At 59.4% G+C, this 56029-nt stretch carries 44 protein-coding genes and 2 pseudogenes (1 of these 46 running past the window's edge); 17 read left to right on the top strand and 29 right to left on the bottom strand.

Features of this window, described 5'->3' with window-relative positions; all coding sequences use genetic code 11:
• Nucleotides 1–106 precede the first annotated feature (106 nt).
• From PMI01S_RS04570 to PMI01S_RS04555, 4 genes are all read left to right on the top strand, one after another.
• Nucleotides 107–1672, top strand: coding sequence for an MBOAT family O-acyltransferase (locus PMI01S_RS04570; RefSeq protein ID WP_017336625.1), 1566 nt, complete (start codon nt 107–109; stop codon nt 1670–1672).
• 11 nt (nt 1673–1683) lie between these two features.
• A complete protein-coding gene (locus tag PMI01S_RS04565; RefSeq protein WP_084318185.1) occupies nt 1684–2859 on the top strand; it encodes an alginate O-acetyltransferase in 1176 nt (391 codons plus the stop codon).
• A gap of 14 nt (nt 2860–2873) precedes the next feature.
• Entirely contained in the window at nt 2874–3527 is a 654-nt protein-coding gene (locus PMI01S_RS04560; protein ID WP_084318184.1) for an alginate O-acetyltransferase AlgF, read from the top strand.
• A 213-nt stretch (nt 3528–3740) separates the two neighbouring features.
• Nucleotides 3741–5192: a mannose-1-phosphate guanylyltransferase/mannose-6-phosphate isomerase gene (locus tag PMI01S_RS04555; RefSeq protein WP_084318183.1), complete on the top strand. Its 1452-nt coding sequence runs from the start codon at nt 3741–3743 to the stop codon at nt 5190–5192.
• A gap of 87 nt (nt 5193–5279) precedes the next feature.
• On the opposite strand, the gene PMI01S_RS04550 is transcribed toward PMI01S_RS04555, so the two are convergent.
• Nucleotides 5280–8096 (bottom strand): RHS repeat-associated core domain-containing protein, encoded by a 2817-nt coding sequence (locus PMI01S_RS04550; protein WP_084318182.1) that lies wholly within the window; start codon nt 8094–8096, stop codon nt 5280–5282.
• Between the two features lie 102 nt (nt 8097–8198).
• Here PMI01S_RS04550 and PMI01S_RS32335 point away from each other — a divergent pair.
• A pseudogene (locus PMI01S_RS32335) lies at nt 8199–8261 on the top strand (hypothetical protein); the annotation flags it as partial.
• A gap of 9 nt (nt 8262–8270) precedes the next feature.
• Here the strand turns inward: PMI01S_RS32335 and PMI01S_RS04545 are convergent.
• On the bottom strand, nt 8271–11036 hold the full coding sequence (locus PMI01S_RS04545; protein WP_235864398.1) for an RHS repeat domain-containing protein: 2766 nt from the start codon (nt 11034–11036) through the stop codon (nt 8271–8273).
• An 83-nt stretch (nt 11037–11119) separates the two neighbouring features.
• Nucleotides 11120–13963 carry an RHS repeat-associated core domain-containing protein gene (locus PMI01S_RS04540; protein ID WP_084318180.1) on the bottom strand — a complete coding sequence of 948 codons (2844 nt, stop codon included), beginning with the start codon at nt 13961–13963 and terminating at the stop codon, nt 11120–11122.
• 160 nt (nt 13964–14123) lie between these two features.
• On the opposite strand from PMI01S_RS04540, the gene PMI01S_RS04535 reads away from it, so the two are divergent.
• The 3 genes from PMI01S_RS04535 (at nt 14124) to PMI01S_RS04525 (ending at nt 15962) form a co-directional block, all read left to right on the top strand.
• On the top strand, nt 14124–14588 hold the full coding sequence (locus PMI01S_RS04535) for a multidrug transporter (RefSeq protein WP_084318179.1): 465 nt from the start codon (nt 14124–14126) through the stop codon (nt 14586–14588).
• 33 nt (nt 14589–14621) lie between these two features.
• Nucleotides 14622–15446, top strand: coding sequence for an SDR family oxidoreductase (locus PMI01S_RS04530; RefSeq protein WP_084318178.1), 825 nt, complete (start codon nt 14622–14624; stop codon nt 15444–15446).
• A gap of 120 nt (nt 15447–15566) precedes the next feature.
• On the top strand, nt 15567–15962 hold the full coding sequence (locus tag PMI01S_RS04525; RefSeq protein ID WP_084318177.1) for a DUF4440 domain-containing protein: 396 nt from the start codon (nt 15567–15569) through the stop codon (nt 15960–15962).
• Between the two features lie 131 nt (nt 15963–16093).
• Here PMI01S_RS04525 and PMI01S_RS04520 read toward each other — a convergent pair whose 3' ends face one another.
• From PMI01S_RS04520 to PMI01S_RS04505, 4 genes are all read right to left on the bottom strand, one after another.
• Nucleotides 16094–16957 (bottom strand): efflux RND transporter periplasmic adaptor subunit, encoded by an 864-nt coding sequence (locus PMI01S_RS04520; protein WP_084318176.1) that lies wholly within the window; start codon nt 16955–16957, stop codon nt 16094–16096.
• 25 nt (nt 16958–16982) lie between these two features.
• Nucleotides 16983–17183 (bottom strand): DUF1656 domain-containing protein, encoded by a 201-nt coding sequence (locus tag PMI01S_RS04515; protein WP_008153498.1) that lies wholly within the window; start codon nt 17181–17183, stop codon nt 16983–16985.
• Nucleotides 17173–19365 carry an FUSC family protein gene (locus PMI01S_RS04510; RefSeq protein ID WP_084318175.1) on the bottom strand — a complete coding sequence of 731 codons (2193 nt, stop codon included), beginning with the start codon at nt 19363–19365 and terminating at the stop codon, nt 17173–17175. Before PMI01S_RS04510 ends, PMI01S_RS04515 begins: the two co-directional genes overlap by 11 nt.
• A 147-nt stretch (nt 19366–19512) precedes the next feature.
• The gene (locus PMI01S_RS04505; protein WP_084318174.1) at nt 19513–21021 is read right to left on the bottom strand and encodes an efflux transporter outer membrane subunit; all 1509 of its coding nucleotides are present in this window, start codon (nt 21019–21021) and stop codon (nt 19513–19515) included.
• Between the two features lie 262 nt (nt 21022–21283).
• Between PMI01S_RS04505 and PMI01S_RS04500 the strand changes: the two genes are divergently transcribed.
• The 3 genes from PMI01S_RS04500 (at nt 21284) to PMI01S_RS04485 (ending at nt 24324) form a co-directional block, all read left to right on the top strand.
• Entirely contained in the window at nt 21284–22252 is a 969-nt protein-coding gene (locus tag PMI01S_RS04500; protein WP_084318173.1) for a LysR family transcriptional regulator, read from the top strand.
• Nucleotides 22253–22666: 414 nt separating this feature from the next.
• Nucleotides 22667–23641 carry a 2-hydroxyacid dehydrogenase gene (locus tag PMI01S_RS04490; RefSeq protein WP_084318172.1) on the top strand — a complete coding sequence of 325 codons (975 nt, stop codon included), beginning with the start codon at nt 22667–22669 and terminating at the stop codon, nt 23639–23641.
• Nucleotides 23642–23814: 173 nt separating this feature from the next.
• On the top strand, nt 23815–24324 hold the full coding sequence (locus tag PMI01S_RS04485) for a DUF2165 domain-containing protein (RefSeq protein WP_084318171.1): 510 nt from the start codon (nt 23815–23817) through the stop codon (nt 24322–24324).
• Between the two features lie 28 nt (nt 24325–24352).
• Here PMI01S_RS04485 and PMI01S_RS04480 read toward each other — a convergent pair whose 3' ends face one another.
• Entirely contained in the window at nt 24353–25255 is a 903-nt protein-coding gene (locus PMI01S_RS04480; protein ID WP_084318170.1) for a DMT family transporter, read from the bottom strand.
• Nucleotides 25256–25393: 138 nt separating this feature from the next.
• Here PMI01S_RS04480 and PMI01S_RS04475 point away from each other — a divergent pair, with 138 nt between their 5' ends.
• A complete protein-coding gene (locus PMI01S_RS04475) occupies nt 25394–26269 on the top strand; it encodes a helix-turn-helix domain-containing protein (protein WP_084318169.1) in 876 nt (291 codons plus the stop codon).
• A 131-nt stretch (nt 26270–26400) separates the two neighbouring features.
• Here PMI01S_RS04475 and PMI01S_RS04470 read toward each other — a convergent pair whose 3' ends face one another.
• The 8 genes from PMI01S_RS04470 to PMI01S_RS04435 all read right to left on the bottom strand — a co-directional run bounded on the left by PMI01S_RS04470 (nt 26401) and on the right by PMI01S_RS04435 (nt 34652).
• Complete coding sequence (locus PMI01S_RS04470) at nt 26401–28845, bottom strand: TonB-dependent siderophore receptor (protein ID WP_084318168.1); 2445 nt, start codon at nt 28843–28845, stop codon at nt 26401–26403.
• 126 nt (nt 28846–28971) lie between these two features.
• Nucleotides 28972–29958: a FecR family protein gene (locus PMI01S_RS04465; RefSeq protein ID WP_084318167.1), complete on the bottom strand. Its 987-nt coding sequence runs from the start codon at nt 29956–29958 to the stop codon at nt 28972–28974.
• Complete coding sequence (locus PMI01S_RS04460; RefSeq protein ID WP_090473880.1) at nt 29955–30518, bottom strand: RNA polymerase sigma factor; 564 nt, start codon at nt 30516–30518, stop codon at nt 29955–29957. Before PMI01S_RS04460 ends, PMI01S_RS04465 begins: the two co-directional genes overlap by 4 nt.
• Before the next feature lie 4 nt (nt 30519–30522).
• Nucleotides 30523–30849: a DUF3325 domain-containing protein gene (locus PMI01S_RS04455; RefSeq protein WP_084318166.1), complete on the bottom strand. Its 327-nt coding sequence runs from the start codon at nt 30847–30849 to the stop codon at nt 30523–30525.
• Complete coding sequence (locus PMI01S_RS04450) at nt 30850–32430, bottom strand: PepSY-associated TM helix domain-containing protein (protein WP_084318165.1); 1581 nt, start codon at nt 32428–32430, stop codon at nt 30850–30852.
• Entirely contained in the window at nt 32427–32720 is a 294-nt protein-coding gene (locus PMI01S_RS04445) for a DUF3649 domain-containing protein (RefSeq protein WP_084318164.1), read from the bottom strand. Before PMI01S_RS04445 ends, PMI01S_RS04450 begins: the two co-directional genes overlap by 4 nt.
• Before the next feature lie 363 nt (nt 32721–33083).
• Nucleotides 33084–33491: an HPF/RaiA family ribosome-associated protein gene (locus tag PMI01S_RS04440; protein WP_084318163.1), complete on the bottom strand. Its 408-nt coding sequence runs from the start codon at nt 33489–33491 to the stop codon at nt 33084–33086.
• 213 nt (nt 33492–33704) lie between these two features.
• A complete protein-coding gene (locus PMI01S_RS04435) occupies nt 33705–34652 on the bottom strand; it encodes a LysR substrate-binding domain-containing protein (RefSeq protein ID WP_084318162.1) in 948 nt (315 codons plus the stop codon).
• A 135-nt stretch (nt 34653–34787) separates the two neighbouring features.
• On the opposite strand from PMI01S_RS04435, the gene PMI01S_RS04430 reads away from it, so the two are divergent.
• Both PMI01S_RS04430 and PMI01S_RS04425 read left to right on the top strand, forming a co-directional pair.
• The gene (locus PMI01S_RS04430; RefSeq protein ID WP_084318161.1) at nt 34788–36164 is read left to right on the top strand and encodes an L-serine ammonia-lyase; all 1377 of its coding nucleotides are present in this window, start codon (nt 34788–34790) and stop codon (nt 36162–36164) included.
• A gap of 321 nt (nt 36165–36485) precedes the next feature.
• Nucleotides 36486–36800 carry a DUF3509 domain-containing protein gene (locus PMI01S_RS04425; protein ID WP_084318160.1) on the top strand — a complete coding sequence of 105 codons (315 nt, stop codon included), beginning with the start codon at nt 36486–36488 and terminating at the stop codon, nt 36798–36800.
• On the opposite strand, the gene PMI01S_RS04420 is transcribed toward PMI01S_RS04425, so the two are convergent.
• The gene (locus PMI01S_RS04420) at nt 36797–37297 is read right to left on the bottom strand and encodes a phosphate-starvation-inducible protein PsiE (protein WP_084318159.1); all 501 of its coding nucleotides are present in this window, start codon (nt 37295–37297) and stop codon (nt 36797–36799) included. The genes PMI01S_RS04425 and PMI01S_RS04420 overlap by 4 nt on opposite strands.
• 358 nt (nt 37298–37655) lie before the next feature.
• On the opposite strand from PMI01S_RS04420, the pseudogene PMI01S_RS04415 reads away from it, so the two are divergent.
• Nucleotides 37656–37910, top strand: a pseudogene (locus PMI01S_RS04415) (YebG family protein); the annotation flags it as partial.
• 159 nt (nt 37911–38069) lie between these two features.
• Here PMI01S_RS04415 and PMI01S_RS04410 read toward each other — a convergent pair.
• From PMI01S_RS04410 to PMI01S_RS04400, 3 genes are all read right to left on the bottom strand, one after another.
• Nucleotides 38070–38501 (bottom strand): hypothetical protein, encoded by a 432-nt coding sequence (locus tag PMI01S_RS04410; protein ID WP_084318188.1) that lies wholly within the window; start codon nt 38499–38501, stop codon nt 38070–38072.
• Nucleotides 38498–39271 (bottom strand): hypothetical protein, encoded by a 774-nt coding sequence (locus PMI01S_RS04405; protein ID WP_084318157.1) that lies wholly within the window; start codon nt 39269–39271, stop codon nt 38498–38500. The genes PMI01S_RS04410 and PMI01S_RS04405 overlap by 4 nt, the downstream gene beginning before the upstream one ends.
• A 159-nt stretch (nt 39272–39430) precedes the next feature.
• The gene (locus PMI01S_RS04400; protein WP_084318156.1) at nt 39431–40450 is read right to left on the bottom strand and encodes a Glu/Leu/Phe/Val dehydrogenase family protein; all 1020 of its coding nucleotides are present in this window, start codon (nt 40448–40450) and stop codon (nt 39431–39433) included.
• Nucleotides 40451–40622: 172 nt separating this feature from the next.
• Here PMI01S_RS04400 and PMI01S_RS04395 point away from each other — a divergent pair, with 172 nt between their 5' ends.
• Nucleotides 40623–41426 carry a SirB1 family protein gene (locus PMI01S_RS04395; RefSeq protein ID WP_084318155.1) on the top strand — a complete coding sequence of 268 codons (804 nt, stop codon included), beginning with the start codon at nt 40623–40625 and terminating at the stop codon, nt 41424–41426.
• Nucleotides 41427–41519: 93 nt separating this feature from the next.
• Here PMI01S_RS04395 and maiA read toward each other — a convergent pair whose 3' ends face one another.
• From maiA to hmgA, 3 genes are read right to left on the bottom strand one after another with little or no spacing between them, the layout of a single operon-like run.
• The gene (gene maiA, locus PMI01S_RS04390; RefSeq protein ID WP_084318154.1) at nt 41520–42155 is read right to left on the bottom strand and encodes a maleylacetoacetate isomerase; all 636 of its coding nucleotides are present in this window, start codon (nt 42153–42155) and stop codon (nt 41520–41522) included.
• 12 nt (nt 42156–42167) lie between these two features.
• Nucleotides 42168–43472, bottom strand: a complete 1305-nt coding sequence (gene fahA, locus PMI01S_RS04385) for a fumarylacetoacetase (protein WP_084318153.1) — start codon at nt 43470–43472, stop codon at nt 42168–42170.
• 3 nt (nt 43473–43475) lie between these two features.
• Nucleotides 43476–44780, bottom strand: coding sequence for a homogentisate 1,2-dioxygenase (hmgA, locus tag PMI01S_RS04380; RefSeq protein ID WP_084318152.1), 1305 nt, complete (start codon nt 44778–44780; stop codon nt 43476–43478).
• A 165-nt stretch (nt 44781–44945) separates the two neighbouring features.
• On the opposite strand from hmgA, the gene PMI01S_RS04375 reads away from it, so the two are divergent.
• A complete protein-coding gene (locus PMI01S_RS04375) occupies nt 44946–45740 on the top strand; it encodes an IclR family transcriptional regulator (protein ID WP_084318151.1) in 795 nt (264 codons plus the stop codon).
• Nucleotides 45741–45746: 6 nt separating this feature from the next.
• On the opposite strand, the gene PMI01S_RS04370 is transcribed toward PMI01S_RS04375, so the two are convergent.
• The 6 genes from PMI01S_RS04370 to PMI01S_RS04345 form a co-directional block, all read right to left on the bottom strand.
• On the bottom strand, nt 45747–48194 hold the full coding sequence (locus PMI01S_RS04370; RefSeq protein ID WP_084318150.1) for a dermonecrotic toxin domain-containing protein: 2448 nt from the start codon (nt 48192–48194) through the stop codon (nt 45747–45749).
• Nucleotides 48195–48286: 92 nt separating this feature from the next.
• Nucleotides 48287–48607, bottom strand: a complete 321-nt coding sequence (locus PMI01S_RS04365) for a hypothetical protein (RefSeq protein WP_084318149.1) — start codon at nt 48605–48607, stop codon at nt 48287–48289.
• Nucleotides 48608–48755: 148 nt separating this feature from the next.
• On the bottom strand, nt 48756–51311 hold the full coding sequence (locus PMI01S_RS04360) for a LuxR C-terminal-related transcriptional regulator (RefSeq protein ID WP_084318148.1): 2556 nt from the start codon (nt 51309–51311) through the stop codon (nt 48756–48758).
• A gap of 140 nt (nt 51312–51451) precedes the next feature.
• Complete coding sequence (locus PMI01S_RS04355; RefSeq protein WP_084318147.1) at nt 51452–52819, bottom strand: DUF1329 domain-containing protein; 1368 nt, start codon at nt 52817–52819, stop codon at nt 51452–51454.
• Between the two features lie 23 nt (nt 52820–52842).
• The gene (locus PMI01S_RS04350; protein ID WP_084318146.1) at nt 52843–54636 is read right to left on the bottom strand and encodes a DUF1302 domain-containing protein; all 1794 of its coding nucleotides are present in this window, start codon (nt 54634–54636) and stop codon (nt 52843–52845) included.
• A 497-nt stretch (nt 54637–55133) separates the two neighbouring features.
• Nucleotides 55134–56029: the 3' portion of an SDR family oxidoreductase gene (locus tag PMI01S_RS04345; protein WP_084318145.1), read on the bottom strand. 16 nt of this gene lie beyond the right edge of the window; the window shows 896 of its 912 coding nt (coding positions 17–912); its start codon lies off the right edge, out of view — the gene reads right to left on this strand; it ends in the stop codon at nt 55134–55136.

Below are 56029 nucleotides of genomic sequence, written 5' to 3'. Positions count from 1 at the left end.
CAAGGGATCGCGGTGGTTTGAATGTAATGCATCTCCCCCGGTTTTTAGTGGGGGGGGTTGGGGGGGCTACGGCCCTTGACTGTTGGTTAAACATGGAGAGACCGGGATGGTATTTTCATCCAACGTGTTCCTGTTCTTGTTCCTGCCGATCTTTCTCGGCATGTACTACTTGAGCGGAATACGCTATCGCAACCTGCTGCTGCTGATCGCCAGCTATGTGTTCTATGCCTGGTGGCGCGTGGACTTCCTCGCACTGTTCGCCGCCGTCACGCTGTGGAACTACTGGATCGGCCTCAAAGTCGGCGCCGCTGGCGTTCGGACCAAACCTGCCCAGCGCTGGCTGCTGCTCGGCGTGGCCGTCGACCTGTGCATTCTCGGCTACTTCAAGTACGCCAACTTCGGCGTCGACAGCATCAACGCGATGATGACCTCGGTCGGTCTGTCGCCGTTCATCCTGACCCACGTGCTGTTGCCGATCGGGATCTCGTTCTACATCTTCGAGTCCATCAGCTACATCATCGACGTCTACCGCGGTGATACGCCGGCGACCCGCAACCTGATCGACTTTGCGGCGTTCGTGGCGATCTTCCCGCACCTGATTGCCGGTCCGGTGTTGCGTTTCCGCGACCTCGCCGACCAGTTCAACAACCGCACCCACACCCTCGACAAATTCTCCGAAGGTGCCACGCGGTTCATGCAGGGTTTCATCAAGAAAGTCTTCATCGCCGACACCCTCGCGGTGGTGGCCGACCATTGCTTCGCCCTGCAGAACCCGACCACGGGCGACGCCTGGCTCGGCGCCCTCGCCTACACCGCGCAGTTGTACTTCGACTTCTCCGGTTACAGCGACATGGCCATCGGCCTGGGCCTGATGATGGGTTTCCGCTTCATGGAAAACTTCAAACAGCCGTACATCAGTCAGTCGATCACCGAGTTCTGGCGTCGCTGGCACATCAGCCTGTCCACCTGGCTGCGTGACTACCTGTACATCACGCTGGGCGGTAACCGCAAAGGCACGCTGATGACCTATCGCAACCTGTTCCTGACCATGCTGCTCGGTGGTCTGTGGCACGGCGCGAACATCACCTACATCGTGTGGGGCGCCTGGCACGGCATGTGGCTGGCGATTGAAAAAGCGCTGGGCCTGAACACTTCGCCGCGCAGCATCAACCCGATCCGCTGGGCACTGACGTTCCTACTCGTGGTCATGGGCTGGGTGATCTTCCGTTCGGAAAACCTGCACGTTGCCGGCCGTATGTACGGCGCGATGTTCAGCTTCGGCGAATGGTCGCTGTCGGAACTCAACCAGGCCAGCCTCACCGGCCTGCAAGTGGCAACGCTGGTGGTGGCTTACATGACCCTGGCGTTCTTCGGGATCCGTGACTTCTACAGCAACTTGCCGCCAGAGAAGACCAAACCGGTTGTGAACGTCGAGGCCGATGGCCCGGCCGCCGCTACCCCTGGAATGATCAAAGCCGTACCGGGCGACAACCCGGCCAGCATCCACGAACCGGGTTACACCGTCGGCGTTGAAGCCACCGTGCAACCGGCGTACTGGACGGCGGACTGGTCGCGCTACGTGATGCGCACGCTGGTACTGGTGCTGTTCATCGCCTCGATTTTCAAACTCTCGGCGCAAAGCTTCTCGCCGTTCCTTTACTTCCAGTTCTGAGGGATCTGACCATGACCCGCTCATTACGTATCTTCTACATCGCCCTGTTCATGGTGACCCTGCTGGTGCTGGGCCTGTGGTCGACGCGCAGCTTCTTCGGCTTCAGCACCAACGCCGATGCGACGGTGCTCAATGGCCGCTGGGCCAAAGCCGTCGAGACGCACTACGACGACGAGTTCCCGATCAAGCGCCTGGGCACCAACCTCTGGGCCGCGCTGGATTTCAAACTGTTCAACGAAGGTCGTCCGGGTGTCGTGCTCGGTCGCGATCAATGGTTGTACAGCGATGAAGAATTCAACCCGATCGTCAACGAAGAACTGAACCTGCAAGGCAACTACGCGCTGGTCGAAGGCGTGCGCCAGGAACTGAAAGCCAAGGGTGTGAAACTGGTGATGGCGATCGTGCCGGCCAAGACTCGCCTGTACCCGGAACACTTGGGTGACGCGAAGCCTTCGAGCATTCACGCCAACCTCTATGAGGACTTCCACGCCCGAGTGGCGGCCAACAAGATCCTCGCGCCCGACCTGTACGGCCCGCTGCTGAAGGCCAAGCTCGACGGTCAGCAAGTGTTCCTGCGCACCGACACTCACTGGACCCCGGAAGGCGCGCAAATCGCCGCCGAGACCCTGGCCAAGACCATTGCCGAAAAAGCCCCGCTCAGCGGCGAGCCTCAGCGCTTCGTCACCGAGCCGGCAGAGAAAGTGACCCACAAGGGTGACCTGCGCTTGTTCCTGCCGCTCGATCCGCTGTTCGAAAACCTGATGCCGGCGACCGAGCCGTTGCAGAAACGCAACACCGTGGTTGCCGACGATCAGGCTGGCGGTGATGACGCGTTGTTCGCCAACACCGAAGTGCCAGTGGCCCTGATCGGCACCAGCTACAGCGCCAACCCGAACTGGAACTTCGTCGGTGCGCTGAAACAGGCGCTGAACAGCGACGTGGTCAATTACGCCGAAGACGGCCACGGCCCGATTCTGCCGATGCTCAGCTACCTGAAAAGCGATGCTTTCAAGAACAGCCCGCCACAGGTGCTGATCTGGGAGTTTCCTGAACGTTATCTGCCTGTGAACAACGAAATCGGCGACGCCGACCCACAGTGGGTCGCAGAGCTCAAAGAAGCCGGCGCCCGCCAACAAAACGTAGCCGCAAACACTAAATCCGAGACGCCCGACCGGGCGCAAAACTGAAAGAGAGGTACACCATGACTTTCACTACTACTCCTCGCCGTCTCGCCAAGACTTTCGCTTTGGCCGCAACCTTCAGCGTGCTGTCCATGAATGCCTTCGCTGGCGATGCCGCGCTCTACGGCCCGACCGCTCCGAAAGGTTCGAGCTTCGTACGTGTCTACAACGCCGGCAACGCTGAAGTCAGCGCCACCGTCGGCAGCACCAACCTGAACGACGTCGCGCCGCTGTCCAGCACCGACTTCAGCTTCATGCCGGGCGGCGACTACAGCGCCAAGGTCGGCAGCCAGACCCTGCCGGTGAAACTGGCCGGCGATCACTATTACACCCTGGTCAACAACGCCAGCGGCGCGCCGCAACTGATCGAAGAGCCGCCGTTCAAGAACAAGCAGAAATCCCTGGTTCGCGTACAGAACCTGAGCGACAAGGCCCTGACCCTGAAAACCGCTGACGGCAAGACTGAAGTGGTGCCATCCGTGGCCGCCAAGGGTCGCGGCGAGCGTGAAATCAACCCGGTCAAAGTCAGCCTGGCCCTATACGATGGCGCCACGAAAGTGGGCGACGTGAAGCCGGTTGCCCTGGAACGCGGTGAAGCGGCGGTGCTGTACGTCACCGGCAACGGCAGCAGCCTGTCGCCAGTCTGGGTAAAACGCCCGGTTTCGACGCGCTAAACAATTTTCCGGATTGCTGAAGGCTCTCCCGCGGGACCGCTGAAAAAACGCGGTCCCTGTAGGAGCCGGCTCGCTGGCGATGGCGGTCTCAGGCCCCATCGCCAGCAAGCCGGCTTCTACAGAGGACGAAGGCAATTCGGTACGGAATAAGAACAAGAGTGAAACGACAGAACGCAGTAGCTCTGACCCATACGATTTTCGAGGAGTAACAACATGATTCCGGTGATCTTGTCAGGTGGTAGTGGCTCACGTCTTTGGCCGCTTTCCCGTAAGCAGTTCCCTAAACAATTCCTGGCCCTGACCGGCGAGCACACGCTGTTCCAGCAAACCCTGGAACGCCTGGTGTTCGAAGGCATGGACACCCCGATCGTGGTCTGCAACAAGGACCATCGTTTCATCGTCAACGAGCAATTGGCCAACCGCAAGCTGGAAACCCAGCGCATCCTGATGGAACCGTTCGGCCGCAACACCGCGCCGGCCGTGGCCCTCACCGCGATGATGCTGGTCAATGAAGGTCGTGACGAGTTGATGCTGGTGCTGCCGGCCGACCACGTACTGGAAGACCAGAAAGCGCTGCAACGCGCTCTGGCCCTGGCCACCGTTGCCGCCGAAAACGGCGAAATGGTGCTGTTCGGCGTTCCGGCCACCAAACCGGAAACCGGCTACGGCTACATCAAGTCGACCAATGACTCGCTGCTGCCGGAAGGCGTCAGCCGTGTCTCGCACTTCGTCGAAAAACCGGACGTGAAACGCGCCACCGAGTTCGTCCAGTCCGGCGGTTACTTCTGGAACAGCGGCATGTTCCTGTTCCGCGCCAGCCGCTTCCTCGAAGAGCTGAAAAAACACGATCCGGACATCTACGACACCTGCCTGCTGACCCTTGAGCGCAGCGTACAGGACGCCGACACCGTCACCATCGACGAAGCCACCTTCGCCTGCTGCCCGGACAACTCCATCGATTACTCGGTCATGGAAAAAACCCAGCGCGCCTGCGTCGTACCACTCACTGCAGGCTGGAGCGATGTCGGTTGCTGGGCGTCGCTGTGGGAAGTGAACGAAAAAGACGTCAACGGTAACGTCACCAAAGGCGACGTGGTCATTCAGGACAGCAAAAACTGCATGATCCACGGCAACGGCAAATTGGTGTCGGTGATCGGCCTGGAAAACATCGTGGTCGTCGAAACCAAGGACGCCATGATGATCGCGCACAAGGACTCGGTCCAAGGCGTGAAACAGATGGTCAACACCCTCAACGAACAGGGCCGCAGCGAAACCCAGAACCACTGCGAAGTCTATCGTCCGTGGGGCTCCTACGACTCGGTGGACATGGGCGGGCGCTTCCAGGTCAAGCACATCTCGGTCAAACCGGGCGCGTGCCTGTCCCTGCAAATGCACCACCACCGCGCCGAACACTGGATCGTGGTCAGCGGCACCGCTGAAGTGACCTGCGACGAGAATGTGTTCCTGCTGTGCGAGAACCAGTCGACCTACATTCCGATCGCATCGGTTCACCGTTTGCGCAACCCGGGCAAGATTCCACTCGAGATCATCGAAGTGCAATCGGGCAGCTATCTGGGTGAGGACGATATCGAGCGGTTTGAAGATATCTATGGTCGGTCTACGCCGATCGAGCGTGGGGTTTCGGTGAAGACCATCGCGCAGTAAGTCATCGGTAAAAAGAAGCCCCCATCCAGGTCACTGCGTTCCCTATCCGCAGTGGGTTGGGTGGGGGCTTTTTTATATGCCGATTATTTAAAAAGATGCCCTTCTCAATTCTGAGGGCCGACTAAAAATGGAATTACCACTTCCATCTACAGGCTCAAATTGCCCCGATCCAAAGGTGTCGGGATCTGGATTGTCCAAGGAGTAAAAAACCACCCCAGGGCCAGTGATCCTTACCGTTTCGTCAACACGGCTAGAGCGAGAAAAAACCTCCGGCGACGCACCTTTTGCGTCTTCGTAATCGGCGCGTCGTTCATTGAGCAGTGTCAGTAAAAAAGAGCGCTCTGAAGTTGAAGCGGCTTTGATTGCTGGGGCCATTGCCAACATTTCGCTTCTCATACCCTGTAAATAAGCCGCCTTGGTTTCCTTCTGAAGAGCTACCTCGGCTGGTCCTGGATAGGCGCGTTTTTTCATCCATGTAACCGACGCTGGTTTCGAGTACTCATCGGCAATCTTGGACCGCGCTCGTGCAAGAACGTGAGAGTCCTTGCCGGCCGCCAAAATTGCATTGCTAAAATTGCCATTTTCATCTGTATGCAGCAAAAGCCCTGCTGGGGCATTCAAGGACGTCGGCAAACTCTTTTTCAACCTGACATCTACATCGAGATAAACGCCTTTCACCAATAGCCGAGCTATATCACTAGCCGCTGCATAATTTTTGAGCGGCCCAGAGCGCTCCCGTTCAAACGCCTCATGCAATTTTTGACTTTGTCCTTGAAAAAGATCAGAGACATTAGCAATGCGAACCCGCTGATCAACATGCTCAAGTGCAACCGCATGCTTGGACCCTGCCTGGGTATCGACCCATAGCGTGGCACTGTAACCAGCGGCCATAGCCAAGTTATGGTTAATGTTCATTGCCGCATCTAAAGGTAACGGCGCACCTAACCATATCCAGTTGATTTGCCTCGGAACTTCACTGTCCGTACCAGAGCGGTCAACAAAACTGACCGGATTATTCAGAGTCATCGCGTAAACATTCAATCCATCAATTGCACCCAAGGGATCCGGATTCAACCATCGCTGTACCCACGATATGTAATACCTTAACCCATAGTAATAAAGCCCCGTCGCATCCTGCTCCTTGCCCGAGTACCGCACCGTTTTGTAACTGATCTGCACCGCCATACCGTTTGACCAGGCCGTACCGCCAAACGGGTAATACCGTTCCGGAGTGATGAGGCTGGCGTCCTGATCCAGCTCCAGCGTGCTCGAGCCCAGATGATCCGTCAGGCTGTAACGCTGCTGGTTGTTGGTGATCTCATTCGGCTTTTCCGCCTCCCAGTGCAACACCCGCACGCTGCCGCGTCCGGTCGTCACGTCGATGACGTGCAGCACTTCGCCGGTGCCGCTGTGGGTACGGATTTCCACACCGGGCAAGTAACGGGTTTCAATGACCACCGTTTGCGCATTGGTTTGCAGCGAGCGGACTTTGCGCACGCGCATGCCGTCAGCGCCATAGTCGTAGCATTCGCAATCGTCATGACCAACGTCGCGCTTGACCGGCCGGACTTCGCGCAGTTGATTGCGCAGATCCCAACTCAGCGTTTGTCCCGGTTGCAGGCTCAGCAGGTTGCCGTTGGCATCGAAGCCGTTGCGGAAATCGTCTTCGCCCGGCTCGATACCATCGCGCACCGGCAGGCAGCGGTTGCTGTGGGCTTCGGCGACCAGGCGATGGCCGTGATTTTGCGGGCCGAAATGAGTGAGTTCGAGCAGGTTGTTGCCGGCGTCGTAACGGTAGGTTTGTCGATAGTTGCCGGGCATGGCGGGATCCGCCGTCATCGCCGACGACGGACCGTGGTTGACCGATCCGGCCTCCCAGCCCGTCGCTTCGATCAGCCGATAGAGCGTGTCGTACCAATAATGGCTGACTGGTTCGATGCGCTGATTGGCGAAGTAGCGGATCGGCAGCGCGGCGTCTTCGATGCTCAGCACATTGCCGACCGGGTCGTAGGCATAACGCAGATCCTGCAACGGCTCGTTCTGACCGAGCCGGGAGACCAGTCGTTGCAAGCGCCCGTCCTCTGCGGTGTATTTGAGGATGGTGATCACGCCATTGCCGGCGACTTCCCTTTCAACCTGGCCGTGGGCGTTGCAGGTGATGGCGCTGACCATCGGCAGCCATTCCAGCGTGTTGTTCAAGCGCAAGTCCACGGCGCTCAACTGACCACCCACGGTCTGGCGGAAGCATTGTTCGTTGCCTTGGGCATCGGTCCGGGAAAGCAGATCGCCCTGCGGATTGAACCGGGAGTGTGTGACGAAACCGGGTGGCGGCTCCTTGGCAAAACGCCGCTCCTGCTCGAGTATCGCACCGGTCAATCCGTAGTCATTGAACAGCACAGCCCCGGCCGGGTCCTCGTGACAGATCAATCGGCCGCATTGGTTGTGATCAACGAAGGCCTGATCGTTGGCCGCGTAAGTCAAACGTTCCGCGCAAAGCGCTTCGCCCTGAACAGCTCGCTCGAACAGCGCGGTCAATCGCAGTTGATCGTCGTAGAGCATCCAGCGTTGCGAACCCCGACCATCCCAGCTGTGAATCGGCTGACCCGCCTCGCCGAACAGACTCACATGCAGCCCGGCATCAACGCTGATCGTGCTCAACACAGCGCCGCTCAGGCTGTGGATAGTGCTCAGATTGGCGGGGGCTGAAGCGTTCAGAAACAGGCGTGGATCCCATTGGGCAATCGCCCTCCCGGCTGGGTCGTAGGCTATGCGGTTAACCCGGGGCTGCGCAGTATCACCGGCGTCAGCACGGTCATAATCCACCGAACGAGACACCAGACCGCGCGACTCAATTGCGATCAGGTTCGGGGTATCGCTATGCAGTGCCGTTGCATGGATATCCATGAGAATTCATCTTGAAGGATGACGATCAGCTAACGCTTGAAATCCACAATTGGCTACTGACAGAAGTGACAGTCTCGACCGTTGGCGTGAAAACCTGCCGGGTACATTCCGATCGCTTCGGTTCACCGTTTGCGCAACCCGGGCAAGATTCCACTTGAGATCATTGGTTGGAATTCATATATGCCCGCCACCGCCCCGCGCGGAGCGAAAACTGTTGTAGTCTCGAAGCAGAGCTACGCGTTCAAATACATAGCGCGTGGGAAGGGCATTAAAATGCCCTCGACGGTGACCTTCTCTCTTGTAATCAATCCCTTGAAAATCATCTTGAACTGAAAACAGCTGCGTATAGACAGACCGACCAGCTATTGATTCATAGCGCTGAGGGGTTCCCACAATCGGGAATTCAACCTGACTGCGTTCTATTAATTTTGCATCATCCATTTGATATTTAGGATCGGCGTCTGCGGTAGCACTCGCAATGATGCTACCAACTTCAAAAATACCGACGTCCAGAGTATGAGCCCTGGGAAAGATTGGCCAGGCATCAGCAACCACAATCTTATCAAAGGGGAGAACACGTGGATCTCCTAGCACAACAAAACCATGATCTACGTTATTTGCAGCTTTAACTCGAAAAACCGGCAGCTCTGTTTTGGCACTGGCCAACAGATAAAAACTTACCCATGCATATTCACCGCAACGACCAATCCCCGCGGTTATAGCAGCCTTCACCTGTGATTCTACGTCCAACTGGCGATTCTTGTTAACTACCGCTGTCATTTCGTCAGGTTCCAAGGGAGATCCCCACAGACCATCTATCTGATTAGCAGGCTGAGGCAAAAACTTACGTGTAATCGCATTTGAAGAATCCACACGCTTTAGGTCTTTATAAGTTTTACCTCTCACCTCTTGAACACCAAAAACCGGCTCACTCACAATATCAAAAGAATACAATGTATCCGCAACTGCCACTCTCTCTCCATCAAGACCGGCAGCGTTTTTTTGTTCTGTAGTCAGAGCATTCAAATCAATGCCAAAAGCTCCTTTAAGATCCTTATATCTCAGTGGATTATCACTGACAAAAGCAAATAGGTTAATACCATCAGCATATCCTTTCGGATCCGGATTCAACCACCGCTGCAACCAAGACACGTAATACCTGAACCCATAGTAATAAAACCCCGTCGCATCCTGCTCCTTGCCCGAGTACCGCACCGTTTTGTAGCTGACCTGCACCGCCATACCGTTTGACCAGGCCGTACCGCCAAACGGGTAATACCGTTCCTGAGTGATGAGGCTGGCGTCCTGATCCAGCTCCAGCGTGCTCGAGCCCAAATGATCCGTCAGGCTGTAACGCTGCTGGTTGTTGGTGATCTCATTCGGCTTTCCCACCTCCCAGTGCAACACCCGCACGCTGCCGCGTCCGGTCGCCACGTCGATGACGTGCAGCACTTCGCCGGTGCCACTGTGGGTACGGATTTCCACACCGGGCAAGTAACGGGTTTCAATGACCACCGTTTGCGCATTGGTTTGCAGCGAGCGGACTTTGCGCACGCGCATGCCGTCAGCGCCGTAGTCGTAGCATTCGCAATCGTCAGGACCAGCGTCGCGCTTGACCGGCCGGACTTCGCGCAGTTGATTGCGCAGATCCCAGCTCAGCGTTTGTCCGGGTTGCAGGCTCAGCAGGTTGCCGTTGGCATCGAAACCGTTGCGGAAATCATCTTCGCCCGGCTCGAGGCCATCGCGCACCGGCAGGCAGCGGTTGCTGTGGGCTTCGGCGACCAGACGATGGCCGTGGTTTTGCGGGCCAACGTGGGTCAGTTCAAGCAGGTTGTTGCCGGCGTCGTAACGGTAGGTTTGGCGGTAGTTGCCGGGGGTGGCGGGATCCGCCGTCAGCGCCGACGACGGACCGTGGTTGACCGATCCGGCCTCCCAGCCCGTCGCTTCGATCAGCCGATAGAGCGTGTCGTACCAATAATGGCTGACTGGTTCGATGCGCTGATTGGCGAAGTAGCGGATCGGCAGCGCGGCGTCTTCGATGCTCAGCACATTGCCGACCGGGTCGTAGGTGTAACGCAGATCCTGCAACGGCTCGTTCTGACCGAGCCGGGAGACCAGTCGTTGCAAGCGCCCGTCCTCTGCGGTGTATTCGAGGGTGGTGATCACGCCATTGCCGGCGACTTCCCTTTCAACCTGGCCGTGGGCGTTGCAGGCGATGGCGCTGACCATCGGCAGCCATTCCAGCGTGTTGTTCAAGCGCAAATCCACGGCGCGCAACTGGCCGCCCACGGTCTGGCTGAAACGTTGTTCGTTGCCTTGGGCATCGGTTCGGGACAGCAGATCGTTCAACGGATTGAATCGTGAGTGCGTGATGAAACCGGGAGACGGCTCCTTGGCAAAACGCCGCTCCTGCTCGAGTACCGCGCCGGTCAATCCGTAGTCGTTGAACAGCACAGCTCCGGCCGGGTCCTCGTGACAGATCAATCGGCCGCATTGGTTGTGATCAACGAACGCCTGATCGTTGGCCGCGTAAGTCAAACGTTCCGCGCAAACCGCTTCGCCGTCCGCTGCTTGCTCGAACAGCGCCGTCAATCGCAGCTGATTGTCGTAGTGCATCCAGTGCTGCGAACCCCGTCCATCCCAGCTGTGAACCGGTTGACCCGCTTCACCGAACAGACTCACATGCAGCCCGGCATCGACACTGAGGGTGCACAACTCCGTGCCCGAGAGGCCATGAATCGTCACCAGATTGGCCGGCGCCGAGGCATTCAGGAACAACCGCGGATCCCACTGCGCAATCGCCCGTCCTGCCGGGTCATGGACCGTGTGATTGACCCGAGACTCTGCATCCGCCTCCTCCTCTCCACGGTAATAATCCACCGAGCGCACGGCCAATCTGCGAGGTTCAAAAACCACAAGCTTTGGCGTATGACGGTGCATTATCTGTTTCTCCAGTTTAAATAGCGCACAGCCTATTCACTTTAAGAAAACCAAAGACGATGACGTCCACTATTTGCAACACACTAAATACCCGGCCAATATACTTGTGTCTGGTACTGTAAGCGCTTCGGATCATCCGGGTCATAAGCAGGAGCTTTTGATATATCACCCTCCCCAAGCTTTTTATAAAAATCTTCTGCCCTATATATATCTGCACGCCCAAAGTCTGGAACCAGTGGAGAACTAGGATCACCAGGAACCGCACGTCTAATTGGAATAAAATTGGAAATAAACGTACTCGACAGATCCACCCCAAACGTCTTAAGCAAATTTAGAGTATGAATCTTTTGCTCCATATTAGGCTTATAGTGACCACTTTTACTCTCAATATACGCAATCTTACCCTTATAAATGGTCATCATTCCGGCATCAAGAACTCTGCCTCCGCCCAATCCGCTGGAGTGATGAACTTCCCTAAACTTATAAGGAAATATAAATAGTTGTTTTTCATTTGGAGCATTGGGATTCCAACTAAGCACATAAGCCATTTGCGTACTTTTCCAGTTAGCTGCCGAGGTAGTGCTTGGGATCTCCCGGGTGATTGGCTTTCCTCTAACAACTGCTCCAGCAGAAGAAGTTAAAAGTTTATTTTCTGCTGTATGAAGCAACCCCCTTTTCACGGACACAAGATAAAGTTGGCGTTCTTCTTCAGAAAAATATTTTATGCCTCTAAATTTAAGAGAGCCATCAAATGTGCGTGATGGGTCGGACAAGATTTCCTGCGCTGCCCAAGTTTCGCGTTTGCTTCCAAGCATTGGATGGATCAAAGCGGCAGGTCGAGTTTCAGGAAAAAGCCTAGAGATGAGTTGGGTAGTCACCTCCTGCCATTTTCTACTACTAAGACCATAGCGACTCGCATTCTCGGCAGGATTGTCTGCTTCTCCGCCTGATAAACCACAACGATCCAAATATTTAATCGGATTGCCCATTACCATGGAGTAAAGATTAAACCCATCAATGTCCCCCGCCGGGTCCGGATTCAACCACCGCTGCAACCACGCCACGTAATACCTGAACCCATAATAATAAAGCCCTGTCGCATCCCGCTCTTTCCCCGAATACCTCACCGTTTTACGACTCGCCTCAACCTCCCCCCTCCCGGCAAACCAAGCCGTAGTCCCAAACGGGTGATATCGCTCCTGGCTGATCACTTCTCCGTCACTGTCGAGCTCCAGGGTGCAAGACCCCAAATGATCATTCAGACAGAACCGGTACTGATCATTGGCGCTGTCATTCGGCGGCACCATTTCCCAATGCAACACCCGCACACTGCTGCGCCCGGCCTGAACGGTGATTACATGGAGCACCTCGCCCGTGCCGTTGTGGGTACGCAGTTCCAGGTTTGGCAAATAACGCACTTCAGCAATGACCGTTCGGGCATTGGTTTGCATCGAACGGACTTTGCGCACGCGCATGCCGTCGGCACCGTAGAGGTAACGTTCACTGTCGGAGGCCGCAGAATCACGCCCTACCGGCCGCACTTCGCTCAACTGATTGAGCAAGTTCCAGAACAACGTTTGTCCTGGCTGCAGTTTCAGCAGGTTGCCGTTGCTGTCGAAGCCCGCGCGAAAATCCTCCTCACCCGGCTCCACGCCCTCGATCACCGGCAGACAGCGGTTGCTGAACGGCGCGGCGACCAAGCGGTGTCCATGGTTTTGCGGCCCTTTGTGGCTGAGTTCCAACAGGTTGCCGCCACGATCGTAGCGATAGGTCTGACAGTAATTGCCCCGTGGCGCGGGATCGTCGAAGACAGAAAACTGTGGGCCTTTATTTGTGCCGCCGACCTCCCAGCCCGTCGCGCGGATCAACTGATCAAGGGAGTCGTAGTCGTATCGGTTGACCGGTTCGATGCGCTGATTGGCGAAGTAACGAACGGGTACGGCAGCGTCTTCGATGCGCAGCACATTGCCCGCCGGGTCGTATTCATAAGAGGAATCTTGCAGCACGTGACTGCCGCGTTTGGCGTGCAGACGGATCAGACAACCATCTGCCGGGGCGTACTCGACCATGGTGATCACGCCGTTGCCCGCCACTTCCCGCTCGGTCTGGCCATGGGCGTTGTACTGGATGGCGCTGACCAGTGTTTTCTGCGTTGTGTCATTCCGCAGCTGCAGTCGAACCTCGCGCAACTGACCGGCGACGGTGTGGTTAAAGAACTGACGGTTGCCTTGGGCGTCGGTCTGTTCAACAGACTCGCCCAGCGCATTCAAACGTGAATGGGTGGTTGCGCCGGGGCCCGGCTCCAGCCATTCATTGCATTCAGCTGCAGATTCAGGCCAGTCGGGGGACTCCAGTGCGCGCAGAAAATGCCGAGTCTGCTCAAGCAGCCCGCCCATCAATCCAAACGCCTCGAACAGTTGTGTACCTGCCGGATCGTCATGCCGGATCAGTTGACCGCATTGGTTGTGATCAACGAACGCCTGATCGTTGGCCGCGTAATTCAAACGTTCCGCGCAAACCGCTTCGCCGTCCGCTGCTTGCTCGAACAGCGCCGTCAATCGCAGCTGATTATCGTAGTGCATCCAGTGCTGCGAACCCCGACCATCCCAGCTGTGAACCGGTTGACCCGCTTCACCGAACAGACTCACATGCAGCCCGGCATCGACACTGAGGGTGCACAAGGCAGTGCCCGAGAGGCCATGAATCGTCACCAGATTGGCCGGCGCCGAGGCATTCAGGAACAACCGCGGATCCCACTGCGCAATCGCCCGCCCCGCAGGGTCATGAACCGTGCGATTGACCCGCGCATCGACGCCTTCCTCCTCCACGGCACGGTAATAATCCACCGAGCGCACAGCCAACCCCCGCGGCTCAACGACCGCTACTTTTGGGGTGTTGCGGTGTATGAAAGCCAAGTGAGGCTGCATCAGTTGTCTTCATGTCGATTTGCACCAGCTAATGCTGAAACCTCATGCATGGCTACTGTCACAAATTACAGGCTCGACAAACGGTCGCCCTCACCACGCCCATCGCCAAGCACACCCGCCCTTAGGTAGGATGAGCCTCTCTCCTGCGAGGTTGTGCGACATGTTTATCGGCGTCCTGTTGGTCATCACCTGGCTGATCCTGTTGCTGCGTTACCCGGCCAAGGCCTTGCCCGTCTCGGTAGCGGCCGCCATTGGATTGGGCGTGGTAGCCACTTGGGTGATCTGGATGGACAACCGCGAAGTCAAGCAATTGGCACGTCTTGAGTTGCGCATCACTTACGCGCCGGAGCAGTGTCCAGCGGATCGCCCGTTGCTATTGAAGATGAACAATGGCAACGATGTGCCGCTGACCGAGCTGCGTTGGCGCATCGCCGCCTACGCACCGGGTGATACGGTCAACCTCGCCGACAACCAATACACCGCGCCGCGTTATCGCGGCCCCGGCGAATTGCAGGCCGGGGCAAATTGGGAAGACTGTTTGCCCATGCCGCCACTGCGTCCCGGCTATCGCCCGCAAACCCTGGAGTTTCGCGCCGAGCGTTTGCAGGGTAGTTTCTCCGACTGAGCCCTTTTCTCTCTTCTGCACAAGGACCGTGCCATGCCCGTTGCGTTGATTACCGGTTGTTCCAGCGGCATTGGCCGCGCCCTGGCCGACACGTTCAAAACGGCCGGCTACGAAGTCTGGGCCAGCGCCCGCAAGGCTGAAGACGTGGCGGTCCTGGCGGCAGCCGGTTTTACCGCCGTGCAACTGGACGTCAACGATGGCGCGGCACTCGAACAGTTGAGCGAACAGATCAATCAACGGCATGGTGGCCTCGATGTACTGATCAACAACGCCGGTTATGGGGCGATGGGCCCGCTACTGGACGGTGGCGTACCGGCCATGCAACGGCAGTTCGAAACCAATGTGTTTGCCATCGTCGGCGTGACGCGCGCGCTGTTTCCGGTGTTGCGCCGGGCCAAAGGGATCGTGGTGAATATCGGCAGTGTGTCCGGCGTGTTGGTCACGCCGTTCGCCGGTGCCTACTGCGCGTCGAAAGCCGCCGTGCACGCCTTGAGCGATGCGTTGCGCATGGAACTGGCGCCGTTTGGCGTGCGGGTGATGGAGGTGCAGCCGGGCGCCATCGCCTCCAGTTTTGCCAAGAATGCCGGGGCTGAGGCTGAGCAATTGATCAGCGAGCAGTCGCCGTGGTTTCCACTGCGAGAAGGCATTCGGGCGCGAGCCAAGGCGTCTCAGGACAATCCGACGCCGGCCAGTGAATTTGCCGCCGGTTTGCTCAAGGCCGTGCAGCAGAGCAAGCCACCACGGCTGGTTCGCTTGGGCAATGGCAGCCGGGCGTTGCCGTTGATGGCGGGGCTGTTGCCCAAAGGGTTGCTGGAGTCGGGGTTAATGAAGCGGTTCGGGTTGCGTGGGCAGCTCTGAGACCGAGTCGCCCGCTTCGCGAGCAAGCCCGCTCCCACATTTGAAATGCATTCCAAATGTGGGAGCGGGCTTGCTCGCGAAGCGGCCCATCCAGGCGCTACAAAATGTCAGGAATAAAACATGACCGACTACACCGAATACTTCGACGAAGTCATCCAGGCGCACGTCGCCATCGAACAATGGCTGGCCGAAGAAAGGGACGCGTCCGAACTCGAACGTCTGCTGACGCGCTTTTCGCCGCAGTTTTCAATGGTCTCGCCGTTGGGCCGGGTGCTGGATTTTGCGGCGTTGAACGAGCTGTTCACGTTGGCGGGTGGCAAGAAACTCGGGTTCCGGATCGAGCTGAGCGAATTGTGTGGCCTCGCACTACATGATGGTGGCGCCACTGTGAGTTACCGCGAGCAGCAGACGGATGCGACCGGCCTGCACTCCGATCGTCGCTCGACTGTGGTGTTCGAGAAGGTGGAAGGCAAAATTCTTTGGCGGCATTTGCATGAGACTTTCTGCAAGGCGTGAGCTGTCAGGCCGAGTCGGCCCCATCGCCAGCAAGCCGGCTCCTACAGGCCATGCGTCGAACCCAAGAATCGTGCACGACGCATATTTGTAGGCGCCGGCTTGCTGGCGATACAGACGCCTCGGTCCAACGGTTACACCCCACTATCCTGCTTCACCACCACCGTGCACGTGATCCCCGCCGCCAACAGCACGCCCTCCGGCACTTCATCAATGTGAATCCGCACCGGCACGCGCTGTGCCAGGCGCACCCAGTTGAAGGTCGGGTTCACATCGGCGATCAGCTCACGACTTTCCGGATTGTCACGGTCATAGATGCCCCGCGAGATGCTTTCCACGTGCCCCTTGAGCACTTCGCCGCTCATCAGTTGCATGTCGGCCTTGTCTCCGACGCGCACGCGGGGCAGCTTGGTTTCTTCGAAGAAGCCGTAGACCCAGAACGAGTTCATATCGACCACGGCCATTTTCGCTTCGCCGATGCGTGCGTAGTCGCCACGATGGACGTTGAGGTTGGTCACATAACCGTCCACCGCCGCCCGCACTTCGGTGCGTTTGAGGTTGAGTTCGGCCGCTTCCAGTTGCGCTTGCGCATGCTGGTAATCGGCGAGGGCCGAGTCGGCAATATTGCTGGCGTCGTCACGGTTTTCCTTGGAGATCACCAAGGCATCCATGTCGGCGCGGCGATGGGCGTTGACCTTGCGCATCTCCCACGTCGCCTTGCGTGAAGCCACCATTGCCTGCGCCTGTTTGACCGCGATGCGGTAGTGCTCGGGGTCGATGCGCATCAGCAAATCGCCCTTCTTCACCTGTTGGTTGTCGCGCACCGGCACGTCCACCACTTCACCGGTGACGTCGGCGGCGACGTTGATGATGTCGGCACGCACACGGCCATCGCGGGTCCAAGGCGTGTTCATGTAATGCACCCACAGGGTCCGGCCGATCCATAGCGCGAGGGCCAGCACCAGCAGGGTGGCGAGCAGGCTGAAAAGCTTTTTCATCAGAGCCTTCTTCAGTGATAGAGAGTCAGTGGTAGACCGTCAGCGCCAGGGCGCCGAACAGACAGGTAAACAGGCTCAGGCGCAGCAGCGCCGGGTGCCAGAAGAAGCGGTACAGATCGAACCCGGACAGGAACCGATCCAGCGCCCAGGCCAGTGCTGCGGCGATGAAAAACATCAGCGTCATGGTCGGCATGTACACGCCGTGGAAGGCGATTTCACGAGGCATGTTCAAGTCCTTGAGGCGAGGTGTTCACGTAAGCGGCGAGCGGTGATTGCGGGTCGAGCAACGAGGTGCGGATGAAGTGCAGGTAGCTCTTGACCCGACGCAACGCCGAGGTATCGAAGTGCGGTGCGAAGGGTTCGTCGGTGGCTTGCACACGGCTGATCGCGTGATCGACCGCAATCAGTCCGCGTTCCAGATTGCTCTGGCTCGGTTGCAGAAACAGCCGCACCAGCGAGCGGCCCATCACCCGGATTGCCTGGCGCCACGGCTGCGATTCGGCATACGCCGGGTGCACCGGCAGAATCGCCTGTTCCTTGCGCAGCTCGATGATCGCGTGACCGACTTCCAGCACCACGAACATCCAGCGCAGCAAGTCCCGTTGCACCTGCGGCTGGCCGGCCGCGAGACCATAGGCCTGATGCAGCAGGTCACGCGTACGGCTTTCGAAACTGGAGGCCAGTCCTTTGAGTTTGCCGCTGATCGCGTAGACCACTTGCCCGCGCAAATCCTGCTCCAGCCGACGCCACAGCCAGCGACTGTTGGGTGGCAGGATGATCGCCCCCGCCGCCGCACACACCAGCATGCCGAGCACCATGGCGATGTAGTCGTTGATGAAGGTGTAAGGGTTGTACACGGTGAGGTTGTCCGGCACCGAACCGGTGCTGAAGAAAATCAGCAAGCCGAGGCCGACACCGGCGTATTGCGGGCGCGAAGTCAGGAAGGAACCGAGCACGATCACTGGCGCAAGCATCACGCACAGCAGTGGAAAACCGTCGATCCACGGGAAGATGAAAAACATCTCGACGAAGCCGATCAGGGCGCCGAGGAACGTGCCGCAGGCCATCTGAAATGCCATGCGTTTTGGATTGGGCGTCGCGGCGGACAACCCGACAGTCGCCGCTGCAATCAGGGTCATGGTCGCCCCGCTCGGCCACGCCGTTGCGACCCAATAGCTGCCGAGCACGACCAATATGAATGCCGCGCGAATCCCCGAAGCGGCGGATGCCATCCAGTTGGTTTGCGGGGTGAACGGCTCGTCCCATTGCTCTCGTTCATGGCGGTGATCGGCCAGGGACGCGTGGGTCTGTGCATAACTGTGCAGGTCATCGACGAAGCGGTAGAGCAGCTCGTACGCGGTGTGAAAATCCAGCAGCTCGGCGTCGCTCGGGCTGGTCTCCTGAAAGACCGCCCGCAGACTGCGAACTCGCGCCGGCAAGTTGTGCTTGTAGGTCGTCAACGCGGTCGTCAGACGTGCTGCGTCGGGGCTGGTCAGGGCACGGCCGCTGAAGCCGTCGAGCACTTCGGCGAGGTCCTGCAACCCCGGTTTGATTGCCGCGACCACGTGATCGGCATCGCTGCTGCGCAAGCGCTCAAGCAATTGGTGCAAGGCGTTGAAGCGTGTGGTGATGCCCATGAATTCGCTGTTCAGGCGACTGAGCCGACCGTTGCGCCGACGCATGTGCGGGTCTTCGAACACGGTGACGCTGCGCAGCCCTTCCAGGCCGACCGCCTCGGCGATGAAGCGCACATTGCTCGCTTCGAACGTGTCCTGTTTGCTGCGACCGCGCAAACCATCGGTGACGAACAACGCGAACACGCCGAAGCGCTGATACAAGGCGTTGCGCATGGCCGCACTGGCGGTTTGCGGCAGAATCGCGGCGCTGACCACCGTGGCGCAGAGAATCCCCAGGGAGATTTCCAGCACCCGCCACACCGCCGCCATGAAGGCGCCTTCCGGATGCGCCAACGCGGGTAGCCCGACCATCGCCGCCGTATAACCGGCCAGTACAAAACCATACGCACGGAAGTTGCGATAACGCGCGGCACCCGCCGAACAGATGCCGACCCAGATCGCCAGCGAACCGAGAAACAGTTCGGTGTTTTGCGCGAACAAGGCAATCAGCGCGACCATCACGGCCGACCCGGTCAAGGTGCCGAGAAAACGGTAGAAGCTCTTGGCGAACACCTGTCCGCTTTGCGGCTGCATGACGATGAACACCGTGATCATCGCCGTGCGCGGCTGCGGCAATTCCAGGCGCATCGCCAGCCACAGGGTAAGGAATGCGGCGAACAATACTTTGAAAATGTAGACCCAGGTCACGCCGTCGCTGCGTGCCCATTCAAAGAAACCCCGGCGCCATTCGAGGGAATACAGCCAGCGCAGAGGTGCGGGCAAGGGAGTCATGGAATCCTGCTCATCGGTGAAAAATGGTGCGGCCAGAACTCGGCCTCTGTGGGAGCGGGCTTGCTCGCGAAGACGGTGTATCAAGCGACATCGAGATTGATTGACCCACCGCTTTCGCGAGCAAGCCCGCTCTCACAGGGTCATTGTTCAATTCAATATCTTCAGCATGGCCGGGGTTTTCGGTGCAGCGGTCTGGTTGTCTTTCGGCACATCGTTGCCCGTACCGAGTCCACCGCCGAGCGCGGTCACCAATTCGGCGTGCGCACTCAGCCGCGCGGCCTGAACCTGCTGCTGAACCTGCTGCTGCTTAAACAACAGCGTCTGGGCATTGAGCACGTTGAGGTAATCGGTGAGCCCGCGTTGATAGGCAATCATCGCGATGTCGTAAGTCTTCTGTGCGGTGGCCACGGACTCGGCAGCGAAGGTTTGCTGCTTGTCCATGGACTCGCGGCGGATCAACTGGTCGGAGATGTTCTTCAGCGCATTGACCAGCGTCTGGTTGTACTTCGCCACCGCGATGTCATAACCGGCCGATGCTTCACCCAGCTCGGCACGCAAACGGCCGCCGTCGAAAATCGGTAGCGAGATCGCCGGACCGACGCTGTAATTCAGTTTCTTTCCGGTCAAGAATTCCAGCGCTCCACCGCCGGTGGCCATGTAGCCGAGGCTGCCGACCAGATCGACGTTGGGGTAGAAACCGGCGTGAGCGACATCAATGCCCCGCGCCTGCGCCGCGACTTGCCAGCGACTGGCGACCACGTCCGGACGTTGGCCGAGCAATTGCGCGGGCAGCGACGACGGCAATTTCAACGCCGTGCCCAACGCCAGCGTCGGTCGCTGCAACTGCGCGCCATCGCCCGGCCCCTTGCCTGCCAGGGCAGCGAGCTGGTTGCGGCTGAGGGCTATTTCTTCATCGAGGGCATCGAGCTGGCGGTGAGTTTCCGGCAGCGGCGTTTCGGCCTGGCTGACTTCGAAGTGCGTGCCGATGCCACCGTTCAGACGCTTCTGTGCGAGGTCGAGAATTTGCTGTTGCTGTTTCAGGGTCGCAGCGACGATGTCCCGTTGCGCGTAATGCAGCGACAGTTCGATGTAGGCGCGCACGATGTTGTTCTGCAACTCGAGCTGGGCCAGGCGCGCTTCGGCGACGCTCATGTGCGCCATGTCGACGGCGCGCTCGGTGGCATTGCTTTCGCGCCCCCAAAGGTCGAGGGCATAGCTGAAGCCCAGCGCAGCGTTGTTGTCCCAGGTCGTCGTGTTGGCCAGTTCGCCCGGCCCGTAGAACTGATCGGTGGGCCAGTTGTGGCGCTTCAGGGTGGATTGGCCATTGATCTGCAGCGACTCGGCCGACTCGGCGATGCCCGCCATGGATCTGGCCTGACGCACCCGCGCGGCGGCCATGGCCATGGTCGGGCTGCCTTGCAGCGCAAGGTCGATCCAGCGGTTCAATTGGGGGTCGCTGTAAGCTTGCCACCATTGTGCCGTGGGCCAGTGAGCGTCCTGCGCGGCGCTCTGGATGGCTTCGTCAGTGGCCAGGGAATTGGCCTCCAGTGCCTTGCCCTGCGGGGCAATACCTCCGGTTCCGATGCAGCCGCTGATTGCCAGGGTTAAAGCCAAAACACTGAGCGTCTGAAGCGCTCTGCTGATGCGACGCGGCACTGCTGCGATTTCCTGAAAGAGAGGAGGTTGTAGGAACCGGCTTGCTGGCGATGGTATCGCCGCGGTCTGGCTGACAGACCGTGGTGATGCCATCGCCAGCAAGCCGGCTCCTACAGTCGGCGCAATTTTAGAGGTGGGGTTGATTGGCGATAAGCCGGTATTCCTGTGAATCTTTGTTACCGTTAACGCGATAATCCCTTGGTCGGGGTCTCAGACATTGAAACGTTGTGTCACAATTTGCCATCGCACCCGAGAGCACCCCATGGACACTTTGCAAAACATGCGCGCCTTCAGTTACGTGGCCGAGGCCGGCAGCTTCACCGCCGCCGCCGTGCAACTCGACACCACCACGGCCAACGTCTCGCGCGCGGTCTCCAACCTGGAAGCCCACCTGCAAACCCGCCTGCTCAACCGCACCACCCGCCGCATCGCCCTGACCGAGGCCGGCAAGCGCTACCTGTTGCGCTGCGAGCAGATCCTGGCCTATGTCGAAGAAGCCGAGGCCGAGGCCAGTGACGCCCACGCGCGCCCCGCCGGGCAGCTCAAGGTGCACACCATGACCGGCATCGGTCAGCACTTCGTGATCGACGCTATCGCCCGCTATCGCAAGACTCACCCGGATGTGACCTTCGACCTGACCATGGCCAACCGTGTGCCGGACCTGCTCGACGAGGGCTACGACGTGTCGATCGTCCTCGCCAGCGAACTGCCGGATTCGGGTTTTGTGTCCCAGCGTCTGGGGATCACCTACAGCATCGTCTGCGCTTCACCGGCCTATGTGAAAGCCAACGGTTGCGCACAGAAACCCAGCGATTTGCTGAACCATGCGTGCCTGCGCCTGGTGAGCCCGGTGATTCCACTGGAGAAGTGGACCTTCGACGGGCCCGAGGGCCAGGAAATGGTCACCATTCAAAGCTCGCCGTTCCTGGTGAACTCGGCGGACGCGATGAAGACCGCGATCACCAGCGGCATGGGTGTCGGCGTGTTGCCGGTGTATGCGGCGATTGAAGGGTTGCGTAATGGCTCGCTGGTGCGGGTGATGCCGAACTACCGGTCGCAGGAACTGAACCTGTATGCGATCTACCCCTCGCGGCAGTACCTGGATGCGAAGATCAAGACCTGGGTCGAGTATTTGCGCGGCTCGTTGCCGGATATTCTGGCGGCGCATCAGGCGGAACTGGCGGCGTATGAGTTGAGCGGGAGTCTGGCAGGGGCGCGATTGGCGAATTGATCCTCCTTGTGGGAGCGGGCTTGCTCGCGAAAGCGGCGTGTCATTCAGCTCAGATGTTGGCTGACACGACGCCTTCGCGAGCAAGCCCGCTCCCACAAAGGGTGTGGTGTCCCAGGATGTTTCCGACACGTTCTGTCGATTATCGTGTGGGACGCGAGATGGGTAGGCTTTGGGCGTCGCAGAAAAATCAGCGACCAGGCCTGGTAAAACAGCTTCATAACACCCAATCCGTAGGAGCCGGCTTGCTGGCGATCCAGGCGACGCGGTGCGCCAGACGGACCGAGTTGCCTGGATCGCCAGCAAGCCGGCTCCTACAGAGAAACGCGTGCATCCGAACCATCCGGGCACTCGCATAAAAGCGGGGAAGAATGTTAGCGTGCTTGGCATTCTCCACGCCCGACGAGCCCTCCTCCCATGAAAAAGACCGTCCTCGCCTTCAGCCGCATCACGCCTGAAATGATCGAACGCCTCAAGCAGGACTTCGACGTCATCGTGCCCAACCCGAAAAACGGCGACATCAACGCTCAATTCAACGAAGCCCTGCCCCACGCCCATGGCCTGATCGGCGTGGGTCGCAAGCTCGGCCGGGCGCAACTGGAGAACGCGAGCAAACTGGAAGTGGTGTCCAGCGTGTCGGTTGGCTACGACAACTACGACGTCGCCTATTTCAACGAACGCGGGATCATGCTGACCAACACGCCGGATGTCCTCACCGAAAGCACTGCCGACCTGGCCTTCGCCCTGCTGATGAGCAGCGCCCGTCGCGTTGCCGAACTCGATGCCTGGACCAAGGCCGGTCAATGGCAGGCGACCGTCGGCGCGCCGCTGTTCGGCACCGACGTCTATGGCAAAACCCTGGGCATTGTCGGCATGGGCAACATCGGCGCAGCCATCGCCCGTCGCGGTCGGCTCGGCTTCAACATGCCGGTTATCTACAGCGGCAACAGCCGTAAAACCGCGCTGGAACAAGAACTCGGCGCGCAGTTCCGCAGCCTGGATGAGCTGTTGGCCGAGGCCGATTTCGTCTGTCTTGTGGTGCCGCTCAGTGAAAAGACCAAACACCTGATCAGCCGCCGCGAACTGGCGTTGATGAAACCCAGTGCGATTCTGATCAACATCGCCCGTGGTCCGGTGGTGGACGAACCGGCACTGATCGAAGCGCTGCAGAACAATCAGATCCGTGGCGCCGGGCTGGATGTCTACGAGAAAGAACCGCTGGCCGAATCGCCGCTGTATCAACTGAAAAACGCAGTGACCTTGCCGCACATCGGCTCGGCGACCCATGAAACCCGTGAAGCGATGGCCAATCGTGCCTTGGCCAACCTGCGCAGCGCCTTATTGGGTGAACGACCGCAAGACCTGGTGAACCCGCAAGTCTGGAAAGGCTGATAAACATGTGGGCAGGCGATTAAAGCGCCTGCCCGCCTACAACTAAACATCGGCAACTAAAAAGCCAACACTACACAATTTGCAATTGTGCCCACGCCTCAACTAACACATCAAGCTATAGACTCTCCTTACTTAACCGTCCTGACGGAAACCTGTTTTGGAGAACTGTTCCCTTGAATCATTTAACGACCGATAAAACAATCAGAATCAGCAAAGCCACACTGATGCTGTTCATTAGCTTCTTTGGTTTTTTTATGTTGGTTAGCAATTTCACCGACTACCCAACCAACTACGAATACATCGCCCACATCCTCAGCATGGACACCACCCTCGATCGCGAAAAATACAGTTATCGCGCCATTACCTCACCCATGGCCCACCACAGGATCTACTGGTTAATCATTACCCTCGAAGTGCTCTTCACGGTCTTTTGCATGATGGGCACTTACCATCTTTACAAGAACATAAACACCAGCGCCAAAAAATTCCACGAGGCCAAGAAGTACGCACTGACTGGTTTGTTGATCGCCGTATTTATCTATTACGTCTGCTTTCAGATCATTGGTGTCGAGTGGTTCAACATGGATGAATCACAACGATGGAACTACAAAGACTGGGCTCGACATATTGTCGATTTCATCCTGCCGCTAATGATGTATGTGGCCCTCCGAATCGAGCGTTAAGTGCAATCGCACTCGATCCGAAAAGTCTTCACGCCAACTTGCCATTCCCCTGCACCATCGGCGCCTTGGGTTTACGAAACACCAGCACGTTGCCCAGCATCACCATCACCAGCCCCACCAGCGCCGGTGCGGTCCATTGGTAGCCTTCGACAAACGCCGACACATTGAGCGCCACCACCGGGAACAACACCGTGCAATAGGCTGCACGCTCAGGGCCCATGCGCCCGACCAGCGTCAGGTAGGCAGTGAAACCGATCACCGAGCCCGGAATCACCAGGTACAGCAACGAGCCGATGTAACGTGCATTCCATTCCATGTCGAAGGGAATGCCTTTGACCAGGCACCACACCGACAGCATCGCCGCGCCGTATGCCATCCCCCAGGCGTTGGTGGTCAGCGGCTTGAGACCAGCCTTCTGCTGCAGGCTCGACAACATGTTGCCCGCCGAGAAACACAGCGTTCCAAGCAACGCCAGGCCCAGGCCGAGCAAGGTTTCGGGGCTGGCGGTGTGGCCGGCCAGTTCTGGCCAGAACAGCAAACCCAACCCCAGCAAACCGAGCGCGCCACCCAGCAGGACGTTGCGAGCGATTTTCTGGCCGAAGAACACCCGCGCGTTCAGGGCGTTCCACAGCGTGGCGGTGGAAAACACCACGGCCACCAAGCCACTGGGTATCCACTGGCTGGCAGTCAGGAAGCACATGAAATTGATGCAGAACAGGCAGAGCCCCTGCGCCAGGCAGATCAGGTGTCCGCGACGGTTCATCACTTGCAGCTTGCGGCTGAGCAACAACAGCACAAACAGCACCAGCGCGGCGAGGCCGAAGCGATAAACGATCGACACCGGGATGGCCACCACGCCCAATTGCCATTTCAGGGCAATCCAGGTGGTGCCCCAGATCAGCACGGTCAGCAGGTACAGCGAAAGGTTCATGGCGAAGGCTCCTCAATAGGTGCCCAGTGTCCTGCGCCAAACCTTTTCGCACTTGCATAAACTTGCGCTTTTGTCGGTGCAGAGGCTGGCAGCTCAAGGTCTACGGAGTAGGATGCAAGGCGTTGGAGAGAAGCGATCATGCCCGCACTGGAATCACTGCAAGTCTTTCAAGCCCTCAACCGCTCGCCCAATGCTCGCCTCGAGCACAGCGCCGAGCTCGGTGACGGTATGGCTGCAGCCTTGTGGAGCAACCATCACGACGCCCAGGACTACGAAGCGCCGAGCCACCACACTCTGTCCTGCTACATCGCCGGTGGCACCGGCACCTTTCGCCGCGACCGGCCCGACACCAAGGGCGGCCCGGACAAGCTGTGCATCCTGCCCGCCGACCATCAGTCAGGCTGGGTGATCAACGGCGACATTCGCCTGGCCCATCTGTATTTCAGTCCCGAACAGTTCGCCCTCGGTTGCGTCACGCTGCTGGACCGCGAACCTCGCGAGCTGCAGTTGCGCGAAGGGACTTTTCTGGACGACCCGCAGCAAGCCCGACGCTTTCGCCAGATGCTCACGCTCAATTGGAACGAACCCGGCGAACGCCTGCTCACCAGCAGCCTGGCCCATGAAATGCTCAGCCACGTGCTGCTAGGCCAGGTCGGGGTGCGCGACGGCTTGCGACTCAAGGGCGGATTGGCAGCGCACCAGCGACGGCAGTTGGTCGAGTTCATCGACAATCAGTTGGCCGAAGCCATCAGCCTGGGACAATTGGCTGGGTTGTGCGCGCTGTCGGAGTATCACTTTGCGCGGATGTTCCGGGAGAGCTTTGGTTTACCGCCGCATCAGTATGTGTTGGCGCGGCGGCTGAGCCGGGCGCGGGAGTTGTTGCGGACAACATCGCAGCCGTTGGGGGAGATTGCGCTGGCGTGCGGGTTTGCCAGTGCGAGTCACTTTACCAACCGGTTTCGGCAGGTTCTGGGTGGGACACCGGGGGAGTATCGGCAGGCATTTTTGCGGTAGGCCTAATGTTTTCGGCGCCTGTCAGGCAGCTTTCGCGAGCACGCCCGCTCCCACAGGGGAATGCATTCCAACTGTGGGAGCGGGCTTGCTCCGGGCGGCGCTCCGACGATGAACGATGACGCGGTGTGTGATTAAAACTCCAAGGTGCTGGACAGCGACACCTGCCGCGAATCCCCCATCGACACAAAGAACCGGCTCGCCGCCGACGTGTAGTAAGTACGGTCGAACAGGTTCTTCACGTTGAGCTGGAACTTGACCTTCTGCCCTTCGACCTTGGTGTCGTAGGTGGCGAATGCATCGGCCACGGTGTAGCTCGGCAGATCAAAATCATTCACCGCGTTGCCCGCCCGCTCACCGACATACCGCGCGCCCGCGCCGACCCGCAACTGATCCCCGCCCACGATGGTGCCGAAGTCGTAGACCGCCGACAGCGAGCCAGTGTTCTTGGCGACGTTTTGCAGTTTTTTGCCTTTGTAGGTCGGGTCCTCGGTCACTTCGGCATCGGTGTAGGCATAGCTGCCGATCATGCTCCAGCGATCGCTGAGCTGACCGGTCAGATCCACTTCCAGCCCACGGGAACGCACTTCGCCGGCAGCGCTGTAGATCGTCACCGGCCCTTCGGAGTTGGCCACCAGCACGTTGCGTTTCTTGATGTCGAACAACGCGACATTACCCGTCACACGGCCCGGAATATCGAGCTTGGCGCCGACTTCCCAGGACTTGGCTTCTTCCGGCGCCACGCTGCCGTCGAGCACGGTGCTGCTGCCGCTCAACGGTGCGATGGTCGAGTTGGGTTTGAACGATTCGGTGTAGCTGCCGTAGAACGACAACTCGTCGGTGTAGCGGTACACCAGGCCGGCGCGCGGCACCCACTTCTGGCCGTTGCTGTCGGTGTTGGCCTTGAACGGCACACCTTTACCGGCGTACTGGTCGTACTCCTGGAAACGTCCGCCGGCTACCAGAATCCACTGGTCGGTGAGGTGGATCGAGTCCTGCAGGAACAGCGAATCGCTGCGCAGCAAATCGGTCTGCGCGCTGTCGGCCGGGCTGACGGTGGTGCCGGCGACTTCACGGCCATAGACCGGGTTGAGGTAGCTGAACGTGGTCAGGCTTTTCTGGCGGATCAGGTCTTCGCGGTAGATCTTGCGGTACTCATCATCGACGCCGAACACCAGGTCATGCTGCATGCCCAGCACATTGACCTTGCCTTCGAGGCTGGCGGTGGTGAAGCGGTCGGTGCTGATCGCGTTTTGCGTGCCGTCCATGCTGCGGGTCAGCGTGCCTTTGGCGGTGTTGATGGCCGTGACGCGCACCTGGCTGGCGTCGTAGGTTTCACGGTTCCAGCTGTAGCCGAAGTGCGCTTTCCAGTTGTCGTTGAGCTCGTGGTCGGCCTCGAAGTGATAGAGGTCCGAGCGCCCTTCCATGTTGTTGAACGGCTCGTCGAGGCGACGTTCGCGGGAGATGTCCAACGGATGGTTGTCACGCGGGTCGATCAGCGTGCCGCGGTCGAACGGGGTCAGGAATTCACGGTGTTCATAGGCGAACAACAGCTTGGTGCTCTCGCCGAACCAGGCCAGGGATGGCGCCACCAGGGTCTCGCGGTGGGTGCCGAAGTTGCGCCAGTAATCTTCGTCTTCGTGATCCAGCACCATGCGGTACGCCAGCCCGGAATCACCGAGCGCGCCAGTGCTGTCGAGGCCGCCACCGCTGCCGTTTTTACCATCGCCGTAGGTCGAGCCGCGCAGGGTCAACGCGTTGTACTGCTCGAGTTCGGGTTTCTTGCTGACCATATTGACCACGCCGCCCGGGTCCTGAATGCCGTAGAGCAAGGAGGCCGGGCCCTTGAGCACTTCGACCCGATCGACCGTGGCGTTGAGGCCACGGCCCTGCACCACCGGCATGCCGTCGCGCATGATCGAGCCGTTGCGGTTGTCGCCGAAGCCGCGGGTCATCACCGAATCCTGGGTGCTGCCCAGCGTGTTGCCCTGGGTGATGCCGCTGACGTTGGCCAGCGCGTCATCAAGGTTGCGCGGCGCCTGGTCACGAATGACCTGGGCCGGGATCACGTTGACGGTCTGGGGAATTTCCTGGAGCAAGGCCGACGAGCGCATCACCGAACTGGTCGGCGGCGGCTGGTAGCTCATGGTTTGATCCATCACCGAGGTGATGGTGGTCGCGCCCAGGTTCAGGGCGCCTTCAGTGGGCCGCGGTTCCAGCGCCAGGGTGTGAGCATCGGTGCGACGGAAGGTCAAACCCGAACCGCTGAGCAAACGCTGGATCGCCTGTTCGGCGCTCATCTGCCCGCTGACGGCTGGCGCGGTAACGCCGTACGGTGCTTCGTCGGTGTAGACCACGCTGATGCCGGTAATCCGGCTGAAGTCGCTCAAGGCCTGGGGTAGCGGTTTGGCGACCATCGCAAAGTTGAACTGCGAGCGCTGCTGCGTCGTGTCGGCCTCAGCGGCCAATGCCACGCTCAATGGCAACAACGCCAAAGCCGAAATGCCCGATGCCGAAATAACCAGCGCCGAGGCACCCAACCACTGTTTGACCGAACCCGATTTTGCCCTGGACTTCATTGCTCATGACCTGTGTAGAACCGCTACGGATGCGAATGACTCGCAGTTTCAGTCACTACACGGATGGGGCTTGGGTTTACCTCACCATAATTTTGAAAATATTTGAAAAGATCAAAAGACTTTGCTTCACCGCAAAATAATCAGCTGCCCCACTTTATGCTGCTCAAACCCCAGCACCCCCTGCAACGAACTCAACACCGCCTGAGGATCCTTGCCCGGAAAGCTGCCACTGATCCGCCGCGCCGCCAGTTCATCATTGAGCAGCACAATCCGCCCCGGGTAGTAACGTCGCAGGTCCTGCACCACCTCGGCCAGTGGCGCCTTGTAGTAATTGAGCCAGCCCTGGCGCCACGCCAACTGCGCTTCGCTGTCCACGGCCTGCAGTTTTTCCGCCGCACCTTCGCCGTAAGCCATTTGCTGGCCCGCGGTCAGAATCTGTTGCTCGGCGTGCTTGTCCGCCGTCACGCCGACCCGCCCGGACAACACCGTGACTTGCGCGCCATGGGGTTGCAAACGCACTTCAAACTGCGTGCCCAGCACCCGCGCCTGACCCTTTTGCGCATCGACCACAAACGGCTCGCCCGTGTGCGTCACACTGAAAAAACCAGCGCCGCGACGCAACTGAACGTGGCGCTCGCCGCGACTGAAATCCACGGCGATGGCGCTGTCGGCATCCAGGGTGACCTGCGATTGATCTGCCAGCGTGACGGTGCGAATTTCCCCCGGTGCCGATACATAATCAGCACCCAGGTCGTCGACCCAGCGCATCGGCTGCCAGCCTGAGCCGAGGCTGATCATCAACAACAGGCACGCCGCCATCGCCAGCGCACCGGACCAGCGCCGAACACTGCTGCGACGCGATTGATTCATGGCGTTGAGGTAGCCCTGCAAGGCAAACGCGTCTTCATTGGCCAACGTACGCGCCGGCACTTCGCTCAATTCCCACACCACTTGCGCCTGGGCGTAGGCCTCGGCATGGGCCGGGTCGGCTTGCAGCCAATGGCTGAACGTGGCCTGGTCGCCGCTGCTCGGCTGGTCATGCAACAGACTCAGCCAGGCGAAAGCGGCCTGCACCTGAACGGGCGTCGGGGTGACGCGGTCAAGCTGATTCACGGTGCTTTCCCTGGCGTGCGCGGTTCGGGATCCCGCAGGCTGGCCTTGCAGGCTTCGAGGGCGCGCATCATATGTTTTTCCACGGCACTTTGGGACAACCCCATGGCCTTCGCGATCTCGGCGTACTTGCGGCCGTGAATGCGATTGAGCAGAAAAATCTGGCGCGTGCGCTCGGGCAACGCGCGCAACGCGGCTTCGACGTGGCGCAAATCATTGCCGGCCTCCAGCGCAGCCTGGGGTTCACTGCCGTGGCTGTCGGGTTGATCCGGTTGCCAGCCTTCATTGACCCGCACGCGCGTACCTTCGCTGCGCAAGTGGTCGATGGCGATGTTGCCGGCGCAGCGCAACAGGTACGTGCTGAGCTCTTCGACCTGCACCAGCGGCCGGCGCCAGAAGCGCAAAAACAAATCCTGCACCAGATCCGCCGCCGTTGCCCGACACCCCACGCGGCGGTTCACCAGCGCTTCCATTTGCGAACGCTGGGACAAGAACACCTGCAGGAAATGCGCACGCGCTTCGCGAGGTTCTTCGTCGTGGGAGTCAGGAGGACGGGTGATCATCAGTTCAATACTGCGCAAACGCGGCAACGGGGCTGATGAGCAGACTCACACCCGCCAGTGACAACGCCAGACGCGGTCGATAGGGCATCAACAGCACCAGCAGCAATGCACTGAGCATCAGCACCGCAAACCACTCCACCAACCCAAGCCCCCAACCGGTCGAAGACACCGCCGCCCACAGCGACAAGGCCAGCAATCCCCAGCCACCGAGCTTCATGCCCCGGCGGCGACGGGCCGACGGCTTGCAGCCCAACAGCTCGGCGTGATGCCGGTCCATCGACAAACACAGCGCGGTGAAGCCGCCGTAACAGAGCAACAGGGCCAGCAACATTCAGTTCACCTCTCGCTCAGGGGTGATCGGTTGCGCACGTTGTCGAATAACGGCTTCAGCCGTTCCCGAACGCTGCATTTTCCACGCGGCCCAGGCGAAAAACAGACCGCTGCCCAGACACGTCAGGTCGAAACCGGCCATCGCCCAATCGCCCTGCACCAGCGTGATTCCCAAGTGATACGGTGTGGTCAGGGCGTTCAGCACCGGCACCGCGCCAAACAGCAGCGCCGCCAGCGCCAACTGTTCGACCCACGCCGCACGGCCACGGCGGGCCATGGCATGCAACACACTCAAGCCCCAGACGATAAAGAAGCTGTTCACTTCCCAATCCGCGCGCCCGGCCACGTCCACCGGCAACAAACGATTGGCCCAGAAGAACGCGGCCACGGCGACCATCAGTCCGGACATGCCGGCGATGTTCAGCACTTCCACCAGCCGCAACTCGAACGGCATCACGCCGCTTTTCGCGTGTTTGAGCTGACGCTTGCCGAGCCAGACCACCAGCCCGGTGCCGATCATCGCCGTGCCGGCCAACCCGCAGATGAAGTACAGCCAACGCAGCACCGGGCCGGCGAAATGGCCCATGTGCAAACCGTAGAAACTGCCGGCAATCGCCCTCGGCAGCGATTGCTCCGGCGTCGTAGCGAGCAAGTGTCCAGTGACGCCGTTAAAGGTCACGGCGCTGCCGAAGTCGTGGACCACACGGTCGGCGCCATCACGCACCAGCACGACCGAGGCATGCGCATCGCCCGGATGGTTCACGGTAAGGCGCCCGACACGCCCACCCGACCACTGCTCCCGAGCCCGTTCCAGCAACGGTGCCAGCGGCGCCAACTGTGCCGGTTTGCCCGCAAGCTCAGGCGTAGAGGACGCCGGAAACACCTCATCGAAAAACGCCCGGACATCGCAGTTGTAGGAGGCCAGGATGCTCGCTGGCATCACCATCGACATGAAAATCACCAGGCTGCTGTAGGTGATCATCAGGTGGAACGGCAGCACCAGAACGCCCACGGCATTGTGCCCGTCGAGCCAGGAACGCTGACCCTTGCGCGGGCGGAAGGTGAAGAAGTCCTTGAAGATTTTCTTGTGGGTGATGATCCCGCTGATCAGCGCGACGAACATCACCATAGCGGCGATGGTCGACAGCCAGCGCCCCCACGGATACGGCATCTGCAGTTGAAAGTGGAAGCGGTAGAAGAACTCGCCGCCTGTGGTTTCGCGGCCCTGCACTTCGGCGCCGGTTTGCGGGTCGAGGAGTTTTTCCGTGAACTGGCCGCGTTCGCCACGCTTGGCCGGGCTCTGCTGCCAGCGTACTGACAAGCCAGGTTCGCGGGCATCGGGCAAGTCGATGAGCCAGCGCGAGGCACCGGCGGCGTGTTGCTGGAGGTAGTTCTGCGCCAGGGTCAGACTGGCTTCGGAACTCACCGAACGGGCAGGAATTTCCGGCTGCATCCAGTGGCTGATTTCGTCCTTGAAGTAGGCCAGCGTGCCGGTCAGGAAAATCGCGAACAGCAACCAGCCGAAGATCAACCCGGCCCAAGTGTGCAGCCAGGCCATCGCCTGACGAAAGCCCTCTTTCATGAGTGGCCCATCCAATACGCCAGCCCCGAAACTACCGCCAGCACCAGACTCGTCAAGATCAACCCGAGCCAGGCCCGCCATGCGCTACGGCAGGCAAAGCACCAGATCACCGCGCACAGGTAGGCCAGAAACGAGGTCATCATCCCGGTCACCACCGCGTCGGCGCGGGGCATGGACGCCCATAGACTCAGGCTGACACTGGCGAGCGCCGCGACGATATAGCCGCCCAGCACCGCCGCCAGCACTCGCGAGGTGACGGCCAATCGATAGGAAACGGGAAGTACTTTCATGTTTCGGCCTTGGAACAGGTGAGGCCGCGAGAAAGTCAGGAGGCCAACAAAGCCGCAATATTAATGATAAATATTCTCATACGCAAAAAGATCCGGCTTTTCCTGGGTTTTGATCCAATGATGCCTGGGCCACACATCCTTGTGGCGAGGGGCTTTATCCCCGTTCGACTGCAAAGCAGTCGTAAAAAATGGACCAGATGCATGGTGGTTGCAGATTTTGCGGCCGCTTCGCAGCCCAACGGGGATAAATCCCCTCGCCACAGGTATTCATCGACCTGAAGAATTTACCAACCCCAGAAACAACAACGGGCCTGCATAAGCAGGCCCGTTTTCAGTAGTGGAAAGTAAAAGGTGATTCAGGCGTCAACCATTCAGTGCAGCCTGTTCGTTCTCGAGAAACTCGTCTTCCAGCAGCGCATCGGCTGCACGCCTCTCGAACGGCACCACAGCGGCACGTGGTTTGCCCCGCAGTTTGCCGAACAGATGGTCCAGCGCATGTTCGAGTTTTTCAGCCGCACCGTCGATCGCCAGTTCCAGGTTTTCGGCTTTATGGGTGACAGAAATCGGTTGGTGGCCTTTTGGCCGCGCTTCCAGCTGGCAGCGCAAATCATGGGGACCTGGCTTGTCGCCGTTTTCGTCCCGCAGATGGACCTCGACGCGTGTCAGGTCCTCTTCATAACGTTCGAGCGTGCTCTCAATGGTAGTACGTACCCACTCCTCCAGTCGGATGCTGCTTTGAATATGGTTATCGCTGTTGACTTGGATTTGCATAGTTCATCCCTTATTTCAGCTAGCTCGCGAGAGGCCCTTCGGCTGGCCCTTGGGCTTCATCACCGTGACCTCTTGGTTACACAATCGGTCTGTGCGTCGAACAATTCAACCCCTGAAAAAAGATAAATTTTCATTCGCAAAAAAAGCCGGACAAGGAGCAAAAGCGCTGTTAAGGTCGGGAGTTGGGTCGCTTCACTTCTTTGTCACAATTGCTCACATCTGCCGCTCCGCCAGCGGGTGCAGGCCTCGAAAAACCGCCGCTTCCTCCACCAGCCAGTCATGCACCGCACGCACGCCCGGATGGCTCAGCGCCCCCGGCGCATAAAGCAGCATGTAACGTTTGTGATTCGGCACCGCGAGACCGAACGGCACAATCAACGTCCCGCGCTCCAGTTCATCGTTCAGCAAGGTGCGACGCGCGATCGCCACGCCCATTCCGGCAATGGCCGCTTCGATGGTCAGGTGGTTGCGATTGAACGTGTGCCCGCGCCGCACGTCCGCGCCCTCGAAGCCGATGGCGTTGAGATAGAACTCCCATTCCGCATACTCATAACTGCCGCGCCAGGCCGTGATGTCGTGCAACAACGGAAAGTGCGACAGGTCTGCCGGGCCGTGCAACGGCGGCCGCCCGCGCAACAGGCTCGGCGCGCAGACCGGAAAGATCTGCTCGTCGAGCAACGCTGTGGATAACAAGCCGGGGTAACTGCCGTCATTCAGATCGATGGCCAAGTCGAAGTCGCCCTCGTGCAACGGCACGCTGCTGTCCTCCGCCACCAGGCGCAATTGAATGTCCGGGAAACGCTGCTGCAAGCGCGGCAGACGCGGGGTCAGCCATTTGCTCAGGAACGATGGAATCGAGCGCACCCGCAAAGTCCCGCTGATCATTCCAGCGTCCAGTCGTCGCAATTCGGCGTCGATGCTGCCGTAGGCCTCGTTGACGGTAATGGCCAGTCGCTGGCCCTCCGCGCTCAATTCCACCCCCCGCGCACGCCGATGAAACAGTCGAAAACCCAACCGTTCTTCCAGTTGACGGATTTGCTGACTGACCGCACCCGGCGTGATGTGCAGTTCTTCAGCGCATCGGGTGAACGACAGGTGCCGCGCGGCACAGGAAAACACGTGCAGCCAGACATACGTCTGGGCGTGCAATTGGCGGCTCATTGTTTAGTCCTGCTAAAGGCTGTCTTAGGAAGTTTCGTTGGTCACGTAGGACCGAGGCAGGCAGTATCGCCGACATTGCGCTTGGCCTACAAAAATGGCAGCGATTTCACTTCCATTGTTTGTATAGGCTTTAGCATGGCTATCAGTGTTTTTGATCTTTTCAAAGTCGGCATCGGTCCGTCCAGTTCCCACACCGTCGGCCCGATGCGCGCCGCCGCGACCTTCGCCCAGGCACTGATCGAGCAGAATTTGCTCGATGCCGTCCGTCGAGTGGAAATCCGCCTGTACGGTTCCCTCTCGGCCACCGGTGTCGGCCACGCCACTGATCGCGCCTGTGTCATGGGTCTGATGGGCGAATGGCCGGACAGCATCGATCCGACCTCCATCGACAGCCGCATCCACACATTGCTTGAGAGCCGCGAACTGAATCTGGCCGGCCAAACCACCATTGCCTTCGACTGGCAACGCGATCTCCTGCTACTCGACGAAAGCCTGCCCTACCACCCCAACGCCATGTCTCTGACAGCTTTCGGCGAAACCGGCGAATTGTCAGAGCAAACGTACTACTCGATCGGGGGCGGTTTCATCATCGAAGCGGCCGAAGCCGAGTCCGGTATCGCGCCGGCCGGTGACGTGGTGCTGCCATACGACTTTTCCAGTGCAGCCGAACTGCTCAAGCTCTGCAATCAGCATGGGCTCAGGGTTTCCGAATTGATGATGGCCAACGAACAGGCCTGGCGCAGCGAAGCCGACATCCGCCAGGGCTTGCTGCATATCTGGTCGGTGATGCGCGAGTGCGTCGAGCAGGGCTTGCGGCACGAAGGGATCCTGCCCGGCGGGCTGAATGTTCCGCGCCGTGCGGCGAAATTGCATCGCAGCCTGTTGGAAATCGGCAAGCCGAATGTCATCACTTCGACGCTGTCGGCGATGGAATGGGTGAACCTGTTCGCCCTCGCCGTGAACGAAGAAAACGCCGCCGGAGGACGAATGGTCACCGCGCCTACCAACGGCGCGGCCGGGATCATTCCCGCTGTCCTGCACTACTACATGAAATTCAACCCGGACGCGTCGGACGATGATGTCGTGGCGTTCTTTCTGGGCGCGGCGGCGGTCGGCATTCTGTGCAAGAAAAACGCCTCGATCTCCGGCGCCGAAGTCGGCTGTCAGGGTGAAGTCGGATCGGCGTGCGCCATGGCCGCCGCTGGCCTGGCGGATGTGCTCGGGGCCACGCCGGAGCAACTGGAAAACGCCGCCGAAATCGGCCTGGAACACAATCTGGGCCTGACCTGCGACCCGGTCGGCGGCCTGGTGCAAGTGCCGTGCATCGAGCGCAATGCCATCGCTGCCGTGAAGGCGATCAACGCCACGCAAATGGCCCTGCGCGGCGACGGCAAACACTTCATTTCCCTGGACCGGGTGATCCGCACCATGCGCGATACCGGCGCTGACATGCATGACAAATACAAAGAGACATCACGGGGAGGCCTGGCGGTGAGCTGGGTGGAGTGCTGATCGCTCTGATTGCACCCTCAGCGAACACACGCCCCGAAACGGGCAAGATCTCCTGTAGAGGCGAGCTCGCTCGCGATGGACTTCAGAGCACCGCGCTTAGCCAGTAAACACGTGTAATCATTGACGACCGTCGCGAGCAAGCTCGTTCCTAAAGAGGCGATCATTGTTCGACAATTTTTCCGGCATGGCCCTTGCTACATCGCTGACGAGGCAAAAGGATTTTTGAAAACCTCAGCGAGCGACTGCCGATGGTCCAGCGTTGCGAACCAACCCGATCATGGCCGGTCAATAACTGCACGTTCAATCAGGCGGTGACGCATCATGGACAACCCCTTTCAGCTCATTACCGATGCCTTTGCACCGGATTACCAGATCAACCTGAGCATTCAGGGTCTGGACGGCAGCATCATGCTGACCCTGTCCAACAGTGGCCGTATCGTGGCCAAGCGGATGATCAGCGCCGAGCAACGCAATGACCCCAAGCGCCTCAAACGTTTGGTGCAAAGCATCCAGTTCGGCATTGCGATCGAACAGGGACAGTGCGCCATGACCATCCTCGAAGCCATGACCGACGGCGACAACCACAAGCTGCCGCCGCCAACCAAAGGCCAGCCGCGGCCAGCCATGCGCCTTTAAATCTCGCCTTTCTCCACTTCGGGATGCTCGCCGGAGCCCGCACCGATCTTGCGTTGCGGGTGTTCGATCTTCACCGAAGGGAATTGCGACGAGGCGTAACGCACCACCAGAATCGCAAACGCCAGCAGCAGAATCCCGCCGCACAGGTAAATGATGCCGAGATCAGGCGGGTTGTGGTGCGAGACGTTGGAGATCAGCAAACGCGTCAGCGCGGTGATCGCCACGTAGATCAGGAAGCGCACCGGCATGTGGTTGGTCTTGAAATAAATGCCGACCATCGCACCCAGTTCGAGGTAGATGAACAACAGCAAGATGTCATCGATCTTGATGTGTCCCTCTTCGATCATCCCCAAAAACTCCATCACCGCTGCCCACGCGGTCACCGCACCAATGGCGAACAGCGCCAGGTAGTGGAAAGTCTCGACGAACAGATTGCCCAGTGACTCGGCCAGTTGATGCACGTTCTGCCGCAGTTGCTCGGCCCAGTTGATTTTCACGATGATTCTTCCTTAGCTCGGTTCGAGCGGACGATACGGGTTGGACGTGACGGTTGTTCTGCATGCAGAAAAAAGGCCAGAGGCTGCGAGTTGAGAAGATGGCTGAGTGATACGAGACACGTCAGCGGTGTGTGGACTGACACCTTCGCGAGCAAGCCCGCTCCCACAAAGGTCAATGGCGACCCCGTGGTCGCGGGCTTGCTCGCGAATGGAGCGCCACGGTTCACATGACAAACCCTGAATTCGGTCTACATTAAAAAGCCACTACCCAAAGCGCAGGGATTCGCTTATCCTTTTCGCTGTATATAAATACAGTGGTCGAAACAGACAACTATCGTGAAGGCATGTGAGGTGGTGAATGGCCGTCGAAGTGGTATACCGCAGCAGCCGAGATCTGGAGCGCTTGTTCATGGATAAAGCCGAAGCTGACCGTCATGACAAAATGCTCGAACTGGCCGAATTACTGGCTGAAGTGTTGCAAAAAGCCGTTCCGTCCCTGACCGAGCAGCAAGTGGAAGAAGCCGGGATCTACATGGCGAAGAACCGCGATGTGTTCGCCAAGGCGTTCAAGAGCCAGCCGGATGCGTTGTCCGAACTGCTGAATGCGCCGGCGCAAGTGGTAGAAAAAGCTGAACCCGTTGAAGTAACTGAATCTGCTGAGCCAACCAAGCCAGCCAAAGCTGCCAAGACGCCGAAGTAAGCAACGCCCGAATTGAATAGGCCCTGAGTCGAATGGCTCAGGGCCTTTTTCATGCCTGCGAAAAACCGGGGATCAGGCCGTTCGCGGCGATCTCTTGTCCGCAGCCGTCGAGCCACCACGGAATATCGCTCCAGATGGCGACTGCGAAGAAAGCCCCTGGATGACGTAGAGATAGGTCTCTTGTGCGCCGTAGTCGAGCACGCTGATCAAACCGCCAAGATAGCTGCCGTTGAAAAGAAAACCATCGAAGTCGTAGGTCACCGTGAAGGTGATCTGTGCTTCGGCACTTTTGCCCGAGGCCTCGATGGTTGTCCCTGCCAACGTTGATGGCGATACGGCGCTTCCCTCGTACGGGATCGGATACTTGTAAAAATCCGGTAGCTCCAATGCGCCCGTTACAGAACCGCTATCGAGCGTCAACGTGCCGCTCTGCCAAACCTGCAAGCCGTTCGGGCTGACGCTCGCGTCCAACAGGCTGACGGAGAACGTGTAAGTAGTGCTCATGATTTCACCCATGGTCGTTCAACGACGTTCAGCAGGTAGACTTCATCACTGTCGGGCGTCAGTGAAAACAGGTAGCCATTGTTGAGGAAGTCCTCGTGATCGCTGACGTCGATGGGCCAACCGGGATACTGATTACCGGCGGCGTCCAGCACCCACATGAACTTGACGTTGTAATCCGTCGGGGTGTCGGATTTGTAGACACCGCCGGCCACCTGAGTCCCATCGTCGAACCGCGCCCACGCCATGACGACCGGCGAGCCAACGCTGATTTCGTCGGGCACCGGGGAGTTGCCCTGCATGATCAGCGTCCATGCCTCTTTGCCGCCCGCAGGAAGCAACATTCGCGCAACGTGTTGAGGCGTCGGCGATCCGGCTGCCTGAGCCGAAACGGTGCCCTGACCAACGCCGGCGCTCGGCACCACGTCGAGGGTATAGCCAAACGTATTTTCACCGGGTTGCTGCACTGGGCCAGTGATGGTGCACGTAAGGCCATTTTGCTGGGCGACCTCGATATAGGGGTCCCAGGAACCGGGCGTCGATCCCGAGTTGATCACACAGTTGATGGCCGGATTTTCAGACTGGTAGAGGGTGAAGAAGACGTTGCCGTCGCTGTCCCATAAACCGGTGCTCACCGGACCCGCGGTGCCAGGGGTGAAAATAGTGATCTGCCCGCCATAATTGGCGCCGTTATCGTCGCTGACAAACGACACGCCAATATCAAGACTGGAATTGATCGTGAAATTGCAGGTGAGAGAAGAACTGGAAGACATGATTCGCTCCTTGAAATCACGAAAAAGCATTGCGCCAGTCATGATTGCCCCAGACGCTGGCAGGCCCTCATCAACCGGGCGGGTGGCGTTGCGCCATCCCGCTTGCAGCGTAGTCAGGACTCTGGAATTTGCCAGCGGTGTGAAGGACGTCGTGAGCCTTTATCGGTACAACACTTTCTCCGCCAATTCGTCTGCCACCCGCGCTGGCGAACGTTTCTCCGCCTGGGCATGGGCAAAGACTTCGGTCAGCCTCGAGCTGATTTTCGACAGGTGGGCGGTAATGGTCGTCAGTTCTTCGCCGCGGTGTTTGAGCGAGACGTAGATCAGCCCGCCGGCATTGATCACATAATCCGGCGCGTAAAGAATGCCTCGCCGTTCCAGTTGATCAGCGACCTCCAGATGAGTCAGTTGGTTGTTCGCCGAACCGGCCACTGCCGAGCATCGCAATTGCGTCACGCTATTGCTGTTGAGCACACCGCCGAGGCCACACGGCGCGAGAATGTCACAAGGCGTGCTGAGCAACGCGTCGTTGGCGATCGGGTGAGCGCCGAGTTGCTCCATGGCCAGTTGCACCTTGCCGTGATCGATGTCACTGACCAGCAGTTCGGCACCGGCGGCATGCAGCTGTTCGGCCAAGGCATAACCGACGTTGCCCAGGCCTTGAATGGCCACGCGCAAACCTTCGAGGTTATCGCTGCCCAGGCGAGCCATGGCGGTGGCACGAATGCCGGTGAACACCCCCATCGCCGCGTGAGGCGCCGGGTCGCCCGCCGAGGTGGTGCTGGTGACGTGTTGGGTCTGTTGGGCGATGCAATCCATGTCCGCCACCGAGGTGCCGCTGTCGATGGCAGTGATGTAGCGGCCGTCGAGTTGATTGATGCAGCGGCCGAACGCTTCGAACAGTGCCGCGCGGTTTTCCACATGGACCGGTCGAATAATCACCGCCACGCCGCCCCCCTGCGCCAGACCGGCGAGCGCCGCTTTGTAACTCATGCCTCGGGCGAGGCGAATGGCATCCTCGACCGCGGACTCGTCGTCGGGATAGGCAAGGTAACGACACCCACCCAGGGCAGGCCCCAGACGGCTGTTATGGATGGCAATGACCGCCTTCAACCCGGTGGCCGGGTCGACGCTCAGATGCAGCGATTCAAGGCGAGTGCTTTGCATGAGAGCGAACATCGTAGGGCTCCCGAATCACTTCTTGTAGTCGCCAGTATAGGCTTGCGCCCAAAAATTGCAGAAGCGCACCGGAATAAGCAGTACGGCTATTCAGCGGTTTCGACATAACCCGGCACGGCACTGGACGAACGCCGCAGACGAGGCTAAAACGAGGCATGCCCCGGAGATTTTGATGACGCCCCGCCAACGTTTCTTCGACTGTCTGCAACGATCACCGCCCGCGCTGTTCGAGGCGGCGCTGTGGATGTCCGTCGAGCATGACAAGGAAGTGAATCCCGAGGCGGTCCTGGCCAACTTCAAGGATCTGCAACAACGCGTCAGTTATGGCCTGCCGATGCTGCCGGTGAGCGAGCTGGCTCAACCGCTGTTGCGACGCCTCAATGACCTGGGCTTCGCCCAGGACGACTTTACCCCCTTGCGCCCGCAAGCTGCCTTGCTCGACAAAGTGCTGGAGCGCCGGCGCGGACAACCGCTGGCACTGGGGCTGATTGCGCTGGAACTGGCCAGAGGCCTGGAAATCCCCATGGTCGGGGTCAACTTCCCCGGGCATTTCCTGTTGCGGGTTCCGGGGGCCGATCATTTGCTCGACCCGTGCGGTGGACGCCGGTTGTACCCCAACGATTGCCGTGAACTGTTGCAACGTCAGTACGGCCCGAACATGAAGCTCAGTGCCGAACATCTGCTGACTGCCGAGCCGGTGCAGATGCTGCAGCGATTGTCACGCAACCTGCGCCAGTTGCACCTTTCTCACGATGATTACATTGGTGCGTTGATCGATGCCGAACGCGTGCTGGAGCTGGGCAACGCAAGCGCCTCCGATTACCTGGCCCGGGCCAGCCTGTACCAACGGCTGGACTGCCCGAACGCCGAGCGTTTTGATCTGGAGCACGCGCTACTGCTGAGTGACGATCCGATCCAGCGGATTCGGCTGACTGAACGATTGGGCCACCTGCCGCCCAACTCGATCGTCCACTGACTCCGTAGGAGCCGGCTTGCTGGCGATCCAGGCACCTCGGTCCATCAGGAAAACCGCGGTGAATTGATCGCCAGCAAGCCGGCTCCTACGGATTCAGGGGGTGTCTGGCTGGTTTGCCGGGTGCGCCTTGATGAATGCCGGGTGTTGGGCAGCGAGCACCGCCACTCGCCGAATCCGTGGATATGCCTCCAGCGAAATGTTGAAGCGCTCAGCCGCATACAACTGCGGGATCAGGTAAACATCCGCCACGCCAGGCGTCGGACCAAAGCAGTAACCTTCATCGCCAATCAACTGCTCGACCGTCGCCAGGCCCAGGCCGATCCAGTGTCCAATCCACTCGACCACCTGCGTTTCATCGTGCCCCAACTGTCGCAGCCGGTTGAGCACGCTGACGTTGTGCAGCGGATGCACATCGCAACCGATCACCGCCGCCACGCCGCGTTCATGCGCGCGAGCGGCGAGGTCTTTGGACAGCAGCGGCACCTGTGGATAACGTTCCTCCAGGTACTCGATGATCGCCGGTGACTGAATCAGCAACTCGCCTTCATCAGTGCGCAAGGCCGGCACCCGGCCTTGCGGGTTGATGCTCAGATACGCCGGCTGGCGATGCTCGCCCCCCGGCGGTGCGATCAGGTTGACCGGCAGCGCCTGGTAATCCAGCCCTTTCAACGCCAGCGCGATGCGCACCCGGTAAGACGAGGTCGAGCGATAGTAGGTATAGAGCTCCATGACCCGATCCTCTTAACGCGCCGGCAGCACTTTGCCGCGGCATTCGCCGAAACCGATGGAGGCAAAACCGTCTCGGCTGCAACGGGCACGCAGAATGATTTCGTCGCCGTCTTCAAGGAATTTACGCACTTCGCCGGAGGCCAGTTCGATCGGCTTTTTACCACCTTCGGTGATTTCGAGCAGACTGCCGAACTGACCGCTTTCCGGCCCCGACAACGTACCCGAACCAAACAGATCGCCTGCCTGCAACTGGCAGCCGTTGACGCTGTGATGCGCAACCAGTTGCGCCACGGTCCAGTACATGTGTTGCGTGTTGCTCAGGGTCAGGCGATGGGCCGGCAGGTTCTGCTCGCGCATGCCTTCGGTGAGCAGCAGCACTTCCAGTTCGATGTCGAAGGCGCCAGCGGCCTGGTCGCGTTTGTCGAACAGGTATGGCAGCGGCTGCGGATCGCCTTCAGGACGCGCCGGTTGCGCGCGACGGAACGGCTCCAGCGCTTCGGCCGTCACCACCCACGGCGAGATGCTGGTGATGAAACTCTTCGACAGAAACGGCCCCAGCGGCTGGTATTCCCAGGCCTGGATATCCCGCGCCGACCAGTCGTTGAGCAGGCAGAACCCGGCGATGTGATCGGCGGCATCGCCGATGGCGATCGCGTCGCCCAGCTCGTTGCCCTGGCCGATCCAGATACCCAGTTCCAGTTCGTAATCCAGACGCGCGCACGGGCCGAAGGTCGGCTCGGTCTGGCCGGCAGGCAAGGTCTGGCCTTTCGGACGGCGAACGTCGGTGCCGGAGGGGCGAATGGTCGATGCGCGACCGTGATAACCAATCGGCACGTACTTGTAGTTCGGCAGCAACGGGTTGTCGGGACGGAACAGTTTGCCAACGTTTTGCGCGTGCTCGATGCCGACGTAGAAGTCAGTGTAATCGTTGATTTTCGCCGGCAAGTGCATCTCGCAGTTTGCCGCCAGCGGCAGCAGTTTTGCGCCTTGGGCTTCGATCTTGCCGTGCAGGGTGCTGCCTTCCTTGAACAGTTCGATCAAGCGTTCACGCAGGGCGACGCGAGCCTCGCGGCCGAGTTCGAAAAACGCATTGAGCTGACCGCCTCGGGTGGCTTCGACAGCCGTTTTTGCCGCGCCTTCGAACAGGCCGGCCTCCAGCGCCGCTTCCAGATCAAAGATGTGGTCACCAATCGCCACACCGCTACGCGGCGCACCGCCCTTCACGCTGAACACCCCCAGCGGCAGGTTTTGCAGCGGGAAATCCGCATGGCCGTTGGCGGAGGCAACCCAGCTACGAGTGATGGAAGTCTGAGTCATGGGTTATCTCCGGGTCGGGTCGAAAGTGGCGGGCAGCGTGGCCCAGCAGGCGTCGTAGTTGGTTTGCAGTTGCGGGCAGTCGAGGGCGAATCGGCTCGGGCGCAGCACCTGGCTGGTCTCGAACATGAAGGCCATGGTGTTGTCGATTTTCGTGGGGGCCAACTCGGCGTTGATCGCTTTGGTGCAGGTTTCGCCATCCGGGCCGTGGGCGCTCATGCAGCTGTGCAGCGACGCGCCACCGGGCACGAAGCCTTCGGCCTTGGCGTCGTACTCACCCTTGATCAGGCCCATGAATTCGTTCATCAGGTTGCGGTGGAACCACGGCGGACGGAAGGTTTTCTCGGCCACCATCCAGCGTGGCGGGAAGATCACGAAGTCGAGATTGGCCAGACCGTGAACACTGGTCGGCGACGTCAGGACGGTGAAAATCGACGGATCCGGATGGTCGAAACTGACGGTGCCGAGGGTGTTGAAACGGCGCAGATCATATTTGTACGGCACGTTGTTGCCATGCCAGGCGACCACGTTGAGCGGCGAATGATCGAGCTCGCAGCCCCACAGCTGGCCGAGGAATTTCTGCACCAGTGTGGTTGGCTGCTTGAGGTTTTCGTAATGGGCGACCGGGGTCAGGAAGTCTCGCGGATTGGCCAGGCCGTTGCTGCCGATCGGTCCGAGGTCCGGCAGGCGCAATGGCGCGCCGTGGTTTTCCGCGATATAGCCGCGCGCCTGTGGGTCGAGCAGTTCGACGCGAAATTTCAGACCGCGCGGCAGCACGGCGATTTCCAGCGGTTCAAGTTCCAGCACGCCCAGTTCGGTAGCGATGCGCAGCCGTCCCTGTTCCGGCACCAGCAACAGCTCGCCATCGGCGTTGAAGAACACACGCTCCATGGAGCGGTTGGCGCGGTAGCTGTAGATACTGATCCCGGCCGGTTTTTCCGCCGCGGAATTGGCCGCCATGCTCACCAGCCCGTCGATGAAATCGGTGGGCTCGGTCGGGATATCCAACGGGTTCCAGCGCAGGCGATTGGGGGTCACTTCACCCAATGGGCCGCCAGCCAGTTGCCGATCCAGTTTGACGAACGCCGGGTGATTGGCCGACGGCTGAATGCGGTACATCCAGGTGCGCCGCGCTTCGCTGCGGGCCATGGTGAATGCCGTGCCGGAGAACAGTTCGGTGTAGAGACCGTATGGCGCTCTTTGCGGGGAGTTCTGGCCAATCGGCAATGCGCCGGGCAACGCTTCGCTACTGAATTCGTTGCCGAAGCCGGACTGATAAGCCAGCGCGGGTGCCGTTGAATCGAGGTTCATGGAGCCTCCTGAACAGGGAGTAGGCAATGGCCTGTCACTCTGTTTGAGAGGTCCTGGCACGCCTGGGTTATTTTTATCGTAATTCAATTACGCACAACGTAATTTGATTGGTGTTGACCGTCAAGCTATAAAGACGCCCATTCGTCTCGGGATCAGACCGCCTCCATGGAAACGCCGCGCAACAACGACAAACAGAAAGTCCGTTCGGCCGAGGTCGGCACCGACATCCTCAAGGCACTGGCCGAGCTGTCGCCATCGACTTCGTTGTCGCGACTGGCCGAGCACGTGCAGATGCCGGCGAGCAAGGTTCACCGCTATTTGCAGGCATTGATCGCCAGCGGATTTGCCGAACAGAACACCGCCACCAACCACTACGGCCTGGGTCGCGAAGCCTTGCGTGTGGGGCTCGCCGCACTCAACAGTATGGACGTGCTCAAAGTCGCCGCCCTGCCCTTGGCCGAGCTGCGCGATGAATTGAACGAAACGTGTTTTTTGGCGGTGTGGGGTAATCAAGGCGCGACCGTGGTGCATATCGAACCGGCGGTGCGCGCGGTGACAGTCGTGACGCAATTGGGCTCGGTGTTGCCGCTGCTCAGCTCGTCGACCGGGCTGGTGTTCGGCGCCTACTTGCCGAAGCGAGAAACCATGGACCTGCGCGAGCAGGAACTGCACAACGCTAATACCCATGCGCTGGCAGACGATCAGGCCTATGCCGCATTGTGCGAACAGATCCGCGAGCGCGGTCTGCACCATGTGCATGGTTTGTTGATGCCGGGCGTCGATGCCTTGTCGGCACCTGTTTTCAATGCCGTCGGCAACGTGGCAGCGGTCATGACCATTGTCGGCCCTGCCTCATTGTTCCACGCCGACGAAAACGGCCCGGCGGCGCAGCGGTTGCTGGCGGCGACGCGGGCCGTGAGCTGGCGGATGGGCTACGAGCCGACGGCCGTATCCGGTTAGTCGGGGTTATGACAGCAGCGTCTGCTCGCTGGAATCAGGCTCGGCCAGCGCCTCCTTCATGAGTTCGGTAATGACGGCCAGATCTACCGTGGTGCCACTGAGTGTCGAGACAACGCTAAAGCAGGTATTCACATCGCCCAACCGCTTGGCGATCAATTTCTGTATCGGGGTGAATCCCGCTTTGCCAATGTGCAATGTCGCCAGTTCCAGCATGCAATCGAGAAAGCTGGAGAAGACTTTTTCGTTCTCACCTTCGTGGTAGGCCAGCCCGCCCTCAAACACACCTTTCGCCACAACGATGGCACTCAGCCCAAGGCCAATCGGCGGGTACACCAACGCTACGACTGCAACGGCCGCCACCGCAGCGTCATAGGACAGCTTCGCCACAATTTCGATAAGGCTGCGGGTCTGGGCATCCACCCCGTTAATGATCTGGCCGATCATTTCCCGATAGCACAGCGAGAAGTCGAAAACCCGGCTATTGACTTGCAGCGCCGGCGGTTCGACGTCGTCCCTGCCGCCCATGACCTCTTCAACGTAGGCCTTGATGACTCGCTGGTCAGTGAACCGGGCACGTTTGCAGTAATAAGTGCCCAGACCGCATTGCCTGATCGACCTGGAAAAATCAGCCAACGGTCGAAACCATCGGCCATCCGGCGCATGCGGGGTATACAACAGATCCTGAGCGACGCCGTTGTTCATCATGCGAAAAACATAAACACCCTGAATCGCACGGTGCTCCAGATGAAACCTGTAAACACCGTCGCGCTTGGGAGAATCGGGATAGTCAGCCTTGACAGGGTCATTGGCTTGCAGCTCGCGCAGCCGGTCAATGGCCTGTTCGATCCGATAATACTCGTCGCGCTGAAGCGCACCGCTAAACAGCTCGGCCAATGCAGCCCGGTGCATTTCATGCAGTTGCAAGTCGACATACACGTCACGTCTGAAGGCATAACCGGTCGAGCGTTCATCCAGATAATCCGAATTCAGCATGTCGATGTATTTTTCACCCGGACGCAACGCTTTCGACCAGTTGGCGATGTAGTTATCCAGCAGACTCGACATCGGCGGATGACCCGGTAACAGGCGAATTCGCGGGTAAATGCCGGGGTTATGCACCGGCCCGCTTTCTTCGGTGATGTGATGCTCTTTGATGATGAGTCGAGTCAGCGTCATCGATTGCGAGGCATCCAGTTCGACCATGATCAGATCGGGATTGACCGACACCGTCTCGCCGTTATCCGCCATCAGATCGTCCGCCATCTTCTTCACCAGATTGAAGGCGAATTTTTCGTAACTGATCAGCCCTGCTTCGTGGCTGGCCAGCCGCGTCAGCGCTTTGAGCTCGGTGTTCAGGCGGGCAAAATATTTCCGCTGATAGGCCGACGCGGATCGATACCCCGCGGGGGTGACAACCTCCAGCTCGCCTCGCAGCCAGTCGATACCCAGCAACACGCTGTGGCGGAGCACCGCGCCTTCCGATCCGGGCCAGGCTGCGCGCTTGATGCCACGCCACTGACTGGGCAGATCCAGGACCAACCGCATGTACGATTCGATACTTTCCCGCTCGGTGGCGTGAGCCTGTCGGCTCAGGTAGCTGCGCCCTTCTGGCGACCCCACCCAATCGGCCATGTGCAGGTTCAATTGTCGGAACGACGCGAACTCGTGCCACGTTCTGCCACCAGGCCCCTGCGGCGCATAAAGCACGCAAGGACCGGCCTCGCCTTCCGGCCCGCAGTAAACAATCAGCCCATGAAAAGGTTTACCCCAGCCGTCGAACGACAGCTCTCCCGCCGAATAGCCTTTAGCCTGCTGGCTGGCCAGCTCAACAATCTTCAGACTTTGATCACTGATGTGCGCCTTCAATTTCGCACTGAGCGAACTCAGGCTGGTGCCGCTGTCCAGGCGAGCCTGCAAAGCACGGATAACCTCTTCATTGCTGTACTTCTGCTCAAATTTGTCCGAGTACAGCGAACGCATGCTGGTATCGCCCATCACGTCCAGAAGGTCTTGCCTCGTCACGTCGACAGGCAGCGCTTCGCCTTCAAGGGCAATCTCCAGCGGGACAGTGGCCGGGTCATGCAAACCGTTGAGCATGAACTCGGGAAGGGTCAGCCGATTGCGCTGAACGACTTTCTGCTGACCGACATAAAACGTATGCCGGGCGCTGACGAAGACCTGCTGTGGATCGATCACTTCGCCGCTTAGAATCCTGAGAAACTCACTCGCATAAAAATGGGCGAACGCTCTGAGAGAGAGGGCCTCTTTCAGCAGTTCATCCACTGCTTGCTCATGTTTTGCCAACGCCTGCTCTGTGTCGAAGTAATACTGGCGATCTTCTTCACTGGCACGCCGGAGCCAATCGGGAATCTGCTGCGGTTGTTCCGCCAGCATCCGCGTGGACGGTCTCAGAAGTGCTTCCTGCACGCCGCCTGCTAAAACTTTAATATTCATGCGCGCTTCCTTTTGCACATTTAAAAAACAAATAATCCGACAACGCCGCCAGCCATGGCGGCGTTGTCGGACAGATAATCTATTGATTAGTTTTAGCGATAGGACTCGACCACTGCGCGTCCGAACAAGTTGACTTGTTGAATATCCAGGCCAACAATTTTATAGGCAGATTCAAAGGTCCACTGTTGGGAAAATACGCCCGCATATTTTTCACTGAAAGCCGGCAGCTCATCCGCCTGCACTTTCTCCATGATCGCCCAACTCAGACTTTGCGAGTAATCAACGACCTGCTCACCCAGATCATTGATGACTATCGAAGTGAGGTAGGTATCATCGACATTGATCGTGTATTCCATATCCCGAAAAATCCTGTCGAGTTTCGCACTCACTTCTTCGAGTAAACCGGTTTTCATAAATTGCGTCCTTTCAATTAATTATGAGTCGACCCACATACGTCCAAAAAGACCAATACTCATTGACCGTGCCGACGCATAACTTATAAACACCTGAAACCCCGAAGTACACCCCACTACTTGTATGCATTCGTAAACAGGCCAACGTTCAAACAACTAACCCCAACACTTTCGCCTTCGCCACCGCTTGGGTTCTACGCTCCACCCCCAACTTCCCGTTAATGCGTCGCGCGTGGGTTTTTACTGTATGTAACGATATGAACAATTGATCTGCTATCTGTTGATTGGAGTTACCCAACGCGACTAATTCGAGGACTTCTATTTCACGCTGGCTCAACCTGTTCTGCAGCGAGGGCCCCGACTCGGGAGGGTGACCCGGCTCGGCGCGCCCGATGGCCTCTGGCAACCGTGGCTGACGCAACTGAAGATCGCGCAGGGTCTGTCGCAGATTGCAGCGCTCGATCAGCGCCACACCCTCCTGCAACGACTGGCGCGCGATGAGCATGTCACCCGTCAGCCAGGCGACTTCGGCCAGTGCCAGGTGCAACTGCGCTTGCAGCCCCGACATCCCCCGCTGCCTGGCTGACTGCAACTGACACTCGAGCCGTTGCACCGGTGATTGCGCCTGCCCCTGATAAACGTCGGTCAGCACCAGCAGGTATTCGAGGCTGGGGATCAGCTCCAGCGTGGCCGGCGGCGCCTGACGTGCATGGGGGCCGTGGTAGTGACGCAGCACCCGGGTCAGCGCTTCATGGGCCAGTTCCGGACGCCCCTGCTGTAACCAGAAATGGCAGCTGATGTGCAGCAAAGCTCCGCGATAGACCGTGTCGGGAATACGTCGTTGCTGCATCAAGCGTTCGGCATCACGCAGAAGGACAAAGGCCTGGGCGTAGTCCAGGCGATTGGCGGCCAGTTGCGCGAGGCCCAGAAACCCGTAAAGCACGCGCTTGTCCTGACTGCGCAGGCCTATCTGCAGCCCGCTTTCGAAGTACTCGGCCGCGTGTGCATCTTGTCCCTGAGACAGGCTTAAACGCCCGCGCCGCAAGGCAATCCGCCCAAGCAACGGTTCGGCCAGCGGTTGCCGCTGGACGAGCAAATCGTGCATGTTCGCCAGCAATTGCTCGGCCCTGCCGGACGCTCCCCGTTGCTCGAGCAATTGCGCGTGGTCGAGTTCCAACAGCCCTTCAAACACCAGCGAACCTTGTGCGCGCGCCAGGCACAACGCTTCACGGTTGAGGGCGTGCGCCACGTCAAGTTCGCCTTGCAGCAGTGCTTGCTGGGTCAAGCCGGACAGGCACATCAGCCGGGCGCTCCACAATTCCGGGCCGAGCTCGCTGAGCGCCTCCAGCAAATGCGCCCGCGAAGGCTCTATATGCCCCAGCAAATGCTGGAGCCAACCTTGCAATGCCTGCCATCGTGCAATCAGTTGCCCTTGCTCGAGCGCCGACGGCTGAGGCATGAAGCGCGACAGATGCTCAATGCATTCGCCCGCCTGCTCGAATCGACCGGCGAACAGCAACGCCGCGGTGATCAGCCCCACCAATTGCGGTGAGCCCAGCATCAGTTCCTCGCCTTGTCGCTCGTGCAGACGCAACAACAGCACCACGGTCTGCTCCTCGAACAGGTGCTCGAAACTGAAATGCTGCAACAGGCTGACCGCGACTTCGAACTCTTGCGCCAGCAAGGCCTGTTCAAATGCGGCTTTCCAGTCCAGTTCGGCGGCGAACCACTGACAGGCGCGACGATGCCAGGAGCGTCCCTCCGGCCATTGTTCTTCGCGCATCAACTGCGTGAGCGGCGCGAAAATCTGCAACCAGTCTGTCGAGTCCTGCCAGGGCTCGATAAAACAACCCAACGACTGCAAGGTATTCAGGCACTGGGCGCCTTCTCCCGCACCGAACAAGTGGTCGCACAGCCGGGCATTGAATCGGGGCAGATGGGCGAGCACCCGCCAGGCTTCCGTGAGCTCCGGGGTCAGAATGCTGAACAGTTCGTGCTCCAGGTAATCGTGCAGCGTGTCGGGTCGACCGTGCAGTTGCTCGTTGCGTGACCAGTCGCATTTTTGCAGCAGCGCAATCCTCACGCCCGCGCACCAGCCGCCGCTCAGTTCGACAATCCGGCTGGCACGCCTCGCGGCCTGCTCCGGTTCAAGATGGTGCAGCAGTCGGGCGATTTCCGTCTGGGTGAAAGCCAGCGTGGAACGCTCGCAATCGTACAATTCATCTGCCAGCAGCAGGCGTGGCCAATTGCAGGGTGGGCGGCGGCGACTACTCAGCCACCAGGTGACCATCGGACTGCTGATCGCCAACAACCGGTCGAGCAAAAGATCCAGCTCCGGGTTGGGCGTGCGGCAATAGTCATCGAGACACAGCCAGGTCGGCGTTTGCAATTGCGCCAGATAGGTCAGCAACCCGGGTTCGTCCGCTGAGTCCGATCCCAACGCCCGAGCCAGCCGCTGGCGAAATTCGCCGGCAGTCAATGACGCACCCGCCAACGGCAGCCAACAGACATGACACTGTTCCGGCGCTCGTAGCAGGCACTCGATGAGCAGCGCACTCTTGCCACTGCCGGCCGGCGCACAGAGCAGTTTCACCCGCGCTGTCGAGGCCAGTAACGGCTCGATCAAGCGGTCGCGAGACAGGTGATGGGAAGACAAGCGGGGCAGGAGTCCAGGACGGTCCAGACACGGGGCCATGGCAGTCATAGTGGTGCGCCTTTTTATAATTGTGGCGCCACCCTAGCCCTCTCCACACAACTTGTTGAAGAAGTATTCAACACGCTGATCGACACCTATAAAAAAGGTGACCGCAAAGTCACCTTTTTCCGTAGGAGCTGTAGGAATGATTACCTCACCCCTGTACTCCTCAGCGCTGCTGGCGTGTAGTCACCTGCTTTGGCATCGATACCGAATTCGAAGCTGCGCTTCTCTTCGTTCTTCATCCCCAGGGCAATGTAGCGACCGGCAATCAGGTCATACAACGCTTCAACGGTATAGGCCGGCACCTGGTGATCGTAGTAGAACTGGGCGTGCCCTTCGGCTACACGCCAGAGCTGCCCGCGACCGTCGTAGTGATCCGCCAGCGCCACCTGCCAACTGTCTTCGTCGATGTACATGTGCCGCTTGGCATAGACATGCCGCTCGTTGGGCTTGACCGTGGCGACGATCTCCCAGACCCGGTGCAACTCATAGCGCGTCAGGTCCTGATTGATGTGCCCGGCCTTGATCACATCGGTGTACTTGAGGTCCGGCGAGTCGAGCTTGTAGCTGTTGTAAGGGATGTACATTTCCTTCTTGCCGATCAGCTTCCAGTCGTAGCGATCCGGCGCGCCGGAAAACATGTCGAAGTTGTCGGTGGTGCGTAGCCCGTCGGACGAGGTGCCGACGCCGTCATAGGCCACTTGCGGTGCACGCCGCACGCGGCGCTGGCCGGCGTTGTAAATCCATGCCTTGCGCGGTTCCTTGACCTGGTCGAGGGTCTCGTGAACCAGCAGCACGTTGCCCGCCAGCCGTGCCGGCGCCGTGACTTCCTGCTTGAAGTAGCTGAGGACGTTTTCGTCGCTGCCCGGCTTCAAATCCCCCAGCAGCGAAGGCACCGCCACTTCATCCTTGAAGCGGATCACCGTGAAATCGCCATTGGACTGCGGCGTGGCCTGGGTGATGGTGCGACGCAAATTGCCACCGTGATAACGAGTGACGTGGTTCCAGATGACTTCGACGCCGTTCTTCGGAATCGGAAACGCGTAGTAGCGATTGCCGGTGAAGTTGGCCAGGCCATTGCCGTCGTTGATTGGCGTCACGTTCAGCGCGCTGCGCTTGGCCGACTCGTAGATGTCCGCTGGCAAGGCCACTGTGCGATGGGTCGGGTAGACCGGGATCTTGTAGGTCTCCGGGTAGCGCTTGAACATCGCTATCTGGCCGTCGGAAAGTTTGTCCTTGTACTTGTCGACCGTTGCCGCGGTGATGGTAAACAGCGGCTTTTCATTGGCAAACGGGTCGGCCAGGAAACCTTTGCTGTCCACCGCGCCGGCGTTTTTCGGCAGGCCGCCGGCCCAGGCCGGAATCGAGCCATCGGCGTTGCCGGCCTTTTCACCGCCCAATGGCGTCAGGCTGGTGCCGAGCTTGTTCGCTTCTTCCGGCGACACCGCAGCCATCACATCGACGGCCAACAGGCTCAGGGCCAGAACGCCGCATTGCAGAATCATCTTGCGCATTGAAATCATCCTTCTCAGCCAGATCAGAAGTTCACGCCAAAGCTCAACGCCAGGAAGTCGCGATCTTCCAGGGTGTTGTAGTCACCACCGAAGAAATCGGTGTAACTCAAGCTCGCGGTGTAGGTGTTGCGATAGTCCGCATCGACGCCGACGCTGATCGCCTTGGCGCCTTCGTTGAACAGACCGTTGGGGCCGTAACCGGCGACGTCGTGCGACCACGACACGTTGGGTTTGAAGTTGATCCCGCCAATCACGTTGTTGTAATCAAGGATGGCGCGGGCGCGGTAGCCCCAGGAGGTCGAGGTCACGAAACCGTCCCTGTCACCGCGAAAACCGTAGGCGCCATAGACCGAGTCACGGCCATAACGCAGCTTGTTGCGAGCTTCCAGACCACCGACGTGGACAACCGCCGCCTCACCCACCAGGGTCAGTCGGTCGGCCCCTGCAACCTGATCGATGAAGTGCGTCAGGGTACTTTGGACCTGCGTCACTTCCTTGCGGCGATAGCCCTTGTTGTCGGCGCCAGGCCGGGTAGCGATTGGCGAAGCGGCGCCGCCCGCAATCGGGTTGAGCAAGGCCAGGGTCAGGTCAGTGCTGTTGACCTGCACCGGCAGGTTCGGGCGATAGCTGATTTCGCCGGTCCACGCCGTGCCGGTGGGCAAGGTGGTGGAAAAACTTGCGCCGTAGAGGCGGATGTCTTCCGGGTACTCGAGGTAATACTGGCCGCGACCGAGCATCACACTCTGGGCCAGTGCCGAACCGGTGCCGGGTGCAATGGCGTTGGCGGTACCGACGATGGCCGGGATCCGTGCCAGCGTACCCAGCCCGGCGGTGGTGGTACCGACGAACGGTGTACGGCTGTGGTAGTTCATGAAATACAGACCGTACTCGGTATCGTCACCCAGCCAGCGCAATGCGGTGCCCCACTGCCCGGAGTCGCGGGCATCGCGGTCGCCGCCACGGGGCACGATCACCCCTTCCCTGCCGACCTGGAAGCCCTGGCCAAATGCGGCGGCAATCGGTTGCAGCGGCGCAATCGCCGGGCTGGCAACGGTGTATCCCGTGGTGCATCCATCCGCCGCCACGTCACCCCCGAAGAAGGTGCCGCAGTTGTCGAGAACGGTCTGGTCCCACTCCAGCTGATAGAAGCCTTCCACGGTGAGCTTGTCGGTCAGGCCCTGGGAAGCGAAAAGCATGTTCACCGGAATCAGGCCTTCCTTGATCTCGGCGCCAGGACGGCGGAACGCTGAAACGTCGACCGGGTTGATGCTGTTGATCGAGTTGCCGATGAAGGTACTTTCACCCCAACTCACCACCTGTTTGCCGGCGCGCACAGTGCCCGGCAGATCGGCGATGGAGTAGTTGTGATAGACGAAGGCATCGAGGATCTGCGCACCGGAAGACTTGGAGCCCTCCTTGCGATTGTGATCACTGATCTGCTTGAACTCGCGGTCTTCGTCCTTCAGTTCGAAGTCGTACCAGTACTTGCCACGGACGAACACGCCGGTGTCGCCGTACTTCAGTTCCAGGTCGTGAATGCCCTTGAAGATCTTGGAGAAGGTCTCGCCCTTCTTGAAGTTCAGTCGCCCGTCGTCACCGGTCGATGCCTGGCCGGTCCCTCCGTTGACAGTTCCCACCAGCGACCTGTCGGCATCGCGCATGCCCCAACTCGCGCCCACGGACAGCGAGGAGTCGAACGTCCCTTCGATTTCGCCAATGTTGAATGAAATGGCCTGCGCCTGGGCACAGCTGCCCAAGGCAACCGCAGCGGCCAGCGCCTGCGGTGTGAAGATGGCGCGCATTGTTGTTTTTGTCATGCGTCTTCCCCGGTGAGTGACAGAAGGCCACACCCTACTGCCGCAGGTCGGGGGCGATAAGCGCACCAAGGAGGTATTCGCTGTGTACCTCTAAAGGATGAACAGGCTTGCGGAGCGAGGGTTTGCGCGAAGTATGGATGCAGTGGATGGGGGTTTATCAGTCAGACGCATGAACGCGGCACTGTTGCCCAGCCTGCAACACTGCATGTCTGGAATCGCTGTTTTTCCTTTGGACTCAAGCGCTTATTCTGACCGGGCTTTCAAGGGAAACCGCCTGACAGCAAACAGCGATGCCGTGTGATCAGTCCACGCCATTGGCAACCGTTTTCAGATGAATCGAAGGTTTCGACTCATCGCCCCGTGTTCACTGACGTTGATTTGTAGCTCCTTGATCCAACGTCTTGCTTTGGCCGCTGCGTTTGCAGCGGCCTTTTTTATGGGCGATGGTTTTTTGAGGGATGGCGGGGCTCAGGCGAGCCCTGCCGAAAGCGAAGGAATCAGAGCGCGTATTTCTGCAAATTCCCCATCATCTCCTTTAGCGCTTCAATGTTGTCCTTCGGATGCGCTGCCCCTTCGAAATCACAAATCTGCTGCCAGTGCGCCGCCACATCTTCCGGTGAGAAACCGACCCGTGGATCGAACCCGGCACCGAGGCTGCGCTCCCAGCGCACCTTGCCCATCCAGCCGCCGCCGACTTCAAACAGCCCAGAGGTTTCCTGGCAATTTTCACTGGCGAGGTACACCACCAGCGGGCTGACCAACTCCGGTTTGAGTTGTTCGAACACTTGTGGCGGGATCAGGCCTTCGGTCATGCGGGTGCCGCCGGTGGGGGCGATGGCGTTGACCAGGATGTTGTTTTTGCGGCCTTCGATGGCCAGCGTGCGGGTCAGGCCATAGAGGCCGAGTTTGGCCATGCCGTAGTTGGACTGGCCGAAGTTGCCGTAGATGCCCGAGGTCGACGCCGTGAAGATCACACGACCATAGTTTTGTTCGCGCAGGTGCGGCCATGCGGCGCGGGTGACTTTGTAGGCGCCTTCGACGTGGACGCGGTAAACCACGTCCCAATCGGCGTCGTCCATTTTGTGAAAGGTCTTGTCCCGCAGGATCCCGGCGTTGTTGACCACCACGTCGACACGACCAAAGACGTCGAGGGCATGTTGCACCAATTTGTCGCCATCGGTGACGGAGTCATGGTTGGCTTCGGCGATACCACCGGCCTCGCGGATCTCAGCCACGACACGGTCTGCGGCAGATGCGTTGGCGCCTTCGCCTTGAGCCGAGCCGCCGAGGTCGTTGACCAGCACCTTCGCTCCCTGTTTCGCGAACAACAGCGCATGGGCGCGCCCGAGGCCGCCACCGGCCCCCGTGATGATCACGACTTTATCTTCGAAGC

Source organism: Pseudomonas migulae NBRC 103157 (genome assembly GCF_002091715.1).
GTDB classification, from domain to species: domain Bacteria; phylum Pseudomonadota; class Gammaproteobacteria; order Pseudomonadales; family Pseudomonadaceae; genus Aquipseudomonas; species Aquipseudomonas migulae_A.
The sequence above is the reverse complement of the archived record's forward strand: the minus strand, read 5'-3'. Positions and strand labels throughout refer to the sequence as shown.

Excerpts from the sequence above, each read along its gene's own strand:
- PMI01S_RS04570 (WP_017336625.1), top strand. The coding sequence starts at position 107 with ATGGTATTTTCATCCAACGTGTTCCTGTTCTTGTTCCTGCCGATCTTT.
- PMI01S_RS04565 (WP_084318185.1), top strand. The coding sequence starts at position 1,684 with ATGACCCGCTCATTACGTATCTTCTACATCGCCCTGTTCATGGTGACC.
- PMI01S_RS04560 (WP_084318184.1), top strand. The coding sequence starts at position 2,874 with ATGACTTTCACTACTACTCCTCGCCGTCTCGCCAAGACTTTCGCTTTG.
- PMI01S_RS04555 (WP_084318183.1), top strand. The coding sequence starts at position 3,741 with ATGATTCCGGTGATCTTGTCAGGTGGTAGTGGCTCACGTCTTTGGCCG.
- PMI01S_RS04550 (WP_084318182.1), bottom strand. The coding sequence starts at position 8,096 with ATGGATATCCATGCAACGGCACTGCATAGCGATACCCCGAACCTGATC.
- PMI01S_RS04545 (WP_235864398.1), bottom strand. The coding sequence starts at position 11,036 with ATGCACCGTCATACGCCAAAGCTTGTGGTTTTTGAACCTCGCAGATTG.
- PMI01S_RS04540 (WP_084318180.1), bottom strand. The coding sequence starts at position 13,963 with ATGCAGCCTCACTTGGCTTTCATACACCGCAACACCCCAAAAGTAGCG.
- PMI01S_RS04535 (WP_084318179.1), top strand. The coding sequence starts at position 14,124 with ATGTTTATCGGCGTCCTGTTGGTCATCACCTGGCTGATCCTGTTGCTG.
- PMI01S_RS04530 (WP_084318178.1), top strand. The coding sequence starts at position 14,622 with ATGCCCGTTGCGTTGATTACCGGTTGTTCCAGCGGCATTGGCCGCGCC.
- PMI01S_RS04525 (WP_084318177.1), top strand. The coding sequence starts at position 15,567 with ATGACCGACTACACCGAATACTTCGACGAAGTCATCCAGGCGCACGTC.
- PMI01S_RS04520 (WP_084318176.1), bottom strand. The coding sequence starts at position 16,957 with ATGAAAAAGCTTTTCAGCCTGCTCGCCACCCTGCTGGTGCTGGCCCTC.
- PMI01S_RS04515 (WP_008153498.1), bottom strand. The coding sequence starts at position 17,183 with ATGCCTCGTGAAATCGCCTTCCACGGCGTGTACATGCCGACCATGACG.
- PMI01S_RS04510 (WP_084318175.1), bottom strand. The coding sequence starts at position 19,365 with ATGACTCCCTTGCCCGCACCTCTGCGCTGGCTGTATTCCCTCGAATGG.
- PMI01S_RS04500 (WP_084318173.1), top strand. The coding sequence starts at position 21,284 with ATGGACACTTTGCAAAACATGCGCGCCTTCAGTTACGTGGCCGAGGCC.
- PMI01S_RS04490 (WP_084318172.1), top strand. The coding sequence starts at position 22,667 with ATGAAAAAGACCGTCCTCGCCTTCAGCCGCATCACGCCTGAAATGATC.
- PMI01S_RS04480 (WP_084318170.1), bottom strand. The coding sequence starts at position 25,255 with ATGAACCTTTCGCTGTACCTGCTGACCGTGCTGATCTGGGGCACCACC.
- PMI01S_RS04475 (WP_084318169.1), top strand. The coding sequence starts at position 25,394 with ATGCCCGCACTGGAATCACTGCAAGTCTTTCAAGCCCTCAACCGCTCG.
- PMI01S_RS04470 (WP_084318168.1), bottom strand. The coding sequence starts at position 28,845 with ATGAAGTCCAGGGCAAAATCGGGTTCGGTCAAACAGTGGTTGGGTGCC.
- PMI01S_RS04460 (WP_090473880.1), bottom strand. The coding sequence starts at position 30,518 with ATGATCACCCGTCCTCCTGACTCCCACGACGAAGAACCTCGCGAAGCG.
- PMI01S_RS04455 (WP_084318166.1), bottom strand. The coding sequence starts at position 30,849 with ATGTTGCTGGCCCTGTTGCTCTGTTACGGCGGCTTCACCGCGCTGTGT.
- PMI01S_RS04450 (WP_084318165.1), bottom strand. The coding sequence starts at position 32,430 with ATGAAAGAGGGCTTTCGTCAGGCGATGGCCTGGCTGCACACTTGGGCC.
- PMI01S_RS04445 (WP_084318164.1), bottom strand. The coding sequence starts at position 32,720 with ATGAAAGTACTTCCCGTTTCCTATCGATTGGCCGTCACCTCGCGAGTG.
- PMI01S_RS04440 (WP_084318163.1), bottom strand. The coding sequence starts at position 33,491 with ATGCAAATCCAAGTCAACAGCGATAACCATATTCAAAGCAGCATCCGA.
- PMI01S_RS04435 (WP_084318162.1), bottom strand. The coding sequence starts at position 34,652 with ATGAGCCGCCAATTGCACGCCCAGACGTATGTCTGGCTGCACGTGTTT.
- PMI01S_RS04430 (WP_084318161.1), top strand. The coding sequence starts at position 34,788 with ATGGCTATCAGTGTTTTTGATCTTTTCAAAGTCGGCATCGGTCCGTCC.
- PMI01S_RS04425 (WP_084318160.1), top strand. The coding sequence starts at position 36,486 with ATGGACAACCCCTTTCAGCTCATTACCGATGCCTTTGCACCGGATTAC.
- PMI01S_RS04410 (WP_084318188.1), bottom strand. The coding sequence starts at position 38,501 with ATGAGCACTACTTACACGTTCTCCGTCAGCCTGTTGGACGCGAGCGTC.
- PMI01S_RS04405 (WP_084318157.1), bottom strand. The coding sequence starts at position 39,271 with ATGTCTTCCAGTTCTTCTCTCACCTGCAATTTCACGATCAATTCCAGT.
- PMI01S_RS04400 (WP_084318156.1), bottom strand. The coding sequence starts at position 40,450 with ATGTTCGCTCTCATGCAAAGCACTCGCCTTGAATCGCTGCATCTGAGC.
- PMI01S_RS04395 (WP_084318155.1), top strand. The coding sequence starts at position 40,623 with ATGACGCCCCGCCAACGTTTCTTCGACTGTCTGCAACGATCACCGCCC.
- maiA (WP_084318154.1), bottom strand. The coding sequence starts at position 42,155 with ATGGAGCTCTATACCTACTATCGCTCGACCTCGTCTTACCGGGTGCGC.
- fahA (WP_084318153.1), bottom strand. The coding sequence starts at position 43,472 with ATGACTCAGACTTCCATCACTCGTAGCTGGGTTGCCTCCGCCAACGGC.
- hmgA (WP_084318152.1), bottom strand. The coding sequence starts at position 44,780 with ATGAACCTCGATTCAACGGCACCCGCGCTGGCTTATCAGTCCGGCTTC.
- PMI01S_RS04375 (WP_084318151.1), top strand. The coding sequence starts at position 44,946 with ATGGAAACGCCGCGCAACAACGACAAACAGAAAGTCCGTTCGGCCGAG.
- PMI01S_RS04370 (WP_084318150.1), bottom strand. The coding sequence starts at position 48,194 with ATGAATATTAAAGTTTTAGCAGGCGGCGTGCAGGAAGCACTTCTGAGA.
- PMI01S_RS04365 (WP_084318149.1), bottom strand. The coding sequence starts at position 48,607 with ATGAAAACCGGTTTACTCGAAGAAGTGAGTGCGAAACTCGACAGGATT.
- PMI01S_RS04360 (WP_084318148.1), bottom strand. The coding sequence starts at position 51,311 with ATGACTGCCATGGCCCCGTGTCTGGACCGTCCTGGACTCCTGCCCCGC.
- PMI01S_RS04355 (WP_084318147.1), bottom strand. The coding sequence starts at position 52,819 with ATGCGCAAGATGATTCTGCAATGCGGCGTTCTGGCCCTGAGCCTGTTG.
- PMI01S_RS04350 (WP_084318146.1), bottom strand. The coding sequence starts at position 54,636 with ATGACAAAAACAACAATGCGCGCCATCTTCACACCGCAGGCGCTGGCC.